This is a genomic window from Shuttleworthella sp. (genome assembly GCF_057251025.1).
In genome coordinates this window covers 1-57,099 of record NZ_DBHIDN010000007.1, presented here as the reverse complement: position 1 = coordinate 57,099, position 57,099 = coordinate 1, and the positions used below count along the sequence as shown (strand labels likewise).

Here is a 57,099-nt window from a genome sequence, read left to right as displayed (position 1 = left end):
TGCGCAAAGCGGGAGTTGGAATCATCCAGCGCCTTCATAGAGAGGCTGATCTTGTGGTCTGCCTCGCGGAACTCGACAATAACCGCAGTAACCTCCTGGCCTACAGAGAGAATGTCCGAGGGCTTGTCTACATGTTCCTTGGAGATCTGAGATACATGAAGAAGGGCATCAATACCGGGTGCCAGCTCAATGAAGGCACCGAAATCGGTCATGCGGGCAACCTTGCCTGCGACAACCGTGCCGACTGCAAACTTCTCCGATGCACCGTTCCAGGGATTCTCGTCTGCGAACTTACGAGAGAGTGCGATCTTGGAACCGTTGATCTCCTTGACGAAGACGCGAACCTTGTCATCGACATTGAAGACCTTGCGGGGGTTCTCAACGCGGCCCCAGCTCATCTCAGAGATGTGAAGAAGTCCGTCGATTCCGCCCAGATCCACGAAAGCTCCGAAATCGGTAATGTTCTTGATGGTTCCCTCGATGACGTCGCCAACCTTGAGCTTCTCAAGGAGTTCCTTCTGAACCTCACTCTTGCGCTCTACAAGAATCATCTTGCGGTTTCCGATAATTCTTCTTCTGCGGGGATTGAACTCTGTGATCTTGAACTCGATCTCCTGTCCCAGATACTTGTTCAGGTCGCGCTCATAGCGGTCTGACACAAGGCTCGCGGGGATGAAGACTCTGGTTCCCTCGATCTCAACGGAGAGACCTCCCTTGAGAACCTGCGTTACGGGAGCTGTGAGCACTTCCTCATTCTCAAAAGCGGCCTCCAGCTTCTGGTTGCCCTTCTCCTGGAGCAGTCTCTTGTATGAGAGACTCACCTGACCCTCACCGTCGTTCACCTTGGTGACAACGGCCTCCATGGTGTCGCCAACCTTGTGCAGGGTGGTCAGATCCAGGTTGGAGTCATTGGAGTAGTCACTTCTTAAGATGACGCCATCGGACTTGTAACCGATGTTCAGGATAATCTCATCCGGCTTGACGGATAGGATCGTGCCTTCAACTACCTCTCCATTTCTGATTGTCTTAAGACTCTCTTCCAGCATTTGTTCAAAACTCATTTCTGACATTATTTTGAACCTCCTTTATAATTTTTTGTGGGGTGCTGGCCCCTGCTGTTATGCCTACATTTTGAATGGATTGTAGTACCGACACATCAAGATCATCTATAGTCTGGATAAAGTACGTTTTTTTGCATTCACGGCTGCAGATCTCATACAATTTCTGTGTATTGGAACTGCTCTTTCCTCCAATAACCAACATGACGTCTGTCTTGCGTGCGATCTCGTAAGCGTCCCGCTGACGCTCTTCCGTCGCATTGCAGATCGTATTAACAGCGGTAATATCATATCCTTTTTGTTCAAGTATTTCAACCAATTGACCAAATTTCTTGTAGTTGAATGTGGTCTGCGAGACAACCAGGACCTTGCACCGGTCCGGAATAGAGACCGCCTCGGCCTCCGCCTCTGTCATGATGACGGAATAGGGGCTCTTCTTTGGAATCCAGCCGATGATCCCCTCCACCTCCGGATGTTTCGCATTCCCGACAATCAGAATATGGTAGCCTGCCCCGGCATACTTCTCCACCAGGCGGTGGATGCGGAGAACATTGGGGCAGGTAGCGTCCACTATTCGAAATCCGCAGTCTTCCAGCTCGTGGTAGACTCCGGCTGTGATCCCATGCGAACGGATAATAACGGTGCCCGGCTCATACGCCGCAAGATCGCTCCCCTCTTCAATGACAGACACCCCCCGGTCCTCAAGTTCTCCGACCACGATCTCGTTATGAATGATGGGACCATAGGTATAGATCGGCCCCTGCTTCCTCCGGATCTCCCGGTCTACCATATCGACAGCCCTCTGCACACCGAAGCAAAATCCGGCAGACGGAGCTAAAATCACATTTTTCATCGCAGCTTTCCTCTTCTTCACCGGTCTTATATCATCCGTGGAGCTCTCTCTCCAGGCACAGGATCCGGTCGACAACCTGCTCAATGGTCATCTCCGAAGAGTCGATCCGGATTGCGTCCTCGGCCTGGATCAGGGGCGAAATCTCACGGTGCATGTCCCGGTCATCCCGGTCCTCGATATCCCTCCGGATCCGCGCGAGATCATAGGGAACTCCCTCTCTCTCATACTCCCTGGCTCTTCGTTCCGCCCGGGTCTTGACGGAGGCGGTCAGATAGATCTTAAGAGGGGCATGGGGGAGGACCGTAGTCCCGATATCCCGCCCGTCCATAACCAGGTTTTCTCTTGCGGCCAGCTCTCTCTGTAATTTCGTCAGACGGTCCCTGACAGCCGGATAGACGCTGCTGGCCGAGGCGGCGTTTCCCACCTCCTCCGTCCGGATCAGATGACTCACATCCTCTCCGTTTAGGAGGACCTCCTGCCGGCCGTCCCTGTGGCGAAGCGATACCCGACAGTCTCTGACCCCTTCTGCCACAGCGCTTTCATCCTCAAGGTTCACGCCCGACCGAAGCAGATGCAGGGCAATCGCCCGATACATGGCGCCGGTGTCGACGTAGATATAGCCCAGTTTCTCCGCCAGCTGCCTGGCAATCGTTGACTTTCCGGCTCCGGCGGGACCGTCAATCGCAATGTTCATTCCCATGGTTTTCCTCGCTCCTTTTATTTCCCGCCCGGGGCTCCCGCCATCCGGCTCTCTCCCTGTTGACTCTCCGCTGCGCTCATCCCGGCCAGATAGCCTGTCGACCAGGCCAGCTGCAGGTTGAAGCCCCCCGTCAGAGCATCCACATCAATGATCTCGCCCGCCAGATAGAGTCCCTTCACAAGTTTTGACTCCATTGTGGAGGGGTTTATCTCTCTGACACAGATCCCTCCCTGGGTGATGATGGCTTCCGAAAATGACCCGGTTCCGGTCAGGGTCAGAGGAAAATGCTTCAGGCAGTGTACGATCCGTGCCCTCTCCTCCCTGCTGATCTCGTGCATCTTGCGGTCCGGATCAATGCCGGTCCTCACGATCATAAGCGGGATCAGCTTGGATGGCAGGAGGCCGCCGAAGAGGTTCTTATAGGATTTATTGATCTTATCTCTGATCTCTCTCTGGAGTCTTAGATCCAATTCCTCCCGGGTCAGAGCAGACTTCAGGTCAATCTCCGCGCTGAGCCTTTTCTCCCTGCGAAGGCGTCTGCTTAGGATGCTTGACGCAGACAAGATCAAGGGGCCGGAGATCCCGAAGTGGGTGAAGAGCATCTCTCCGAATCCCTCATAGAGCTTCTTCCCCGTTTGCCCCAGGACGCAGAAGCTGACATTGCGCAGAGAGAGTCCCTGCAGGGTCAGCAGGTCTTTCTCTTCTACCGTCATCGGCACCAGAGCTGGGATAGGCTCCCTTAGAGAGTGGCCAAGCCCCGCGGCCATCCGGTATCCGTCTCCCGTCGCTCCCGTCGATGGATAGGATAGGCCGCCGGTCGCAAGGATGACCCCGTCTGCCCCGTATTCACGTCCGTCCTCTAAGACCAGTCCGGTCACCCTTCTTTGCGCGGGTGACTGCGTGACAAGCTCCTGCGGGGAGGACCCGGCATCTTTGCGGTCAGTCTGTCCGAAAGAGGCCGCCTCCTCACAGGTGACCAGGTCTCTGACCCTGCAGCCGAGTTCCATCTTCACCCCCCGGTCCCGGCAGAGCCTGACCAGAGTGGCCGTTACATCCGAGGCGTGGTCGGACCGGGGGAAGACACGATCCCCCCGCTCAATCTTATAAGGCATCCCTTCCCGGGCAAACAGGTCCATGACATTTTGATTGTCGAAGCCATAGAAGGCAGAATACATGAACTTGGGATTGCTGACCAGGTGGGGGAAGAACTCCTCCCGGTCACAAGCATTGGTAAAATTACACCTGCCTTTTCCCGTAATGTAAATTTTCTTGCCGAATTTCTCGTTTTTCTCAAGGATCCTAACGTTTGCCCCATGGTCAGCCGCGGCATAAGCTGCCATGAGACCGGCCGCGCCGCCGCCGATAACAATGATCTCAGACATAGTTCACCTGACCCGGATAGTCCATCCCCACGGAATCATCGGACGAGTTGATCTCATCCATCCCGTCATACGCATAGTCTCTGGCAATCTCCTCCAGGGTCTCCATCTGCCTTGCGACCTCGGTCTTCCTCTCCTGGGTCATGGCGACCAGAAGGGCGTTGATCAGACTCATGGGGGCGACAAGAGAGGGCGCAATCTCATTTAATTCCGCCTGGGCGGTCAGGTTGCAGGAAGAATAGAGATTCATGGGAGAGGTGATCCGGTCTGTCAGAGAGATCACCTTGGCCGACCGGGCATTGGCGAACTCCATCGCCTTGAGCGTCCGCATGGAATAGCGGGGGAAACTGATTCCCAGAAGACAGTCTTCGGAGCAGATATGGATCATCCGCTCATAGATCTCGGAGACATTGAGGCTGGTAATCATATGGACATGATTTCTGACCAGGCGCAGATAAGAGGCCAGATACCCGGCCAGGGGGGCGGAGGCGCCCAGACCTACGATATAGACATTCCCGGCCGACAAGAGGATCTCCACCGCCTCCTCGAAAGCATTCTGGTCTGTCTGACGCAGGGTCTCCTCCAGCTGCCGGCAGTCAGACTCCAGGACCTGTGTCAGAATCCGGGATTTGCCGGCCCGCTTGTTCTGGCTCTTGACTTCCTGACTCTTAATCAGCCGGTTCTTGACATTATCCTCCAGATCTCTCCGAAAGGCCGGATAGCCGGAATATCCCAGGGACATAGCAAATCGAACCGCAGTGGACTCAGAGACCCCGACCGTTCTGCCCAGCTGGGCCGCCGTCATAAAGACCGCCTGGTCATAATAGTCTGCAATATAATTGGCGATTTTCTTCTGCCCCTTGCTCATCCTGCTGTATTCCGCGTTGATGCGGGTCATCAGGACATTCTTAACAGCCATATCCGCTTCCTCTCTCCTCACAATAGCACTCACCTATTATAGAAAGAGGGTCTCGCTTTGTCCAACGGCATCTTCGGTTCATCTTCTTCCCTTCAAGTCTGAAATTCATCCTTCCGGCTCATTTCCCCTGCCAAGACGGCTATTTCCCCTCACAAAAAAGGAGGAGGCATCTTGCCTCCTCCGCCGTTCTCATGAAAGCACACCCTCACCCGGGTGGCAGATTACAAGATCCGGTGCCGAATATGTTCACACGGGATAAGCCCCGTTCTCGCCGTCCGCCAGATTGACATCAACCTTGGACTGCTGAGCCTGCCGGTACTTGAAGTAGTCGGTGGCCACCTGGGGGAAGAGGGCGTAGGACAGGATGTCCTCATCCTGCTGCTTGTAAGGGGCAACCGCCCTCCTCATCTCCGGCAGCTGGGGGCCAAGAAGGTCAGCCGCGCGGCAGCTGATCGCCTCGTACTTCCGGTCTCCGAGGGCCTTGTCAAGGACCTCAGGATTAAAAGGCTTCTCAGTCTTTCCATACTTGCCCAGAAGGAGGTCTTTGGTCTGGTCCGTCACGACCTTATAGCGCTCTCCCATCAGGACATTGAAGACCGCCTGGGTTCCCACGATTTGGGAAGAGGGCGTAACCAGGGGGGGCTCGCCTAGGTCTTTTCTTACACGGGGGACCTCTTCCAGGACCTCCTGCAGCTTATCCGACTTACCCTGCTCCTTGAGCTGTCCGATCAGGTTCGAGAGCATACCTCCCGGTACCTGATACATCAGAGTCTTGATGTTTACACCGAGCACCTTGGGGTCCAGACGTCCATTGTCAATATACTTCTGACGGATGGGGGCGAAGTACTCGGCGATCTCTGCCAGCTTATCCAGGTCAAGCCCTGTATCGTAGGGTGTGTCCTTGAAGGCCTCAACCATGACCTCTGTCGCGGGCTGGGATGTGCCAAGGGCGAAGGGGGAGATGGCCGTGTCGATGATATCCGCTCCGGCCTCAACCGCCTTCAGGAGGGTCATAGAGGCCACGCCGGAAGTGTAGTGGGTGTGAATCTCAATGGGCAGGTCTGTGGCGGACTTCAAGGCGGTGACAAGTTCTGTTGCGGCCTTGGGGATTAAGAGCCCGGACATATCCTTGATGCAGATGGAATTGGCTCCCATCTCCTCGATGCCCTTGGCCTTCTTCATCCAGTAATCAAGAGTATAGGCATCTCCCAGGGTATAGGAAAGGGCAACCTGTGCGTGTCCTCCCTCCTTGACCGTCGCCTTGACTGCCGTCTCCAGGTTGCGCAGGTCATTCAGGCAGTCGAAGATCCGCACCACATCAATGCCGTTTGCGATTGACTTCTGGACGAAATACTCCACAACATCATCCGCATACGGCTTGTATCCCAGGATATTTTGTCCGCGAAAGAGCATCTGCAGGGGCGTCTTCTTAAATCCGGCCTTGAGCTTCCTAAGACGATCCCAGGGGTCCTCTTTGAGGAAACGGAGGCAGGCGTCAAAGGTAGCGCCGCCCCAGCACTCCACCGCATGATAGCCGATCTGATCCATGGCGGGAACGATGGGAAGCATCTCCTCCGTTGTCATGCGGGTTGCGATCAGGGACTGGTGCGCGTCGCGCAGGACGGTCTCTGTAATCTGTAATTTCTTGTCAGCCATGTATCTCTCCTCTCAACAAGTGATACAAGTATTATTATATTCCAAAGATAGCCATGAAAACGCCTGCCGCGACAGCGGTCCCGATGACTCCGGCGACATTGGGTCCCATTGCGTGCATCAGGAGGAAGTTGGTCGGATCCGCTTCCGCTCCCACCTTCTGTGAGACACGGGCCGCCATCGGCACGGCAGAGACTCCGGCAGACCCGATCAGCGGATTGATCTTTCCGTGCGTAATGTGAGACAGGATTTTTCCGAGCATCACGCCGCCGAAGGTCCCGAAAGCAAAGGCGATCAGGCCGAGGACAACAATCTTGATCGTAGTCACATTGAGGAAGGCCTCTGCGGACGTGGACGCTCCCACAGACGTTCCCAGAAGGATGACAACAATGTACATCATGGCATTGGATGCGGTGTCCGTCAGCTGGCGAACCACGCCGGACTCTCGGAAGAGATTGCCGAGCATCAGCATGCCGACCAGGGGGGCTGTCGTGGGCAGCACCAGGCAGACCACAATCGTGACAATGATCGGGAAGAGAATCTTCTCAAGCTTTGACACAGGGCGAAGTTGGCCCATGTGAATGCTCCGCTCCTTCTCTGTCGTAAAGAGCTTCATAATGGGGGGCTGGATGATGGGAACCAGAGACATATAGGAATAAGCTGCCACTGCAATGGGCCCCATCAGGGCAGATTGTCCGAGCTTGCCTGCCAGGAAAATCGAGGTGGGCCCATCCGCGCCTCCGATGATGGAAATGGCTGCGGCCGCCTTGTCCGAGAAGCCCATAAACATGGCCAAAAAATAGGCCAGATAGATTCCGAGCTGGGCGGCGGCTCCCATCAGGAATGAAATGGGATTGGCGATCAGGGGGCCAAAATCGGTCATTGCTCCGACGCCCATGAAGATCAAGGAGGGCAGGATCGACCACTCGTCCAATTGATAGAAATAATAGAGCAGACCTCCCACGCCGTTGCTGGTATCCTCAGGACTTGCGATGATGTCAGGGTAAATATTGACTAGGAGCATGCCGAACGCGATCGGCACCAGCAAGAGGGGCTCAAAGCCCTTCTTGATCGCAAGGAAGAGGAAGACGCAGGCCACGCCGATCATGACATAGTTTCCGGGAGTGAGGCTCGCGAAAGCTGTCTGACCGAGGAGGTTTGACATCGTCTCCAAAACATAACTCATGTATTCGTTCCTCCTGGAAATGCCGCTTAATTCATTGTAGCCAGAAGATCGCCGGCCTCAACCTGCTGACCCTCCGTCACCTCGATGGATGCGACCGTTCCGTCCTCAGCGGCAACGACCGGCGTCTCCATCTTCATGACCTCAAGCGTCAGAACCGTCTCTCCCTTCTTGACGGAAGTTCCGACCGGAACATTGAGTTTAAAGACCTTGCCCGCTGCCCCCGCCTCAATACGGATAGATCCCTGTCCTAAAGGAGCGGCCTTTGCAGGAGCTGCCTCTGTCGGAGAAGATTCGGTCCGGGTACGGGGGGCGGAAGCACAACCGGCCCCCTCTTCAACCGTGACATCATAGGTGTTGCCGTTGACAGTGATGGTGTAATTCTTCATTTTGAAATCCTCCTGATTAATATCTTCTCTTAATAGAGCGAACAACGAAGTCATCGGTTGCGCTTCCTGTGGACGCCGCAATGGCTGCCGAAATCACAGCGACCAGTTCCAGGTCACCTGTGTCTTCTTCCTCATCGTCAAATTCCTCTTCCGGCTCCGGGACCGGCTTTGCGACGGCTGCGCCTGACCCGGGGATGTATTTGAAGAGACTGATCAGAACAGAGATCAGGATCAGCATGACAAAGACCGTTCCCATCCCCATGATGACATTGAGTCCGGCTTTTCCCATGGTCTCGCCCAGACTGTAGACCGGCTCAATATTAATGGAGGTCACCTCCATGGTCTTGGCCTTCATGACATAGATCAGCTTCAGGTCTCGCTTGCTGTATTTCAAGACCTGGCTTGCGGTCAGGGTCTTCCCCGACTTGTTCAGACTGAATTCCCCGTAATCCTGGAAATCTCCCGCCTGGTCGCGGTTTGCGGCCCAGTTGGCGAACATCTCCGCATAGACCGCAGCATTCTCTTCCTTGGTGTTCTTGCTGTAATAGTTCTGATACTGTTTTGCCTCATCCGAAGACAAGGACTGGAGCTGACCGGCTGTCTTCTGAATGACAGACTGAATATCCTGCTCCGAATAACCGCTATAACTGTTTTTGGAACTCCCGCAGGCGGCCAGAACAAAAACACCGATCAAGGTCAGAGCGAGAAGTCCTAGTTTCTTTCTCATAGTCTCACCTTTCTCACTTGGTACCGTGCTTCTTAAATGTGTAATCCTCCCTCTTGGTGAGGAGCATCTCAAATCCTGCGATCAGATACTTTCTCAGATCCGCAAAATCGACAATCCGATCAATATAGCCCCTTCCGCAGACAGCGCTGAGGTCTGACTGCTTGGATGCGAAGGCCCTGGCCATCTTACTCTGCTCTGCGGGATCAGCTCCGGCATACATGACCTGGGCTGCCAGCTTGGCATCCATGATCTCCACCTTGGCATCCGGCAGGGCCAGGGTCAGGTCTGCACCGATCGGCTTGGAATTCATGGCAAGATAGGCCGTGCCTACAGCTCTCTTCATGACAACATTGATCTTGGCGACCGTGGCAGACGCCAGGGCATAGGTCAAGCGGGCAACTGCCTGTCCCAGGGCCTTCTCCGCATAGATGCTGGCCTCATAGGAAGCTACATTGGTCAGACTGAGAAGCGGGATGTCGAAGGCATCGCAGAAGCGGACGAAATCCGCCGCCTTGTATGCTCCGTTGACCGTCAGCTGGTCGCCCCGGTTCCGGTCTCCTGCCGCCTGATTATTTCCGAAGACACCAACCGTAATTCCTCCGATACGAGCGAAGCCGGTGGTCATCTCTCCGGCGAAGCCGGCCCTGGTCTCGAAAAACTCATAATTGTCCGCAATCTCTGCCGCGAAGAGGCCGGCCTTCTCCCGCTTCTCATCAAGTCCCTCAGAGGCGCGGTTTAAATCATCCGCAGCCTCAGAGACCTCTCCCTCCTGCAGGTTAGACCCGGGGATCAAGCTGATCAGAGCCCGGATCCGAGCGAGAATTTCTCTCTCGTCACCGACTCCGTCCACATTGCCGGCCTCAAACTGGAAGGGGGCAGAAGCGGTGTCGAGCGTCTCTTTGCAGTTGCCCTCAATCGCATCCGCGGAATTGATAAAGAGCTTTGCGTCTGTCTCCATGAAGGTGAAATCCGAAATTGAGGTCAGAATGCTGAGTCCTCCGCCGCATGAGCCGAAGACGGCCGTCAGCTGAGGGATAATTCCTGAAGCACAAGCCGCTTTGGCATAGATGCTTCCGATCGCGTCCAGGGCGTCTACAGACTCCTGGAGGCGGATTCCGGTGGAATCAAGCAGGCCGATGACCGGCGCTCCGACCTTGACCGCCATCTCATAGGTCTGGCAGATCTTTTTGGCGTGCATCTCCCCGATCGATCCGCCCATTACCTGAGGATCCTGGCTGTACACGAAGACCAGGTTCCCGTCAATGGTTCCATGGCCGACTACAACCCCATCCGACGGGGCTTTCCGGTCCTGGGAATTGAAATCGGTGCTTCTTGAGGTCACAAGGGCTCCGACTTCCACGAAGCTGTGATCGTCAAGAAGAGATTCGATTCTTCGGAACGCAGGGCTTATTGCTGCATTACTCATGCTCATTCCTCCATAAATAATTATCTCTCCCCCGTATTTGTGTATATTTTGCACGAGGATTACGGTCTATCGGATACCTTCTTCCGAAAATAGTCCAAAAGCCAACACAATAATAGTATCTCTCTTGTCCTGAGAATTCAATGAAAATTCAGGCGGATGATCAGACCTCGACATCCAGCCGCAAGGCCTCCTCGGAGGCCTCTCTCCGGAATTCTTCAACCCTGACCGGATTCATAGCCGGCAGGTCGTCCAGGGAAGAGAGACCGAAGGACCGAAGGAACTGCTCTGTTGTCCCAAAGAGCATGGGCCTCCCGGGAGCATTCAGCCGTCCCAGTTCTTCAATCAGGTCGTATTCAATCAGCCGGCTTATGGCGTGATCCGAGGAGACCCCCCGAATCTTGTCCACCTCCGCCTTGGTCACCGGCTGCTTGTAGGCGACAATCGAGAGGGTCTCAAGCATCACATCGGTCAGGATCTGTCTCCTTGGCTGCTTGGCAATCTTAATCAGAGCATCATAGATGTCTGTGCTGGTGCACATCTGATAGGAAGACTCCAGGGAAATGATCTGCATCCCCCGGTCCTCTCTCGCATAGTCCTCCTTCATCTGCTCAAGACATCCGATCACGTCATCAAGAGGAAGATCCAGAGCTCCCGCAATGCGGGCAGGATCGACAGCATTTCCCATAGTAAAGAGAATCCCCTCGATCACCTTGTATAGATTATTTTTCTCCATGTTCTTCCTCCGCAAGCCGGGACTCGATTCGGATCTCGCCGAAGCGCTCCTCCTGGCAGACCACGATATCCCCGGCCTTCATCATCTCCAAGATAGCCAGAAAGGTAACGACGGTTTCCGTGCGACTCCCGCTCTTCCTGAGGAGACTTTCGAAAGAAAAAAATCTCCTGCTTCTGGCATAGGCTCTCAGGTTCGCAATCCGGTCATCAACTGATATCTCTTCTCTCTTGATGTTGCCGAATTTGGCCCGGATGGGATCAATCCTCCGCTCCTGCCTCCGCAAGACCTCCTGAAAGACCTCGTAGAGCCGGTTTAAGTCGACTCCGGAATCCTCAATCAAGCGGTTGGGATCCGCCGGCGGCTCATAGGCCCGGACCTCCTCCGGCATAGAGGGACTGTGGTAAAAGTGCAGCTTGGCCAGCGACTGCTGGTCTCTCAGCTGATCTGCCATGTACTTATAGAGCTTATACTCCAGGAGCTGCCGGACCAGGTCTGCCCTCGGGTCCTCCTCATCCAAATCCCCGTCCGCATCCGACTTGGGCAGAAGCATCCGGGACTTAATGGCAAGGAGGGTTGCCGCCATGACCAGAAATTCGCTGGTAACCTCCAGGGCCTCTCCCTTCATGGCTTCCATATAGTCCATGTATTGATTGGTGATTTCGACAATGGGGATATCATAGATATCGACCTTGTTTCTGTCCAACAGATGAAGGAGAAGGTCCAGGGGGCCTTCAAAGGCCTCTAATTTTACTTTGAGTTCCATAGCATCTCTGATAAAAAAACCGCTCGCTGGGCAAGTCCGGCGAGCGGGATCATCGGGTTATAAGTCACTGAGCCAGGTCAGAGGACTTCATGGAGAAGGACATCCGTCCCATCTTGTCTTTGCCCAGGCAAACCACTTCAACCAGGTCTCCCAGGGTCAGCACATCCTCGACACGGTCAATTCGCTGGTTGGCAATGCGGGAGATATGAACCATTCCCTCCTTGCCGGGAGCAAATTCGACGAAGGCGCCGAAGTCCTTGATCGAAACTACCTTGCCGGTCAGATGCTGTCCCTTCTCGAAATCCGTTATGATGATTTTGATCAGACGAACCGCCTCTTCAATCCCGGCCATATCCATGCCTGATACCGATACGGCTCCCGACTCATCGATATCGATCTTGGCCCCGGTCCGGTCGACAATCTCATTGATGGTCTTCCCTCTCTGGCCGACCACATCTCCGATCTTGGACGGGTCAATCTGGATCTGAACAATCTTGGGCGCATACTTGGACAGTTCCGGACGGGGCCGGTCAATGACCATGGACATGCAACTGTCCATAATGAAGAGACGGGCCTCATGGGTCTTGCGAATCGCTTCCTCGACGATAGGCCGGGTCAGGCCATGGATCTTGATGTCCATCTGAATTGCCGTGATGCCGTCCCTTGTTCCGGTCACCTTGAAGTCCATATCCCCGAAGAAATCTTCCAGACCCTGGATGTCCGTGAGAAGAACATAGTCATCGTCCCGATCTCCTGTCACAAGGCCGCATGAGATCCCGGCTACCATCTTCTTGATGGGAACTCCGGCAGCCATCAGGGACATGCAGGAGGCGCAGGTTGAGGCCATCGATGTAGAGCCGTTGGACTCAAATGTCTCGGATACAGCCCGGATCGCATAGGGGAATTCCTCCACAGACGGGAGCACCGGAAGAAGCGCCTTTTCTGCCAGGGCGCCGTGGCCGATCTCGCGCCGTCCCGGTCCTCTGGAGGGCTTGGTCTCTCCCACGGAGTAGGAGGGGAAGTTGTACTGGTGGATATAGCGCTTGCCCGTGATATTGGCATCCAGTCCCTCAACCCTCTGCGCCTCGGACAGGGGGGCCAGAGTAACAATATCGCAGATCTGGGTCTGTCCTCTTGTGAACATGGCAGAGCCGTGGACACGGGGAATCAGGTCCACCTCAGCTGACAGGGGCCGGATCTGATCCAGAGCCCGGCCGTCCGGCCGCTTGTGGTCTCTTAGAATCATCTTTCGAACCGTCATCTTCTGATACTGATAGACAGCGGTATCTAAGACGGACAGATAGGCCTCATTGTCTGCAAACGCCTCGGCAAGGCGGTCTGTTAGCTTCCGAATATTCTCCTCACGGGTCTTCTTGTCATCTGTGAAGACCGCCTCTTCCATCTGATCCGGCGTCACGATCTGCCTCATGTCCTCGAACATCTGCCGGTCAATCGACACATGCTCATAATCATGCTTTTCCTTGCCGACCTCCGCAACCATTTGGTCGATCAGAGCGATGATGGTCTGATTGACCTCATGGGCCTTGTAGATGGCGTCAATCATCTCCTGGTCAGAGAGCTCATTGGCTCCGGCCTCAATCATAATGACCTTGTCCCTGGTAGAGGCAACCGTCAGACGGAGGTCTCCGTTATCCCAGTCAGACTGCGAGGGGTTGATCACCAGATCACCGTTGATCATGCCCAGCTGGGTCATTGCGCAGGGACCGTCGAAGGGAATGTCTGAAATAGCGGTCGCCATGGCCGTGCCGATCATGGCAACCAGCTCGGGTCGGCAGTCAGGATCTACGGAGAGGACCAGGTTGTTTAAGGTGACATCATTGCGATAGTCCTTGGGGAAGAGGGGACGCATGGGGCGATCAATCACCCGGGCGGTCAGGACGGAATTCTCGCTGGCCTTACCCTCTCTCTTGTTGAAGCCTCCCGGGAACTTGCCGACAGAATAGTACTTCTCCTCGAATTCCACAGACAGGGGGAAGAAGTCAATCCCATCCCGCGGCTTCTCGCTTGCGGTCGCCGTGCACAAAAGCGTTGTCTCTCCATAGCGGATCAAGACGGCGCCATTGGCCTGCTTGGCGACCTTGCCCACCTCAATCTGAAGCTCTCTTTGGCCCAGTTCCATTCGAAATGTCTTCATAGTCAATTTTCTCCGTTGATACAAGGCCTATGTTCAAAAGCCATATGCCGAAAAAATAAGGCGGAGTGATTCGCACTCCGCCTAAGCAATCCTTATTTACGCAGACCCAGGCGCTCAATTAGGGAACGATATCTCTCAATATCCTTGTCCTTGAGATAGCCCAGGAGATTACGTCTCTTACCGACCATCTTCAGAAGACCGCGGTTGGAGTGGAAGTCCTTGGGGTTCTTCTTCATGTGCTCGGTCAACTCGTTGATGCGAGCCGTCAAAACGGCGATCTGAACCTCCGGTGAACCGGTGTCGTTCGCGCCCTTGGCGTACTCATTAATAATAGCTGTCTTCTTGTCCTTAGCGATCATCTTGATCCTCCTTATCCATACACATCCGTCGGTACCAAGTGCGGGTCGGAGTCTCCGCGCACTGAGTACGGCCTCAGTTACTAAGCGATTCTAACACACTTGCCTGAGAAATAACAAGCGATAATGTCAAACCCCTCCCGAATGATCCCTCCGGCTACTGATATAGGATTCGATCCGGATCCGGTCCCTCCCGATCTGATCCTTAAGAGCCGCCAAGTTCTCAAATTTTCTCTCGGGTCTCACAAAGTGAAGAAAGTCTACTCGCGCCTCCTGTCCGTAGATATCGCCCGTAAAATCCATCAGATAGGTCTCAATGCCCGGGGTGTGAACTCCGGAAATGGTCGGCTTGACACCGACATTGGTCATTCCCCAATAGGCATTCTCTCCCATGAGGACCCTGGTCACATAGACTCCATAGCTTGGCAGGAGTTTGTCCTCAGCCACAGAGAGGTTGATGGTTGGAATTCCGATTGTTCTGCCAATCTGTCTCCCTCGGATTACCTCTCCGTAGCAGAAGAAGGGATAGCCCAGGAGGGAATTGGCCTCTTCGATCCGTCCCTCCTGAATCAGGCGGCGAATGCGGCTGGACGAGATATCCTCTCCCCCCTCCTTGAGCTTGGGAATAATTCTGGCCTCATATCCGAGCTTAGGCGCAAGCTTGCAGATCAAGGAGACATCACCCGCCCCCCGGTAGCCGAAGCGGAAATCCTCTCCCACAAGAAGGGTCTTCATCGACAGGTCGCGAATCAGTTGGCCGAGAAAGTCCTCCGCCTTCATCCGCTCCACCTGCCGGTTGAATTCCCACTGCATCAGATAGGAAATCCCGGTCTCCTCGAGGAGGATTCCCTTCTCCCTCGTATCCACAAGATTAAAGTTCTCCTGACCCAAAAATCTGCGGGGAGAGGTCCGAAAGGTCAGAGCGACGGATCTGAGCCCCCGCTTCTCCTCGGCTATGGTCTTTTCGATCAAGAGCCGGTGGCCCCTGTGGACACCATCGAATTTGCCGACGCAGACCGCACTGTCTTCATGGATCTGATCCCGCCCGGGACCACAGAGGTACCTCATACCGTCTCCTCATAGAAGAAGGTCCTGATCCGTAGTCCCTCCTTACATCTCATATAGATTCCAAGGAAAGCCCCGTCCGCCAGATAGGCGCGAAAGCCCTGTCCCTGCTCAGCAGAGGACCAGTCATAGGCCCGACACTCGCCTCCCGGGCCCTCCCAGAATGTGCACTGCTCCAAGACTTCCTCTCCCACGGGTGCTCCGTTTTTAGCCGCCAGAGTCAGACACTCTGGGAACTTCACGCTCGGGAGATCGCAGAACACAGCATCAATCGGGCGGAGAATCTCCCCCTGCCTCCCCTCGGAGACGGCTGTCTGAATCTGATCGAGCGTAAGGGCTGTCTCTCTGTCAAAACTCCCGACCCGCATTCGCTCAAGGTCGGCCATGGCAGCCCCGCATCCCAGAGAGTGGCCGATATCCGAGCAGAGGGTGCGGATGTAGGTTCCCTTGGAACAGGTCACCTGCATCATGACATGCGGCAAATCAATCGAGCAGACCGCAATCTCGTATATGATAATCCGACTGGCCTTTCGCTCAATTTCTATCCCTTTTCTGGCATACTCATAGAGCTTCTTGCCGCCGACTTTCTTGGCCGAATACATGGGGGGAATCTGGTCCTGCGGACCGACAAACGAGGCCAGGACCTGTCGGATCATATCCTCGCTGACCGTCACCGGTCTTTCCTCGAGAACCGTCCCCGTCATATCCTGACTGTCCGTCCGAATGCCAAGCTGCATATCGACAAGATAGGTCTTGGTCCAGTCCGTCATCAGCCCCACTGTCTTGGTCGCCTTTCCGATACAGACGGGCAAGACGCCCCTTGCCGCCGGATCCAGCGTTCCCGCATGGCCGATTTTTCTGACATGCAGGATTCCCCGTAGCTTGGCCACGACGTCAAAGGATGTAAAGCCGGCTTCTTTATAGACATTGAGTATTCCGGATCTCATGCTTCTCTCCATCACAAAATCGTCTGCCGACAGCCGCGGACAAGGCGGATCTAGTTCAAGCTCTCTGCCACCCGGTCAGCGAAGAGACGGATGGCATCCTCCGCCGGAAGCCCTGTGCTGCAGCCGGCCGCCTTGACGTGTCCTCCTCCCCCATAGGCCATCGCAAGGGCCGCCACATCGATGTCTCCGTTGGAACGGAGACTGACCTTGAAGTCCTCCGGTCCGACCTGGTATAGAAAGCAGGCTACCTCTACGCCCCTGGTGATTCGGAGTTGACTGACAATCAGGTCCAGATCCGCAGGCGCAACATGATAGGCCTCCATCTCCTCTCCCGTGATATAGGACGCGATAAATCGCCCGCCGCAATAGAGCTTCGCCTTATCTAAGGCATGACCCAGGATTCGGTTCTGCTCGAAGCCGCGGGAGGAAAAAGTCGCGTCAATAATACCGGAATAGTCAATCCCCGTACTCATCAGTCTTCCGGCAATGCGCATGGTCTTCTCCGAAGTGCAGGAATATTGGAAAACCCCTGTATCATGGGCAATGCCCATGTAGAGGCACTGGGCGATCTCCTTGTCGATTGCCGCATGGTCGATCAGGTCGAAGACCAGCTCTGACGTAGAGCTCGCCTCCGGGAAAATGTAATTGATCCGGGCAAAGTCTCCCATGCGGACATGGTGGTCGATGCAGGCCGTCTCCTTGGCGGCGTAAAAGTACTTGGCGGCGGGGCCGATACGGTCAATGGCCCCGCAATCCAGTGTGATAAAGAGGTCAAATACCTTGTCCTCCTCTCCCACCGTCTGCACCCGGTCTGCCCCCGGCAGGAAGCGAAACTTGGCCGGCAGAGGATCCAGATAGACGGTAATTTCCCGATCCGGATACCTCTTGGTCAGATAATTCCACAGGCCCAGGGAAGAACCGATGGCATCTCCATCCGGGCGAATATGAGCCGTGATGCCGATGACTCTCCGATCACGGATCAGCTCGTCAATCTTCTTCATGATGTCTTGCGTCCTCTTCATTTACCTGGTCAATCAGCTTGGACATGTGGACCCCATAGGCAATGGAGTCGTCCAGGATAAAGAAGAGTTCGGGGGTGTTTCGCAGATTAACCCCATGCGCGAGTCTGCCCCGAATAAATCCCGCGGAAGACTTAAGACCCCTGATGGTGTTGATCCCGACCTCCTGGTCTCCGAGCACGGAGACATAGACCTTGGCCGTCTTTAGGTCCGGAGCCACCTGGACCAAGGTTACGCTGGTCATGGGGCTGACCCTGGGATCCTTGACATCTTCCCGGATAATCTTTGAGAGTTCGCGCAGAACTTCTTCATTGATCTGATTGTTTTTAATACTGCGTTTTCTCATGCGTTCTCCTCAAAAGATCGGCTTCTAGCGCGGAACCTCTACCATCTTGTAGGCCTCGATCTCATCGTCCACCTGCACATCGGTAAAGCCGTCGAAGACAAGACCGCACTCGTAGCCGGCCTTGACCTCCTTGACGTCATCCTTGAATCGCTTCAGGGAAGCCAGATTGCCCTCCCAGATCAGATCCTTGCCGCGACTGATCCGGACCTTGCAGCCCCGCTCCACCTGACCATCCAGGACATAAGAACCTGCGATATTGCCGACGCCGGATGCCTTGAAGATCTGGCGAACCTGCGCGTGTCCGATGACCTTCTCCTCGTAGACGGGCTCCAACATTCCCTTCATCGCCCCCTCGATATCCTCGATGGCGTTGTAGATGACGGAGTAGAGATGAATATCAACACCCTCATCCTCTGCCATATTCTTGGCGACGGTGTCCGGGCGGACATTAAATCCGATGATGATCGCGTTTGAGGCCGAGGCCAGAACGACATCGGATTCGGAAATGGCTCCGACGCCTCCGTGGATCACCTTGACGATCACTTCTTCGTTGGACAGCTTCTCTAAGGCTGAGGAGACAGCCTCTACGGATCCCTGGACATCTGCCTTTACAATCAGGTCCAGTTCCTTCATACTACCCGCTTTGATCTGATCGAAGACATTCCCCAGCTTGGTCCTGGCTCTGGTCTCGTCCAGGAGCTTAGACTTGGACTCCTCCACGAAGGTCTGGGCATAGGCCCGGGCTTCCTTGTCCGAGTCGAGAACATTGAAGATCTCTCCGGCGTTCGGCACCTCGGACAGGCCTAGAATCTCAACAGGAACAGAGGGGCCTGCTTGTTTGACCCTCTTGTGGTGATCGTCGGACATGGCCCGAATACGACCGAAGCTTGCGCCTGCGGCCATATAATCGCCCACATGCAGGGTTCCCTTCTGCACCAGGGCAGTCGCGACAACGCCCCTCCCCCTGTCCAGCTTGGCCTCGATGATGACACCTCTGGCATTGCGGCTGGGATTGGCTTTGAGTTCCAGGACATCCGCCGTCAAGAGAATCATGTCGAGCAGGTTATCAATCCCCTCTCCGGTGCGGGCGGAGACCGGAACCATCACCGTAGATCCGCCCCAGTCCTCCGGAATCAGCTCATACTCAGAGAGCTCCTGCTTCACCCGATCTACATTGGCGCCGACCTTGTCAATCTTGTTGATGGCGACAATGATCTCCACACCGGCCGCCTTGGCGTGGTTGATCGCCTCAACGGTCTGCGGCATGACACCATCATCTGCGGCGACAACCAGGACGGCAATATCCGTGGAGTTGGCTCCCCGCATTCGCATCGCGGTAAAGGCTTCATGTCCGGGGGTATCCAAGAAGGTAATCCTCCGGTCCTTGGCCTTGACGGTATAGGCGCCGATCGCCTGGGTAATACCGCCGGCCTCCCTGCCTGACACGTTGGACTGGCGAATCTTATCCAGAAGAGAAGTCTTACCGTGGTCAACGTGTCCCATGACAACGACAACCGGGGGTCTTGGAACAAGACTTGCGGGATCATCCTCGACATCTGTCAGGAGTTCCTCGATTACATCTTCCTTCTCCTCCGGCTCGCAGATGCAGTTGAACTCCTCCGCGATTTTCTCGGCCTGCTCATAGTCCACCTCTGTATTAATGGTCGCCATGGTCCCCTTCATAAACAGATTCTTGATCACCTCAGAGGGAGTTACCATCATCTTCTCAGCCAGGCTTTGTATGGTCAGATGCTCGGGCAGCTGAATGGTCAGCAGTTCCTCCATATTTCGCTCCGTTCCCTTGTTCTTGTTCCGGTTGCGCTTGGTTGTGGTCTTCTCAAGCGAGACCATATTCTCGGCATGACGGTTTCTGTCATCTCTTCTTCTGCGATTGCCGGATGCATTCCCGCCGTAATTCTTTCTGCCGCTGTTATTCGAAGCAAGCGGATTCGCGGCTGCAGAAGGCATGGGCTTGCGGCCGGCCTGCCCGCTGTCCGTTCTGCGAGAGCCGAACTCACTGTTGCTGCGGCCGCGGTTGGATCCACGGCTGTCCGATCCCCTGCCCCGGTTGTTCCCGTAAGAAGACTTGGACAGGTCGATGTGGCCGAGAATCTTAATGCCGATTCCCTTTGCGGCAGGCTTCTTGGGCTCCTTCTTGACCGGGCGGTCTGTTCCTTGGGCCTGGTCTCTTCTCGGGGCCTGGTCCCTCTCGGCAGGCCGCTCAGGAGCGGGAGACTCCTGCGGTATTGCCTGACTTTCCCTCGGCTCGTATGCCTCTGCCTCGCCTACGCCCGCCGTCATGCGGTCGGCAAGGTCCTCCCGGGGCTCACTGGGGCTAAGGGTCCGCTGAGAGACCAAGCCCTTGGGGCGGATGATGCCTCTCTGCGGATTCGGGGTCTTTCTGTCTCCCTGCCGGCGGTCCTCCCGATTCCTGCGCCGGTCCCCCTCTTTTCTCCTGCCTCTTGCATCTCCGCCGCCATTGCTCATATTCTGGTGGTTGATGATGAATCTGACACGTTTTTTCTTGGGCCTGGTCTGGCCCTCCGCAGAGCCGTCCGCGGAAGCCTGAGCCTCAGCCTTCTTCACGTCTCCCGTATGCGTCTTCACTTCCTCCGGCCGGGTCTTCTTGTCCGCAGAAGGCTCTGCCTGTACCCTGTCCGCCCCTCTGTCGGCCGCCTCGTCCGACCCTTCCTTCTTTACGGCGCTTTTGTCGAAATGCCTGCGGATTCTGTCAACCGTCTCCTCCGCGAGTCCACTGGAGGCCGTCTTGACGTCTGCACCCATTTTCTGCGCCAGGGCGAGAATGTCCTTGGACTCCGCCCCGATCTCTTTTGCTAATTCATATATTCTGATTTTTGCCATTCCTGGTCCTCCCTTATTCAGTTGTGGACTCCGCGTCAATCTTTTGGCACAAAGCCTCTGCCATCTTCCTGTCCGTCACGCAGACCACGGCGCGCATCTCCTGCCCGATGGCGTGTCCAATGGCCATTTTGCTTCCGTAAATACGATACTCCGTCCGGTATGAGCTGCACATGTCGCGGAAATCTTTCTTCGTATTCTCTGAGGCATCCCCGGCGATAAGGACCAGGGCGGCCCTGTGTTTCTTCACATTCTTCTCCACGGAAAAAGACCCGCTCTGTATATGTCTTCCTCTGGCACAGATGCCAAGAAATTGAAGAACACGATCCATGAATTACATCTCCTCGCTCAATGTCTTAAGTAGGTCATCACTGACTCTCATGTGAAAAGCCCTGTCAAAAGCTCTGTTTCGGATCGCCCTGGCCAGACAATCCCGATCGGAGCACAGGTAGGCTCCCCGACCCTGTCCCTTGCGGGAAGGATCGATATAGAGACGTCCCTCCCCCCTTTTCAGACGAAGGAGCTCACGCTTGGGCTTCATCTGCCGGCAACCGACACACATGCGCATGGGAATGTGTCCCGAACTCATAGCTCATCGTCCTCATCGGACTCCGTCCGGTACTCCTCCTTATCATAGCCATCATCGGATTCGTCCTCGTACTCATCGTCGTAATCGTCGTCATACTCGTCCTCATAATCCAGCCAGCCCTCTGCCTCCTGGGCCTGGGTCTCGGACTTGATGTCGATCTTATATCCGGTCAGTCTGGCTGCCAGGCGGGCGTTCTGTCCCTCCTTGCCGATTGCAAGAGAGAGCTGATAGTCCGGGACGACGACCTTGGCCTCTCTGGCATCCTCATCTGCCAGCACGGCAATGACCTTGGCCGGGGACAGGGCATTCTCGATCAGCATCGCCGGGTTCTCATTCCAGTGAATGATATCAATCTTCTCATTGTGCAGTTCATTGACAATCGCGTTGACGCGGCTTCCGTTGACGCCGACGCAGGCGCCCAGGGGATCTACATCCGGATCGTTGGACCAGACCGCCATCTTCGTGCGGCTTCCCGCCTCACGGGCAATCGCCTTGATCTCCACAATTCCATCCTTGACCTCGGTGACTTCTTCCTCAAAGAGACGCTTCACAAGCTCCGGATGGGTGCGGGACACTCGGATCCGGGGCCCCTTGGCCGCGTCCTTGACCTCAAGCACGTAGACCCGGATCCGGTCTGCCTGATGGTAGTGCTCTCCCCTCACCTGCTCGCTCTCAGGAAGGAAGGCGTCTATCTTGCCCAGGTTCACGGAGATGTTCCTTCCGATGAATCGCTGCACAACGCCTGTGACGATGTCGTGTTCAATCTTGCTGTACTCATCCAGGAGGATCTTTCTCTCCTCCTCCAGGATCATCTGCTTCATGATATTCTTGGCCGTCGATGCAGCTATGCGGCTGAAATCGTGCGACTGCAGCTCCTGCTCAACCGTATCTCCGATCTTAAGACCCCCGTCGATGGCCTGGGCCTCCTCCAGGGAAATCTCATTCTGCGGGTTTGTCACGGGATCGGCAACCGTCTTCCTGACAAATACATGAAAGTCTCCCGTCTCCCGGTCCACAAGAGCCCGCAGGTTGGTCGCATTGTCCGAGAACTTGTAGGTCACCTTGCAGGCAGCCACGAGGGACTTCTCGATCGCCTCGAGAATGTTCTTCTTGCTGATCTTGCGCTCACTCTCCAGGGCATCGAGCGCTTCAAGTAATTCTGTGTTACCCATTTTCTTCCTCCTAAATATGTTCCGGAATATCTCATCAAAGGTCGAAAGTCTCTCGAATCAAGGCTATGTCTGCCCGGTTCATCTTTCGCGTCCCCGTCTCCGTCTCAATCGTGATCTCAGTCTGCGTGTAGTCGCGCAGGAAACCGGTGAATTCCTTCCGGCCGTCGATGGCCTGATAGCTTTTGACCTCGATCTCCTTGCCGAGATTCCTCTTAAAATCCCTCTCCTTCTTAATCGGTCGACCAAGGCCTGGAGATGACACCTCGAATGTATACATCCCGTCGATATAATCCTCTCGATCCAGGATTTCATTCATCTGCCTGCTGACCTCAACACAGTCGTCAATCGTGATCCCCCCGGGCTTGTCGATGTAAGCGCGAAGGTAGTACTGGCCCCCCTCCTTGACGTATTCCACATCCACCAGGGAGAAATGAAATTTCTCCAGGATTGGAAGGAGGAAGGATTCCGTCTTGGCCTCATAGGTCTCTCTCTGTGACATTCTGTCTCCTGTCCTGCTCAACACAAGTTGAGAGCGGGTCCTCTCGGATCCGCTCCCAACTACAACACATGTATACTAACACCATTTGCTCTTTCTTGCAAGCATTCATTCGTATTTTCTAGCCTTTTCTAGCCTTTTTCTTCTAATCCTGCCCTTTCAGAGCAATCGCAAGGTCTCCCTCTGGAAATACCTCACCGACCGCTTAAAATGCGGATGATTTCCGGGTAATTCTCCGCCCTGTGGGGATAGGTACATTCTGTACACAGCTTGACCATCCGGCCCCGAATCTCTCTCATCTCATACTTGCCCGGGCAATCATAGCTGTACAGAGGGCAATAGCAGAAGAGGCAGTTGATATGCTCCATCTTATGGCAGGGATAGTATTTGCAGTCCCTGTTCTCAAAATATCGAAATGAGTTCTTCACTGGTCTCTCCTCCGGAAGAGATCCTCCTTCTCTTCCCCTCTCATACGATTACGGTAACTTCTTGCGGCATCCAGGAAATTTGCGGCGAAAGCGGGACAGGAGGCATAGTAGAGATGGGCGAATCCCCACCAGTGCTTCTCATCTGAGAAGGCGCAGGGCCAGCTGCGGCCTGTGACCGGTTTTACGGCCAGCATGTCAGACCCGTTGGCATCCGTGTCATAGTAGTGGAACTCGTGCCCCCGAATCCTTCCCCCTCTCAGGAAATCCCCCTCCGTCCCACCGGAGAGTTCCAGATAGCCAAAGCGAACCGGATGCTTCTTCTTCTCCGCCCTCCCGGGCAGAACGCGACACATCCGGTAGCTGTGTCCCTTGCCGTCTGCGACCCGGTCCTGAAGATAGAGAAAGCCGCCGCACTCCGCGATCGACGGCATTCCTTCCGAAATGGCCCGGCGAATATCCTCCCGCAGGGACCGGTTGTCCTCCAGTTCTTTCAGATAGAGTTCCGGATAGCCCCCGCACAGGATCAATCCGTCGATATCCTCCGGCAAGTGTCGGTCACAGATCGGCGAGAAGGGAATCAGCTCCGCCCCCATCTCCTCCAGGATTCTCCGGTTGTGCGGATAGATGAAAGAAAAAGCCCGGTCCCTGGCCAGTCCGATCCGAAGCTTGGCCTGCGGCCCTCCTCTGCGCCGGCCTGCCGCCTCCCCCTTCTCGTCTCCCTTTCCCCCTGCTTTGGCTGCCCCGGTCCGGTCCGGGATCACATCTCCTGAGAGGTCCGGGGCCTGACATGCGATTTTCTCAATCAGATCAAGATCCAGCCCCTCTTCCGCCATATCCGCAAGCCTTTTGAGCCGGGCCTCAAGATCCGAAAGGCTGTCCGGCGTCATCAGACCCAGATGTCTGCTCTCAATGGAGATCTTCTCTTCCCTTGCCAGATAGCCGCAGACCGGAAGGCCCAGTTCTTCTTCAATCAGTCCCTTTAAGCTTGGATAGAAGGAAGGGGACACTTGGTTTAAGATACAGCCGCGGATCAGGCCCTTCGAATCGTCCTCCAGAAAACCCCGCAGGAGAGAGACAATGCTCCGCCCCACTCCCCCGGCATTGACCACGAGGAGGATGGGGGTCTTGGTCCAGACCGCCAGCTGATAGGAGGAGGCCTCCGGCCGAATCCCTCCCAGACCGTCATAGAGGCCCATGACCCCCTCGACCAGGGCGAAATCGGTCCCGGCCCGGTCCATATCTTCTGTCATCAACCGGCAGATCCCCCCCTGATCCAGGAAATATGGGTCCAGATTGTCTGACTCTACACCCAGCATGCGCCGGTGGAACATGGGATCGATATAGTCCGGCCCGCACTTGAAGGAGATGGGCCTCCTGCCCCTCTTCTTAAGGGCAGCCAGAAGGCCGCAGGTGATTGTAGTCTTGCCGGACCCGCTCATGGGCGCGGCAATCATGACGCGACTTGTCATTGATATCTCCTCACAGAATAGGGGAATTCTTGTCTAAGACTCAAGCTGGCCCAGGACTCCGCTGATGATATAGACTCCGTTCTCCGCCGTCATCATGTGATATGAGGCGACCTTTCTGGCGCGAGAGACCTGGATCAGGCTGATCTTCTCCCGGCAGATTGGAAGACTTGCCGCCATCTTCTGATAGTCGGACAGGGTCTCCAGAGTAATGGCGTTCAAGACAAATCGTATGGGCTTGCCATAGCGCCAGAGACCCTCGAAGATGGGCCGGAGCGAACCGTCGGATCCGCCGATGAAGACCGCATCCGGAGCCGGCAGGTCTTCCATAGCTCCCGGAGCTCTGCCCTCCACAACTTCAATATTGCCTGAGCCAAACTTCGAGATGTTCCTCCGTATCAGGTCAACCGCCTCCGCCTTCTGCTCAATGGCATAGACCCTGATGTCCGGGCTGAAACCGGCGGCCTCAATGGAGATGGACCCGGTTCCGGCTCCGATATCATAGAGGATATCCCCCGCCTCTAAGCCCAGGGCGAGAACCGACAGGTGGCGGACCTCCTCCTTGGTCATGGGAACCCGGTCCCGAAGGAAGCGGCTGTCTTCCAGGACCGGCATCAGGGGGCGGGGCCGGTTCCTGCCGATAACAAAAGCAGACCAGAGTCCCTCTTCATAGTCATAAGCGGCTGCCTCATCCGGGCCGCAAAAGAGGACCCTTTCCTCCTTAGAGCCCAACCGGTACCCCAGAATCAGGGTCCGCTTCTCTCCTTGCATCCGTATATTCTCGGCCAGACTTTTGACCTGATCTCCACTGCTGAAGATAAGGAAGTTCTTCTCATGTCTTGTGATCTGTCCCAGAACGTCCCCTTCCCTTCCGTGCAGGCTGATGAAATTGGCATCATCCCAGGCAAGGCCCGCCTTAGCCGCCAGGTACTGCAGGGAGGAAATCCCGCTGTGGCGAATGACCTCCCAGTTGGCCCAGTCCAAGCCATAAGAAGGCTCCCTATTGGCATCAAGCGGACCGGGATAGGCTGCCGCTCCGCTGAAGAATCCCAGGTCACCTGAGAAGACCACTCCTGCGATCAGGATCTCCGGGCGCCGGTCCAGATACTCCTGCACATAGTCCGGACGGTACTCTGCCACCCTTGCCTGGTCCTCCGGCAGCTGCAGGCGGTCTAAAATGCTTTTTGCCCCGAAGATCAGCTGACAGTCCAAAAGCGCCTGTCTGGCTTCCTCCGTCAGATAGTTCTCCTGCCCGGGGCCGACGGAGATCAGGTGCAGGATCCGCTTGTCGCTCTTTGTCCGACGAATCTTTGGACAGGAAGCCGTACAGCCCCTTGCCTCCAATCCCTCCCATTCGCGCTCTAATTCCATGCCGAGTCCCAGGCGATTCGCCATGATGCGAAGGATCTGACGAAAGGAATAGCCCTGCTCCGGCGGTCGGGATATCATCACTGTCTTTACCCCGGAGAGTGCGGCGGCAGCTAATTTTTCCTCCACGCCGCCGATCCTGCCGGAGGCTTTGGTCATCTGCCACTTGATCTGCAGGTCTTCCAGGCTGACCTGGTGCATCTTCCGGGAGACAGGCCCCTGCATGGCGATGATCTGGCGGCCGAAGAGACCCGCCTCATGACAGAGTCGAATGCTCTCCTCTGTAGGAAGGACTCTGGCATAGACCCTGGACAGGTCGTCAATATGTGTGCTGATCCTCTTTAAGTCCTTAGACCCGGTTGTCAGAAGGATATTTCCCTCCTGGCAATTGAGGAAGTCCGCCCCCTCTTCGATCTCGGCAAAGATCCTCACATTCTCCCGATCCAGATAGGAATCCTCATCCCTAAGCAGACGCAGGTAATCCAAATCGAGCTTTTCTGTGACTGCCCGAATATTTTCAGATACCTCTCTGGCGAAGGGGTGGCTAGCATCAACGACCAGGGGCTTTGGCTCTCTTGTCAGAAAAATCTCCATCTGGGCCTGATCCATCCGTCCCTTGTGAATGTGAGCCCCGCGAAAGGCCGGGAGAACCATTTCTCCGTAATCTGTGGCGACACAGATATCCAGGGGGACCTTCGCCAGGTCCAGAATGGTCGCCAGATTCCTTCCCTCCGTTGTACCTGCAAAAATCACCACATGTTTCATAGCTGATATCCTCGCCTCGTCACCAGACGCTCGCCCATGCGCACGGTAGAAGAAGAACCGATGAATACGGTCGTGAACATATTCACTTTCCGGTCCCGCAGTTGGCCCAGGGTCAGAATCTGCATGTTCGCGCCGGTTCGTCCGATATTCTCAACGATCCCGCAAGGGCGATCCTCCGGCATATATGTAAGAAAGATGTCGCAGGCTCTGGCCAGGTAATCTCCTCTGTTCTTGCTGGAGGGGTTGTAGAGGACAATGGAGAAGTCCCCTTCCGCCGCAGCATGAAGCCGCTTTATTATCGTCTCCATCGGAGTCAAAAGATCGCTTAGAGAGATCAGGCAGTAATCGTTGCCAAGAGGGGCGCCCAGCATAGCTGCTCCGGAATTGGCCGCCGTTACACCGGCGATGATCCGAAGACCTATGTCCGGATAGGCGAGCCCTATCTCATACATGAGGGAGGCCATGCCGTAGACGCCTGCATCCCCGGAGCAGAGCATCGATACCTGTTTTCCCTTCATAGCCTCCTCGAAAGCCATGACACAGCGCTCTTTTTCCCTCTTCATGGGGGTGGACAGGAGGGTTTTCCCCGCGAATTCCTCCGATAACTGCTCCAGATAGACCGGATACCCCACAATGACGTCACTCTCCATGAGAACCTGCCGGGCCTCAATGGTCATATAGATTTCCTTGCCGGGCCCCATGCCCACAACATAGAGTGTTTTCACCTGATCTCCTTTATATTGTTTCTTTTTCTTCCATCTTCGGGGGCGCAGGCCAGGGCAGAAGACACCGCTCCTAGAAGTTGAGAAGGATCTTTCGTCCGACAAGGGCCAGGGTCACCTGATCCCCGGTCTCTCTGGGAAGCAGAAGCTCCGCGACTCCCTTAGGATCACGATCCGGGCCATTCGCGGACTCCCGGCCCTCGTCCCTTCTTCCCCTGGAGAGATCCATGGCTACCGCCATCGCCGCCCGCTCACACACATTGTCACAGCCAAGCGTCTCCATGACAAAATCCGAGTGATGAAATTTCCCCTTTATCCTCATCAGCTCCTCCGGACTTCTGGTGTAGAGAGAGAGGCCCTCCTGCCGCCGCAAAGACACAAGAGCGGGCTCCCTGCTCTTTCGGTCGACGGAGGCCAGTGCAAGGACCTGATGGGGATCGATCCGGTGCCGTCTCAGGAAATCATGATATTGTGCCCGGAGGGATTCAAAGTCTATGCCCGCCCGGCAGCCGACGCCGACAATATAGGGCCTGGCATAGAGAATCAGGCAGCCCAGCTCTCCTCTGCCTCCGCTATCATCATCACAGTGGAGGCTGAGCTGGGCGGAAAAGTTCTCTGCCCTTTGATAGGATGAGAAGACCAGGATATGAGTCCGCTGCTCCCTCCTTCGCAGGGCCGAGAGGACAGCATACCAGTCCTCCGGCTCCAGCTCCCTGGGGGGACAGGTTCCCGGTCTGAATTCCTCCTCAGACCAGATCCCGACCTTCTCCTTGCGCAGGACGGCGGAGGAGATCTCCTGTATTCCCCGGTGATTATATATGCCGAGTCCGTTCTTCTTGACCCAGAGGTCGCAGGCGAAGGCCCCGGCGCAATCCGTCCCCGTTGTCACAACCGGAACCGCTTCAAGCCATTCAGCCAGAAGGACCGCGAGCTGATTGGCTCCGCCCATGTGACCGCTCAAAATGGGGATCACATAGCGTCCCCTGTCATCCACGCAGAGGACGGCCGGGTCTGTGAACTTATCCCTGATATAGGGGGCAATGGCCCGGGTGGCAATTCCGCAGGCCCCGATGAAGACCATGGCGTCAAATTGCGAGAATCCCTTTTCTGCCCAGACATTCAGGCTCTGTTTCCTCCGCTTGTTCCAGTGAATTCTCTCTCCCGCCGAAAGATTCTCAAAGCGGCAGACTTTCTCTTCTAATTTCGCCCCCGCGGGCGAGAAATGACAGATCCCGATTTCCACTTCTTCCCTCCTCTTTCTCCGGCAAGTCAAGGTCCTTGATCCGGATCCCCCCGGCCGGCCGGGCGGTATCCGGTGGCATAGTCCGGGTGGTAGAGTCTGCTCCTGTCATAGGTCTGATGACTGACCGCATCTCCTACCAGAATCAGAGCGGTTCTTGTGATGGCATGGTCTCTCCCCGTTTTCGCCAGTGTCTCCAGCGTACAGAGATAGGACTCCTCCTCCTCCCAGCTGGCCTTATACACGAGGGCGGCCGGCGTACTTGCCGGATAACCGCCTGCAATCAAGCGGTCTGCCAGTTCTTCCAGCATGCCGGCGGACAGATAAATCGCCATGGAGGCTCTGTGAGCGGCCAGGCTCTCGATCCTCTCCCGGTCCGGCACAGCCGTCCTCCCCTCCATACGGGTTAATATCAGAGTCTGGCTTATTCCCGGAAGCGTGAACTCGATCCCACAAGAGGCGGCCGCCCCGAAGGCCGCGGTTACTCCCGGGGTGATATCATAGGGAATCTGTGCCCGGTCCAGAAGATCCATCTGCTCTCGGATCGCCCCATAGAGGGATGGATCCCCTGTGTGCAGGCGAACAAGATCCAGTCCATCCTCCGCTGCCTCCAGGAAGACATCCATTACCGCCTCCAGAGTCATCTTGGCCGAATTATAGATCTTGCATGGCTCCTTGGCATAGTCAAGGAGGGCCGGATTGACAAGTGACCCGGCATAGATGATCACATCCGCTCTCCCGAGCAGATACATTCCCCTCACAGTAATCAGGTCTGCCGCTCCGCAGCCCGCCCCGACAAAATGCACCATAAGCGCCTCATTTCCCTCTCTCATGCCGCATCAGCAGCTTCTCTGCCCCTCCTGTCTTGGCCAGACATCCGTAGGCATCCACATAGGTCATTGCCTCTACCTGAATCTTGCCGGCCGCCCTCCGATTCAGATGACCGGCGATCTGGTCCATCAAGTCGTCCATCACAAGCGTCAGAAGGCCGGCCTGATCCAGGAGCTTGCAGGCGGCATCGGTCGTTGGACAGACCAGAAGTTCTCGAAGAAGAGCAAGATCCAGGCCCCGGCGAATCCCCGCGGCAGCGATCAATTCCATCCGGCAATCCGCTATCCTGGAGTGCGTATTCATGATGCCCCCGGCCAGCTTGACCATTTTCCCCAGGTGTCCGGTCAGTATCAAGCGGTCGAATCCCAAGTCCACCGCCATGTCGATGGCCTCTCCCACATAATTTGAGATCTTAACCGCGCTCTCCAGGTCGTATCCATATGTTCTCCGGAGAAAATCCCGACCGTAATTGCCCGGAGCCAGATAGAGGATCTTATCCCCCTGCCTGGCGTGCTGCCTCATCTCCACATAGATTGTGTCGAGGAGGGCGGCCTCACTCATAGGCTCTACGATCCCGCTTGTCCCCAACACAGACAGACCTCCCTCAATGCCAAGCCTCGGATTGAAGGTTTTTCCTGCGAGTTCCTCTCCCTGCGGCAGGAGGACCTCTACATAAAAGGGCCCCTCTTCATCCCAGAAATCCGCCGCCCGACAGACCTCCTGGCCGATCATCCGGCGAGGAACCCGGTTGATGGCGGCCGCCCCCACCGGCTGATCCAGGCCCTCCCTGGTCACTCGTCCGACTCCCACTCCCCCGTCGATGTAGACTATCTGAGATAGGGGATTCTCCTTGACATCACAGCTGGCCAGATAGAGCCCGGGCTCAGCCAGAATCGGAGCGGGAATCCTCCGACTGACCCTGGCTCCCACCGGCATGCCTCGGGTTACGTCCGGATCATCTCCGGATTCCTTTCGCACATAGCAGGTCACTGCCTCCTCTTCCACAAGTACCCCGGAGAGGCTTGTCCGGTACTTTCTCCCAGCGGGTGTCATGATGGTCACCCCGTCTAATTTGCGGCCTGATAAGAGGATGTATGACGCCGCGTAGGCGCAGGCCGCCGCGCAGGATCCTGTCGTAAATCCGGACTTTAATTTCTCTCTCATGCGCGGCTTCCCTCGACCTGGTAGAGAAGGCTGTTGACAATGGCGGCGGCAACATTGCTTCCTCCCTTGCGGCCTTCATTGACAATGTAGGAGACACCCGATGCCATGATTCTCTCCTTGGAGGCCACAACGTTTACAAATCCGACGGGCACGCCGATGACAAGATCCGGAATGAAGATCCCGGACCGGATCATGTCATAGAGGCCCAGAAGAGCGGTCGGCGCGTTCCCAACAGCGATGATGATCGGGCCGGCAAGACGACCGGCCCTCTCCATAGAGACAAGCGCCCGGGTCACTCCCCGCTCTCTCGCCTCTCTTGCGACCTCCGGGTCCGCCATGAAACAGACCGCCTTTGCCTTGCAGAAGTCCAGGGCCCTCTTATTGATGCCTGCCAGCGCCATATTGGTGTCTGTCACAATGGTCGCCCCCGACCGAAGGAGGGTAACTCCCTTGGCGACAGCATCCCAAGAGAACTTCAGCGTCTTTGCGTAGTCAAAGTCCGCCGAGCAGTGAATGCAGCGCTTGATTGTCGGTGCCCGGACCGGGTCCGGGGAGATTCCCATTTGCTCCAGCTCCCGGCTGATGATCTCCATACTCCGACTCTCAATCTCCATGGGCCCAAGATACTCGATGTTTTTAAATGCCCCGTCGTCTCTCATGCTTCTTCCTTCATATCGCCCGGCCCCCCATCAAGGCCGACCGGGCTCCCTCAACCACTGTCTCTGATTATTTTACCAAGAAGCCGGATCAATTTCCTATTTTTCTCATGGCTTAGGACGGCAACCCGGTAGAACCCCTGTCCGAGTCCCCGGTAATTGCCGCAGTCCCGAATCAGAATGTTCTCCCTCAGGAGTTCCTCATATAGGTTCCTTGTATTCATCCCTCGGATTTCTTCTCGCGGCCTTTTGTCTACCCCTCCTCTCTTTGCCGGGCAGTCCGCAAAGAGGATGAAGTTGCCATCTCCCCCATATACCCGAAAGCCGAGTTCCTGCAATTTCTCCCTCAGATACTGGCTCTCCTGTCTGATGATGTGTCCGGTCTCCTTGAGATAGGGCCTAAGGCGGCCGGTCTCTCCCATTCGAGCGATCTCTTCCAGAGCCTTCTGGGCCGGCAGGGAGAGATTCCACTCCGGCAGCAGCTTCCGTATCTCCTTGAGCCCCTCTTCCCTTCCCAGCAAGTAGCCAAGGCGCAGAGAGGGGATGGCGAATGTCTTGGTGAAGGCGCCCAGAACCTCAAGTCCCCCGTGCAAGTCAAAGAGGCTCTTGAGCCAGGTCGCATAGGAATCGATCGCAGAAAGTCCTTCCCGCAGGGCCTCTCCCCCGGTCTGATCCCCCTCTCCCGGGGCCTGACCTTCCTCCCCCAGGAGACTTAAGGGCATGAAGCAGGCGTCCAGAAGGAGGGGAATCCGATGGGAGGCCGCCTTCCTTAGGATCTCCCGCAGGAGATCATCCCTGATTCTCCCCCCATTTGGATTATTGGGACTCGCCAGAAGAATCAGGTCGATTGAGGGATCGATCTGCTTGATCAATCCCTCATCCAGGGCAAAATCCAGATCTTCCCGCAGGGGATAGCTCAAAAGTTCGGCCCCGACCGCTCGGGCCGCATGCCGGTAGCCGTAGAAAGAGGGCTCTGTCAGAAGGACACGTTTGGGCCGAAGCGCAAGAAAGTGGGCCATGAGAAGCTCTGAAGCGCCGTTTCCGATGACAGCGCCGATCTCTGTCCCCGGAGAAGCAGTGGACCTGCCGGGGATCGTCCCTGTCTCACTAAGACCGATCAGGGCAAGAAGCCTGTCCTCATTCTCCTTCTGGTCCCGCCGGGGATAGTGTGACAGCCAGTCACCCGAATTAAGGAAAAGATCCCTTATTCCCTCCGGCGGTCCCAGGGGATTCACATTGACCGAAAAATCCAGCTCAATATTCGATTGGTAGATATTTCCGCCGTGCAGGTCCATAAGTCCGCTTCTTCCTTCATAAAATCATACCCAAGCGAAGACCAAAAGCAGGATCCCAAGTCCCAGGGTCCAGACAAGTCCTGCCGCCATATACATCAGACGGCAGGCCCTTGGAATGTCTTCCGCCTCGATCTCCCGCAGGGGATCTCCCATGGTCGGCTTTCTGACCGGCCTGCCGAAATAGGAGGCATCTCCGCCCAGCTCCAGGCCCAGGGCCCCGGCCATAGCAGCTTCCGTCTGCCCCGCATTGGGGCTCTTATGCCTATAGCGGTCTCTTCGAAAGATCCGAAGAGCCCTGGTTCCATCCTCCCTCCCCCCTCTGATGCCTGCTGCCAGGATAATTGCCAGGGCTGAGAGGCGGGCAAAGGGAAAGTTGACCAGGTCATCGAGCCTTGCCGCGGCAGTCCCGAAATAGCGGTATCGGTCGTTCTGATAGCCGATCATGGAGTCCATCGTATTAATCGCCTTGTATAGGAAGGCAAGGACGGGGCCTCCCAAAAGCAGACAGCAGAGGGGGGCAATCACTCCGTCCGAGCTGTTCTCGGCGACCGTCTCGACCGCAGCCCTGCTGATTCCGGCCGCATTGAGGCCGGCAGTATCTCTTCCCACAATCATAGACAGATCCCGGCGTGCGGCGGGGATATCATTCCTCTTCAAGTCGTAATAGACACGCATACTCTCCCTGCCAAGGCTGTGTCCCGCAATGGACTGCCATCCCATCAGCGACCAGAGAGCGACTCCCAGTCCTGGATGGATCCGGTATGCCAAAGCGACCAGGCCTCCCCAGAACACCCCCGTCACAAGAAGCACCAGGAGGACAAGAATCCCGCCCCGCATTCGGCAGGACCTTCTTGCTCCCTTCCGCAAATCTTCCCGGGCCGCCGGCTCCTCTCGGTCTATTGGCTCTAACTCTTCCTCTTTTTCCGGCTCCTCCCTGAGAGCCTCCGAGAGTCCCTCCTCCGGCGGGTAGAGCTTGCGCTCGAGCAGCTGAATCAGCCTGCCCATTCCCTGCACCGGATGCCAGAGCCAGTGGGGATCTCCGAGGAGGATGTCGAGCAGGGCAGCCAGAATCCATGCAATGATAGCCTGAAACAGATATTCTTTCATTCTCTCTCCTGGTCGGGCCGAAGCAAAAGGAGGTCCGTCAGATGAACGCCCTTCTCCCCGTCTTGCATGAGCAGGCAAGCATAGCCCTCTCCATTGGAACACTGATAGTCGAAATAGGATCCCCCCATATAGGCGGACAGAATCGTCATGATAACGCCCCCGTGGACAAGGGCTGCGACATTGGGGATCTCTCGCCTGGTTCTCTCTGTGATCTCTCTGAGACGGATCCCCTCTCTCCCCGGCGTCCAGGTCTCCATTTCCTCGACCACATGGTCAAATCCCCTCAGAATTCTCCTCCGGAAGTCCTCCCGTCTCTCTCCGCCCGGGAAATCCCCCATGCCACCCCCGTCAATCCAGGCCTGGTAGTCTGCATCATTCTTGAGTTCCTCGTAGTTGTGCCCTTCGAACTTGCCGAAGTAGATCTCCTTCCAGTCCTCTACCGTCTCCTTCAAAACCTCCGGATAGAGGAGGCCTGCGGTCTGTCGGCAGCGGAGCATGGGACTCGTATAGATCTTGAGCAGCTGAGAGGAAAGCGGAATATAGGGAGCCCTCCGCAGGGCTTTGATGGCTGTCATCCCATCCATGGATAGCTCCTCATCCGTTGCCGAGCCGATGTAGCGCCCCTCGGCATTTCCCTCCGTCTCCCCGTGGCGAAGGAAGAAAATCCGCCCCAGACAAGACCAATTTCGCATATCCTCAATCGTCCAGTGAATCATTCCCCGCTCCATTCTTCAGAACCTGTCCGAGACCGGCCGTTATCAGCTCGACATGGTCTGCCCGCGCAGCCAGCCGAACCTGCAGCCGTCCCAGCATGTCCCGATAGATCCGGTCTCCCGCATCCAGGGGGACGATGCCGTTTCCCGCAAGGTCCGAGATCACAAGCAATTTGCGACAGGTCCCCTCCAAATCCAGGATTCGCCCCCAGCACAAGTCGAGGAAGGCCTCCTCCCAGTCCTCTTGTTCCCGGAGGGAGAGATCGGAAAGATTCTTCGGAAGACGACTTTGAAGCATGCTTCTGACATAAATATGAAAGTGGTTCCAGATCAGGCAGGAATCGATCCTGTCCTCAAGAACGGACCGGTCAGCCTCCCGGCAGATTTCCGCATTCCCGTCCGCGATCTCTGCTTTTTGATCCCGGTATTTCTGCAGGACATACCGCAATTTCCCCTGGGCACAGCCGCCCAGATACAAGTCCATACTCATAAGGCACTCCTATTGGAAGAAGACAATAAGACCGGCAGCCAGAGCCATCGCCACTTCGCTGTATGAGACAAACCAACCCGCCAGATCCCCATTGATCCCGCCGAAGGCATTTTCGGCCCGCCTATAGTAGTAGCTGAAGCAAGCACCGGCACAGGCCAGGACCAAGGCGCCCACGCCTCTTCCCATCCAGAGAATCCAGAGCGAGACAAGAATCAGCTGCCCGGTCAAAAGACCGAGAACCCTCCTCCGGTCGGCCGCATGCGAAAAAGCGGCCAGGCTTCCATGGCCGGGCATGACCGGAAAGGTCAGGACGGAGAAAGCGCTCAGGATCCGGGCCAGCCAGAAGATAGCTGCCAGAGCAGAGAGGACCGCCCTCTCTCCCCCCGGTTTGATCCAGCCGGCTCCGGAAGCATTGCCGATCCGGCCAGCTCCCTCTAAGAGCATGGCAGAAGCCGCCAGGGCCAGCAGGAGGAGACAGAAGAGAGAGAGGACAGCGAAGGCTCCCGTATGTGGGTCCTTGAGAATCCGAACCTTCTCCTCCCGGCCCCGGTAGGAGTGAAAAGCGTCCGAGGCATCCATGAAACCGTCCAGATGAATGGCCCCTGAGATCAAAACCGGCAGAAGGACCAGAAAGATCTCCAGCGAAAACCGGGGCAGGGCCGACCGGCCTGCGAGCATAAGCAGGGCCATCTGTCCCAGTCCGATCACAAGCCCGACCAGGGGAAAGAAGGCCATCACATAGCGCATATCCCTCTCCTCCCAGTCAAACTGGGGCACGGGAATTCTTGAGTACATGGCAAAGGCAATCGCAAGGGAACGAAGCATCTCTTATCACTCCTTCAGCTGCAGGGGAAGACCCGCCACAATCTCTGTGACCTGTCCGCAGGATCGGGCCAGTCTCCGGTTGATCTGTCCCAGTTGACGGATATAGTTCTGTGTCATGGGGTCGTATTGGATTCCATCCTCGTGAACATTGTTGCTTACGATGACAAGATCCTGACAGAGCTTCCCCAGACCCAGGATCCCCTCACAGAACCTGTCCTGATCGTATCCCCCGGATCTCCTGTCGAAGATCTGATTGGCCAGGAGGTTGGAGACGCACTCCAGAAGGATCACTCCCCCGGTCTCTCGCGGCAGATAAGAAGGCGAAACCGGCCCAAGTGCCTCTGCGAAACTGGAACAATCCAGGTCATAGGGGATCTCCAGGGTGTGAAAGCCCATCCCCTCCCGCCGCCTCACATGGCGGTCAATGCGGGCAAGGGTCTCCTCTCCGTCCTCCTGCATGGTCGCAAGATAAAAGAGAGGCCGGTCTCCTGCCAGGTCCCCGGCAAGTCCCTCCGCATATTCGGATTTACCGCTGGCGCTTCCGCCCAGAATCAGCCGCATCATCCCTCATCCCTCCGATAGGATTCAATGCCCAATCTCTCAAAGGTCTTTGGGGACCTGTAGACCCGGTCTGCGGCCTGTAAGAGCTCCAGGGCAAGAAGAGCCCCTGTCCCCTCACCCAGAGCCAGATCTGCCTGAATGATGGGCTTTAGGCCAAGAGCCGCAAGAGCGTGTGGCATCCCGGGCTCTCTTCCCATGTGGGAGGCCAGGCAGACCCCTCCGGCGCCCGGGCAGATCCGATCGGCAATCAGGGCCGCGGCAGAGGTGATCAAGCCATCCAACAGGACCGGGATCCTCTCCTGATTGGCTCCCAGAATAAGACCGGTCAGGGCCGCGATGTCAAGGCCGCCGAGCCGGCAGAGGATCTCAATGGCATCCGCCCCTCTCCCCCGCTCCGCATCGGCATTCCGATCGGGCAACCGCCTCAGAGCCCGGTCGATGATCCGCCTCTTCGCGGCCAGGCCGGCATCAGACAGACCCGCCCCCCGTCCTGTCACGGCTTCCGCCGGCAGGCCCAGGAGGGCGGCCAGGCAGGCGGCAGAAGTCGTCGTATTTCCAATGCCCATCTCTCCGGTCAGGAGGATGCCGACTCCCTCATCTCCGGCTCTTTTGGCCTCTTTGATCCCGATCGAAATCGCAGCCAGAGCCTCCTCCTCAGACATAGCCCCCCAGGGCGTCCCCTTTTTGTCTTCCTCAGGGTCTTCCGTCCAATTCCCGGCGAAATTTCCGGTCCCTCTGGCCACTTTGGCTGAAACCACAGCCGGATGCCTGGCATCGAAGGTCATTCCCACATCAAGAACCCGGATCCGGCACTTGGCTCCCCTGGCCAGGATCGCGGCCGGGGACTCCCCGCAGGCGATGGAATCGGCGACCAGGGCGGTCGTCTCCTGGCCGGTCTGACTCACCCCTTCTTCGACAATCCCGTTGTCGGCGCACATGATGAGGAGGCGGGGATGATTCAACAGATCGTCCGCCCGGCCCCGGATTCCCGCCATCCGGATTAAGTCCTCCTGGACCAGTCCCAGTCCGTCCAGAGGCATGGCAATCCGGTCCCAGCGGGCCCCGGCCTCTTCCATTGCCCTCGGGTCCGGCACAAGGGCCTTCATTTGTCTGAGGCTTTCACAAGTGACCATCTGACCTCCTAACCGCACAGCATATCCACTCAGCCTTTGACCCTTCCGTCCCAATGCATGATGACTCCCCTCGGCTATGGGCGCACATCTGAGGCAGATCAGAGGCCAAGGATCGCATCGATCCGCTCCATGTCCATATGCTCCTCGATCGCATCTGCGAGCCGGTCGTATTGTTCTTCGGCGAAAGCCCCGGCCTCTCTTAATTCATAGCGAAGAGGAAGTCCTCTCCTGCCGGCAATGGAATTCAGGACTGCCTCCGCAACCCCTTTCCCATCAAAAACCCCGTGGATGTAAGTTCCAAGAACTGAACCCGTCACCATACCCTCCATGAAGCTTCCTCCTTTTTCTTCCCAATCGGCCCCCGCGTCAAGCCGCAGCCGGCCAAGCTGTCTGGGCCAAGACAGGTCCTCCCGGCCTCCCGGGCTCTGCAGCCCTTTGGATTCCACTAAGCTCTCAGTCTGTGTCTGGCCCTGGTGGATCTCGTAGCCCTCCAGAGGCTGATTTCTCAGGCAGGACCAGGGGCCCGTGAAATCGTCCGCAAAATGCCCCCTGACTCGGGTCAAGATCTTATCCCTGCCCATGACCGTCACCTGAGGGAGCAGGCCAAGACCCGGGGCAGATCCTCCTCCTTCAACCCTTTCCGGATCCAAGACAGACCGTCCCAGAATCTGATAGCCTCCACAGATCCCCGCCATAAGTCCACCCTCTTCGGCCCGCTTCCTGAGAGGCTCGAAAAAACCGGCCTTCCTCAGCCAGTTAAGATCAGCCAGGGTATTCTTGGTCCCCGGCAGAATCACAAGGTCTGCACTCAGCAATCGATCCGGAGACCTGATAAAGCGAAGAGATACCCCCTCTCTTCCCTCAAATACCGTGAAGTCAGAGGCATTGGACATATGGGGCAGACGGACCACTGCGATATCAATCTCCCCGGCTTCCCCGTCTTTCAGCCGAATCGAGAGAGAGTCCTCGTCATCGATCAGGAGGTCCATGTAGGGAAGAACCCCCAGAACCGGAATCCCGACTCTCTCCTCCAGCATCCTGATTCCCGGATCCAGGAGACTTTGGTCTCCGCGAAACTTGTTGATGATGAAAGCGCGGATCCGCTCCTGCTCCTCTTCTGGCAGAAGAGCCCAGGTCCCGTAGAGCTGTGCGAAGACGCCCCCCGGATCAATATCTCCCACAAGCAGGACCGGTGCATCCAGGATCTTGGCAAGACCCATATTGACAATATCATCTTCCCTGAGGTTGATTTCCGCCGGAGACCCGGCTCCCTCTACCAGGATGATATCATGTTCCGCCGCCAGTCTTTCATAGGACTCCATGATCTGGGGAATCAGGCTCTTCTTGCAGCGAAAATAGTCTCTTGCGCGCATGTTGGCAAGGGGCCTGCCCCGGACGATAACCTGGCTCTTCATATCACCGGTCGGCTTTAGAAGAATGGGGTTCATATCCACGGAGGGGGCGATACCGCAGGCTTGCGCCTGCATGGCCTGAGCCCGGCCTATTTCGAGTCCCTCTCCTGTCACATAGGAATTGAGGGCCATATTCTGCGACTTAAAGGGGGCCACACGGTAGCCCCGGCGGGCATAAAGGCGGCAGAGACCGGCTACCAGAAGACTCTTTCCGGCATTAGACATGGTTCCCTGAACCATCAGCACTCTGGCCATGCTCTCTCCTCCTCAGCTGCGCTCCCAATCAAAAGATCTCTCTTATTCTACCTCAATTCAAGACCACAAAAAAAGCATCGGCTGCGCCGATACTTCTTTCTTGGGTTGGGCTGTTCATCTGAACAAACAGTTCCTAGCGGAATCGAACCGCTGTTTTCGCCGTGAGAGGGCGACGTCTTAACCGCTTGACCAAGGAACCCTGTGACTGATAAGGCGCTCATAGCGCCAGCAGTTCCTAGCGGAATCGAACCGCTGTTTTCGCCGTGAGAGGGCGACGTCTTAACCGCTTGACCAAGGAACCGGATTCACTGCTGTCTGCTAGCGACAACAATGAAATGATACATGAGGCGTGAGATCAATGCAAGTCTTTTTTCGGAAAAGATGAAAAAGCCGGGGATCCGCGAAAGAGTCTCCGAAAGAAGTCCTGATCCCTCCGATTCGGCTCTCCCACAAGACAACCGATCACAAACTCCGGTCTCCCGAAGGAAACAACCTGCGTGTAGTCTCTATAGCGCTGACCTCCGCTGGTCTGAAAGGCGAAAAAGATCTCCATCCGGTCATTCCGGAGCCTCTTCAGCTTCTCCTGCATCCGGGCGCTTTCCAGATTGTTTCCTACCAGGACTATCCGCTTGGCCCGCACCTTCGCAAGCGCATCCAAGACGGACCACTGTTGCTGATTCTGCATGACGGAGAAGACGACATCTACGCTGCCCTCATCATATTCGTCCAGGATGCGGGGATGATCCGTCCACTCCCTTGATCCGGAGAATTTTCTGATCTTAAGCCCCCGGCGGTCCAAGGCCTGCTTCCACCGGCCTCTTGCGACAAGAGTCACATCATTGCCTGCCCTGCAGAGGGCATGTGCCGTCAGGGATCCAATCACTCCCACACCATAAATCAAAGCTTTCATTTGACAGATCAGTCATCGTAACCGTTGGGATTGGACTTCTGCCAATTCCAGGAATCGGCGCACATCTCCTTAATTCCGTACTTGGCCTCCCAGCCGAGCTCCTTCTTGGCCTTCTCAGCCGATGAGTAGCAGGTGGCAATATCCCCTGCCCGGCGGGGCTTGATCGAATAGGGAATGTGGATGCCGGTCGCCTCCTCGAAGTTATGAACAATATCCAGAACCGAGTAGCCGACGCCGGTGCCCAGATTATAGATCGACAGGCCGGATTTCTCCTCCAGCTTCTTAATCGCAGCCACGTGTCCGGTAGCCAGGTCGCAGACATGGATATAGTCTCTTACGCCGGTTCCGTCAGGTGTATCGTAGTCGTCTCCGAAGACGCCCAATTCCTGCAGTTTGCCGACTGCAACCTGGGTGATGTAGGGCATAAGATTATTGGGAATCCCGTTGGGATTCTCCCCGATCCGTCCGGACTTATGCGCCCCGATCGGGTTGAAATAGCGGAGCAGAACTACATTCCACTCGGGATCCGCCGTGTGCAGGTCGGTCAGGATCTGCTCCAGCATCCACTTGGTCCAGCCGTAGGGATTGGTGCAAGTTCCCTTGGGGCATTCCTCGGTGATGGGGATCTGGGCGGGATTGCCATAGACAGTCGCTGAAGAGGAGAAAATGATGCTCTTGCAGCCATGCTTGCGCATCACATCGAAGAGAACGAGAGAGCCGGAGATATTGTTCTCATAGTACTCCCAGGGCTTCTCTACGGACTCGCCGACAGCCTTTAAGCCCGCGAAGTGAATGACAGAATCAATCTTCTGCTCTGAAAAAAGCCGGTTCAGACAAGCGCGATCTCTGATGTCACCCTCATAGAAGCTGACCTTCTTGCCGGATAACTCCTCGATGCGGTCAACAACCTTCTTGCTCGCATTCACCAGATTGTCCAAGATCACGACGTCATAGCCGTTCTCAAGAAGCTCCACGCAAGTGTGACTCCCGATATAGCCGGCGCCTCCGGTAACTAAAATAGCCATATTCTCCTCCTAATCCTCTGAAGATAGCTGTCTCCCTCCCGCCGCTCTTTACTCTGCATAAGAATTCAATGGCGGATGAATCAAATCCGGGAAACTGTATGTATTCTATCACAAAATCGAGTAAAAAAAGAGATGCCCCTGACAGGACATCTCTCCAAAAGAATTCGCTCCTCCTAAGACAAGCTCGCTTCTCATTAATTCAGACCGGCCTTGGCCGTCTCCACCAGGGAGGCGAAGCCCTCTGCATCATTGACAGCCAGCTCAGCCAGCATCTTCCGATTCAAATCAATGCCGGACTTCTTGAGACCGAACATGAACTTGCTGTAAGACAGACCGTTGAGACGGGCCGCGGCATTGATACGCGCGATCCAGATCCGGCGGAACTGCCCCTTGCGCTGACGGCGGCCTGCATAGGCAGATGCCAATGCCCGCATGACAGACTGCTTGGCCACGCGGTACTGCTTGGAGCGGGCTCCTCTGTAGCCCTTAGCCAGCTTTAATACACGATTGTGCTTCTTCTTAGCGTTGTATGCGCCCTTAATTCTTGCCATCTTAATATCCTCCTGACAATCTCAATCACAGGTTCTATTACATGTAAGGTAAAATCTTCTTTAAGCTCTTTACATTCGATGCGTCGGTGATTGCAGACTGACGCAGATTTCTCTTGCGCTTGGTGGTCTTCTTGGTCAGGATATGGCTCTTGAAAGCCTTGTTTCTCTTGAGCTTGCCACTGCCGGTAGCAGTAAAACGCTTTGCTGCGGAACTCTTTGTTTTCATCTTTGGCATCGTCTTGTCCTCCTCTTAATTCTTCTTGACTGCCAGCACCAGACTCATGCTTCTGCCTTCCATCTTCGGTGCCTTATCCACTGATGCGATATCCTCCAAGCTTGCGGCGAACTCCTCAAGAATGTGCCTGCTCGCGGAGACATGAGCCATCTCACGGCCTCTGAAGCGCAGGGTGATCTTCACCTTGTTGCCCTTCTCGAGGAACTTGCGCGCAGCCTTGGTCTTGGTCATGAGATCATTGGAATCGATGTTCGGCGACATCCGAATCTCCTTGAGTTCGATCTGCTTCTGCTTGCGCTTCGCCTCCTTGGCCTTGCGGGACATCTCGTAACGGTACTTGCCGTAGTCAATAATCTTGCAGACCGGGGGCTTGGCCTGAGGGGCAACTTTGACTAAGTCAAGCTTGGCCTCATCTGCCAGCCTCTGGGCATCGCGGGCAGACATAATCCCCAACTGCTCTCCGTGAACTCCGATCAACCGAACCTCATGGTCTCTGATCTGCTCATTGATCTGTAATTCGTTGCTAATAATTACACCTCCGGGACCAACCCAAAATATAGCATAAAAAAGTGGATAGGCAGACTATCCACTTACAAGTCACAAAGATAAAAATCCTGTGAATATGCAACCGCAAGTCGCCTGACCCGGCGCTTGGGTGAGAGCGGATAACTCTGCTTTGATTTCACAACATTAGGATAATAGCATCAAAACAGATGCGACGTCAAGTGCTTTCTCCCATCCTCTCCCCGGGACCTCCCTACTCAGTAAGTTCCCAGGATGAACATCTCCTCCGTCTCTTCCTTGAGTCCCTGCAGGCAGTTCATCACGGCCTCTTCCCTGAGGTTGCCCTCGAAGTCGATAAAAAAGATGTACTCCCACTTCTTCCCGCGCAGGGGGCGCGATTCGATCCGGGTCATCGAGAGACCATTGAAGATAAAGTGCGACAGGATCCGGTAGAGGGAGCCGGACTCATTGGGCAGGGAGAAGGCGATGCTGATATTCCCGGCCCTGCCCGTGTACTCCCTCTTGGGAGAGATCACAATAAAGCGGGTCTCATTGCCCTTGACGTCCTGAATGGCCTGATCTAGGACTGAAAGTCCGTATATCCGGGCATTGATGCTGCCGGCAATCGCCGCCTGAGAGGGGTCCCGGTCCTCCATGACCTTCCTTGCGGCCATAGCCGTATTCTTCAGGGAAAAGGCCTCGAAGTCCGGGTGGATATTCCTCAGATATCCCTCGCACTGGGCCAGGGCCTGCGGATGGGAATAGACCCGCTTGATCTGTCCGATCTTCGCGCCTGTCAGACCGAGAAGGGCGTGATCGATTTGGATAATCTGCTCTCCGACAATGACCGCCTGATACTCCATCAGAAGATCATAGTTCTCCGAGACAATTCCGGCCGTCGAATTCTCCACCGGAAGCACCGCATAGTCAGCCTCTCCGTTTGAGATGGCCTCCATCGCGTCTCGCCAGGTCTCCACCGGGTCCATCGACTTGCAGCCGTCCCTGAAGAAGGCCTTGCAGGCCGCCTGGGAGTATGCCCCTCTCACGCCCTGGTAGACCACTCTGGCACTAGGGAAGTCGTAGTCGTCGATCTCATAGAAGCCCAGATCTTCCGACATCCCATGGGCCGCCAGAAGACGATACTGCTTCTTTCGGGAGACAGACATGATCTGTTCGAAGAGTTCACGGATGCCCTGCTTTGAGAATGCGTCCCCCGCCATAGCCTCCAGCCGGGTCAGCTTCTCCTCTTCTCTCCTCTTGTCTAAGACCGGGCGATGATTGGCGATCTTATATTCCGCCACATCTCCCGATATTGCAAGGCGTTCCTCATAGAGTTCCACAATCCTTGCATCTATCTCATCAATTCTTCTGCGTGACTCGGCCAAATCCTGCATCTGATCCATCCTTATTTCTTCTTCTCTGTCCTCTGCCCTGTCCTCCGCCACTTCGCCGGCATCTGACAAAATCCTCCGTCGATTATCCATGATTTCCTAGGCAAAATCAAACAGAGAGAGCTGATTGCTCATTGGCAGATCTCCCGTCAATCCCAAATCATCCAGCTTGTCGACGATGGACTGGGAGATCTTCCCCCGCTCCTTGAGATCGTCCTTGGACAGGAATTTCCCCTGGGAAGCGGCGATGGCCAGGGTCTCCGCCGCCTTGTCTCCCATGCCGTCAATGGATGTAAGCGGGGGGAGGAGTTTTCCGCCAATGATCTTGAAATAGCGGGCGTCTGACCAATAGAGGTCTATGGGGATGAATTCATATCCTCTGACGTACATCTCCTGGACGATCCGCATATCCCGGTAGGTGTCCTGCTCCTTGTTGGACAGGCTGTTCTTTCTCTTATCATACTCGGCCAATATGGTCTCCAGATGATCCCTGCCCCGGCACATCAGCTCATAGGAGAAGGCGGTCGCCCGGATGGAGAAGAAGGCGGCATAATAGGCCAGCGGGTAATAGACCTTGCAATAGGCCACCCGCCAGGCCATCATGACATAGGCCGCCGCATGGGCCTTGGGAAACATATACTTGATCTTCTCACAGGACCCGATATACCAGTCCGGGACCCCGTGCTCTCGCATGTCCGCCGACCATTTCTCCCAGTCAGAGGCCACCTTGCCGTTGGCAACCATTCCCTTTCTGACCCGCTCCATGATGGTAAAGCTCTCCTCCGGGTCGATCCCCTGATGGATCAGGTAGACCATAATGTCATCGCGGCAGCAGATCGCAGTGGAAATCGTCGCAATTCCCTCCTGAATCAGGTCCTTGGCATTTCCGAGCCAGACATCCGTCCCGTGAGAGAGACCGGCGATCCGGATCAGGTCCGAGAACTCCTTGGGCTTGGCGTCTCTTAACATCTCCATGGCAAAATCGGTTCCGAATTCAGGAATTCCCAGTGTCCCCATGGAAGTTCCCCCCCAGAGTTTCTCCCCCTCCGGAAGTCCCAGCGTATCCGTTCCCATAAAGAGCCCCATAACTCCCTTATCATCCAGGGGAATATCTCTGGCGTGAAGGCCCGTCAACTCCTCCAGCTTACGGATCATGGTGGGATCGACATGGCCCAGAATATCCAGCTTTAAGAGGTTTCCCTCAATCTTATGGTAGTCAAAATGGGTTGTGATGATGTCAGAAGACATATCATCTGCCGGGTGCTGGACCGGGGTGAAGGAATTGATCTCCTCCCCCACAGGCAGGACTACAATGCCGCCCGGATGCTGACCTGTGGTGCGCCGGATCCCGACACAGCCCTGGACGATACGGTCAATTTCGCAGGCCCTCTTGTGGATGTCCCTCTCCTCATAGTAGCTCCTGATATAACCGTAGGCCGTCTTGTCGGCAAGAGTCCCTATGGTTCCGGCCTTGAAGGTCTGCCCCTCCCCGAAGATCACCTCCGTGTACTTGTGGGCCTTCGCCTGGTACTCTCCGGAGAAGTTCAAGTCAATGTCCGGCTCCTTGTTCCCCTGAAATCCCAGGAAGGTCTCAAAGGGGATGTCGAATCCCAGCTTCATCAGGTCCGCCCCGCAGCGTGGGCATTTGCGGTCGGGCATATCACAGCCCGCCCGGCCGGAGTATGCCTTGACCCGGTCGGAATCAAAGTCGACGAACTTGCAGTCCGGGCACAGATAATGGGCCTGGAGGGAATTCACCTCTGTGATGCCGGCCAGATAGGCGGCAAAGGAGGAGCCGACAGAACCTCTGGATCCGACCAGGTAGCCGTCCTCATTGGACTTCCATACCAGCTTCTGGGCAATGATATACATCACCGCATAGCCGTTTCCGATGATCGAGTCGAGTTCCCGATCCATTCGCTCCCTGACAATGGTCGGAAGCTCCTCTCCATAGAGCTCGTGCGCGCGATTGCTGCAGATGGTCCGAAGCATCCGGTCAGAATCAGCGATCATGGGCGGGCACTTGTCCGGACGGGTCGGCCGGATGCGCTCGCACATATCGGCGATCCGGTTGGTATTCGTGACGACCACTTCCATCGCCTTATCCCTGCCCAGATAGGCGAATTCCTCCAGCATCTCATCTGTCGTTTGAAGATAGAGGGGGGGCTGCCGGTCCGCATCCCTGAATCCCTTGCCGGCCTGGATGATCCTCCGGTAGATCTCATCCTCCGGATTTAGGAAGTGAACGTCACAGGTGGCGCACACGGGCTTGTGGAATTCCTCCCCTAGTCGCACAATACGGCGATTGAAGTCGCGCAGGTCCTCCTCTGTCTTGATGTGATTGTCTGCGTCCAAGAGAAAGCGGTTGTTGCCGATGGGCTGGATCTCCAGGTAGTCGTAGAAGTTGACAATCCTCGTGATCTCCTGCGGAGGCCGACCGCCTTCTAAGGCCTGATAGAGTTCCCCCGCCTCGCAGGCGGAGCCGATGATCAGACCTTCTCTATATTCCTCCACCAGACTCTTTGGGATCTTGGCCTGTCTCTGGAAGAAGCGCAGGTGAGACAAGGAAGTAAGCCGATAGAGATTGATCCGCCCGATGTCGTTTTTCGCGATCAGGATGCAGTGATTGGCGTGCATCTTGCGAATGACCTCATCGGACATTTTGGCCCTGTCGTTGATGTCGGCCAGCTCCAGCATCCCCCTGTCCTTAAACATTCGGATGAATTTCTCGAAAATATGAGCCGTCGCCTCGGCGTCATCCACCGCCCGATGGTGATGACCGGGATCGATCTTCAGAGCCTTGGCCAGGGTATTCAGCTTCTGATTGTGTAAGGAGGGCAAGAGATAGCGTCCCATTGCGACCGTATCCGTATAAGTCGAGGGGGCCTCCAGCCCCAGCCGCAGGCAATTCTGCCGGATAAAACCCATGTCAAAATCCGCATTGTGGGCGACCATAATCGCGTCCTTGCAGAAGGCAAGGAATTGCGGCAGGACCCCCTCGATATTCTCCGCCCCCATGACCATATCATCCCGAATTGAGGTCAGCTCCGTGATCCGAAAGGGAATCGGCCGCTCAGGGTTTATGAAGGTTGAAAACCGGTCCGTGATCTGACCGGCCTCAAGCCGGACCGCGCCGATCTCAATGATCCGGTCCTTCTCCGCCGAGAAACCGGTTGTCTCAATATCAAAGACCACGAAGGCATCGTCCAGGCTCTGCCCCGGTCTTCCATCCGTAACGATCTTCTTCGTGTCATCGACCAGATAGGCCTCCATCCCATAGAGAATCTTGAAGTCCGGTTCATCTCCCATCTCGTGGTCGGCATCCGGGAAGGCCTGTACAACCCCGTGGTCTGTGATAGCCAAGGCCTTGTGACCGAAGTCTTTGGCCTGCCTTAGGATCTCCTCCACCGAAGAGACCCCGTCCATATCGCTCATCTTAGTGTGGCAGTGGAGCTCGACCCTTTTTACGGCCGCATTGTCTCTTCGAACGGTCCGAAAGGAGGGGATGGACATGATCCCCTTGATATATCCCAGGGTGAGATCATGGTCGAACTTGTCCAGGGCGGGAGTCCCCTTGATCTTGACGAAGGCCCCCTTGTGAAGTCTCTTCTCCAGCTCCTCCACCTGGTCATTCGGCAAGAAGAGCTTGCTGACAATGGTATCCGTCAGATCCGTCACGGCAAAGCTCACGATGGTCCGCTCATTCTTGATCTGTCTTGTCTCATAGGAAATGACCTGACCCCGGATGGCCAGTTCTCCGATGGGGCCCTGGACCTCTTCGATCGGTGTGATCTCATCGTCGAAGTCGACCCCGTAGATGACATCTGCATGGGAAGAACGCCTCAGAGGCTTGGGCCCCTTGGGCGAGCCGAAAGCAATTCGCTCTCCTCCCCATTTCCCCGGCTTCCCGGCGCTTGCGTTGCGATTCGAGGGGCCCGTGTGAGATCCTGGATTCTCCCGGCGGTCTTTCTCTCTCCTTCCACCGGGCCTGTCGGGCAAATTCGGATGATGTCCCAGTCCGAGGTCCTCACTCGGAAGGCCGCTTGCCTCTTCCCTAGCTGCCTGGTCCGCCTGCAACCGCTTCTGCAGGGAGACGACCTCCGTCACCTTATTGGCAATGGCCAGGTCCGAGTCAAGCCGGTACTTGCTCTCGACCGGCTCCTTGTAGCCGAACTCCAGCTCCAGAGTCTGACCGCATCTCTGGCAGAAGATCTTGTCGAGAATCTCATAGAGTTCTCCTTCCCTGCCTCTGGCCAGGACCGTATCCTCCAGGACCAGCTTCAGATGATCCTCTCGATCGAACAGAAAATCTGCCTTCTTAAGGATCCCGTAGAGGATGGAGCTGTAGCGCTCAATCTCCTCATAAATGCTGTCATGATAGGCCTCAAAGAGGATTTTGGCATTATAGGCCTCGGACAGGTGAAAGCGCTCGATGATGCGGACCTCTACCTGTCTCTTACCGAAATAGCCCTTGCTGATGGCCTTCTCCAATTTCCAGATTCTGCGCTTGGGGATGAGATTGTCGCATGTCAGGTAGATGCGCATGGCGTCATGGCTCCTGTTGGTCGCCACACGCTCAATCTGCGCATCCCGCAAGAGGTCCGCAAACCCCGGATCCAGTTCCAAATTGGAAAATAGCTCGCAAAAAGCCTTAGCCATTGTCTACCTCACGACTTGTAAGAGGCTCCGTCTCGCCGGAGCCTCATCATCTCTCTCCCCAGTGGTCCAGTTCCTCACGCAAGGCGTCAAGAAGCCGGTCTTCGGGGACCTTGCGGATAATCTCCCCGTGCCGCATGAGCAGTCCCTCTCCCTTGCCTCCGGCCACACCCAGGTCCGCCTCTCTTGCCTCTCCGGGACCATTGACCGCGCATCCCATGACCGCCACTTTTATCTTGAGCGGATAATCCGCCACCAGCTTCTCCACCTCTGCGGCCAGGTCAATCAAGTCAATCTGCGTCCTCCCGCATGTAGGGCAGGACACGACTTCTACTCCCTCCCGGCGAAGTCCCAGAGTTCGGAGGATGATCCTTGCAGACTTGACCTCCTCGACGGGGTCCCCCGTCAGAGAGACCCGTATGGTATCTCCGATTCCCTGGCCCAGGATCAGGCCCAGGCCCAAGGCCGACTTGATATTGCCGCTTGTGATGGTCCCGGCCTCGGTGATCCCCACATGCAGGGGATGGTCGGTCCTGTTTCTGATCTTCTCATGGGCGGCGACGCAAGTCATCACATCCGAGGACTTGATGGAAATCACCAGATTGTCATAGCCCATATCCTCGATGATCGCCGCCTCCTTCAGGGCGGATTCCACCAGGGCATCCGCTGTCACCGCGCCGTATTTAGAGAGGAGTTCTCTCTCCAGAGAACCTGAGTTGACCCCTACCCGGATGGGAATCTTCCTCTCCCTCGCGCAGTCGACAAGAGCCCGAACCCGGTCACGACTGCCGATATTCCCCGGATTGATCCGGATCTTGTCAGCTCCGTGCTCGATGGCGGCAATCGCCATCTTATAGTCAAAATGAATATCCGCAACCAATGGAATATGGATGCGCTTCTTGATCTCCTCCAGTGCTCGGGCCGCCTCCTGATCAGGCACGGTGCAGCGGACGATCTCGCAGCCCGCCTTCTCAAGCGCCAGAATCTGGGCAACTGTCCCCTCCACGTCCTGGGTCCTCGTGTTGGTCATAGACTGGATCAGAATGGGATTGGACCCGCCGATCCGGCGGTCACCGATCTTGAGCTCTCTTGTTTTCATTCGCTTGTATTTCATTTTTCGTATACCTCGCGCAGACATGGATAAGCCTTGTCCGCCTCTCCCGGCTCCTTTTCCTGTGGCTTCAAAGTCTAAGCGAATATCTTAAAGAGATCACTGAAGACCACAAGGATCATAAGTCCCATCAGGAAGATGAATCCCAGCAGATTAATATAGGACTCCAGCTTCTGCGGGGCCGGTTTCCGGCGGATCATCTCGATGAGATAGAAAACCAGCCGGCCGCCGTCTAATGCAGGAAGGGGCAGGAGGTTCATCACGCCCAGGTTCGCTGTCAGAAGAATGGCAATCGAGAGCATGTTGACAAAGACATAGAAGGCCCCATCTCTGGCTGACTGCTTGTAGCTGTCCCCGATGGCCTTGACAATCCCCACCGGCCCTGAGATCTCACGGGCGCTGACCCGTCCGGTCAGAAGCAGCTGCAGACTCTTGGCCGTATTGTAGATCTGAAAACGGATCTCGTAGAAGGAATGGCTTAGGACCTGTCCGGGCGACAGCTTCGTGTAGCTGTCAGGCCCCTGGATTCCGATCAGATAGCGCTTGCCCTTCTCATCATACCTGGGCTGGATTCTTGTCTGATAGACCTGCCCCTCTCTCTCGTAAGTCAGGCGGATCTCCTGTCCCCGATGAAAGAAGATATAGGCGGACACTTCCTGATAGAAATGGACCCGGTAGTTCCCCAGGCTTTTGATCTGATCGCCCGCCTTTAGGCCCGCCTCCTGGGCCGGATATCCGTCCATGACTCCGCCCACATCGGGCCTTAGGATCCCGGTGGCCGACAACAAGATTGCCGAGAGAATGAGAGCCAGAAGAAAGTTGAACATGGGCCCCATCAGGACAATCAAAAAGCGCTGCCAGACCGGCTTCCTGCCGAAGGACCGGTCACTGCTGCTCTCCTGATCCTCCCCCTCCATGACGCAGGCCCCTCCGAAGGGGATCAGGCGCCAGGCGTAGAGGGTCTCTCCCCTGGTGAAGCCGATGATCTTGGGACCGAAGCCCAGGCAGAACTCATTGACCCTGACACCGCAGGCCCTGGCCGTCAGGAAATGGCCCAGCTCATGAAAGATGATGATAAAACTAAAAATTAAAATCGCAATGACAATATTCATAGACTCACTTATCCATAAAGGCCTCGATGCAGGCATAGGCCGCCTGCTCCGTCGCCAAAATCTCCTCCGGATCCGGATCCGCCATATATTCCACCTCTTCCATGGCAAGTTCAATCAGGCCATAGATCGCGGGGAATGAAATCCTCCCGGCCAGAAAGAGGGCGACTGCCCGCTCATTGGCCGCATTGAATATGGTTGGGACATTTCCTCCCCGCCGCATGGCCTCATAGGCAAGAGGCAGACCCCGAAAGGTCTTTGTGTCTGGCCTCTCGAAGGATAGCTCTCCCACGGCAAAGAGATCCAGTCCCCGGCCGGGCATGGGTCTTCTCTCCGGATAATACAGGGCGTACTGAATGGGCAGTTTCATATCGGGGAGTCCCATCTGCCCTATGACAGCCCCATCCTCATATTCCACCGCCGAGTGAAGGATGGATTGCGGGTGAACTAAAATCTGGATCTGATCCTCCGCAAGGCCGAAGAGCCACTTGGCCTCTATGACCTCAAGCCCCTTGTTGACCAGGCTCGCGGAGTCAATGCTGATCTTCCTTCCCATGGACCAATTGGGATGATGCAGGGCGTCACTTACTGCAACTTCCTTAAGGTCCTCACTCTTCTTCCCCCGGAAGGGGCCACCGGAGCAAGTCAGCAGGATCTTTCTGATCCGGTTCATGGCATTGCCCTGCAGACTCTGGAATATCGCCGAGTGCTCCGAGTCTACCGGCAGGATCGCCACCTTCTTCTCCCTGGCCAGAGGCATAATCAAATGCCCCGCGCACACCAAAGTCTCCTTGTTGGCCAGGGCGATATCCTTGCCGGCCCGAATGGCGGCTATAGTCGGAAGGATCCCGACCATCCCCACGATGGCGGTCAGGAGGATCTGGGCGGAGGGCTCGGTCGCGACTGCCACCAGTCCTTCCGGGCCGTAACAGATCTCCGGGAGCCGGTCCTCCGCCGGATCTGCCAAGAGCATTTCCTTAAGCCGCCTGGCCTCCATGGCGTCTCCGACCGATACCAGTTTGGGATGAAAGTGTCTGACCTGCTCTGCCATCCTCTCGATGTTGTGACCGCAGGCCAGAGCCGTCAGTTCGAAATCCTCGGGATGGGCCGCAAGCAGTTCCATGGTCTGTCTTCCGATGGATCCCGTAGACCCCAAGATCGCTATTTTCTTCATGCCGCCCTCCAAATTCGGTCCCTTCTCTTCCTCCGATTCCTTTCTTCTCATCCCAATTAGTTCAGAAGATTCGAGAGCAGGAAGTAGACAATCGGGGCCGTGATAATTACCGAGTCGAACCGGTCCAGGATTCCTCCGTGTCCGGGAATTAATCTTCCGTAATCCTTGATGTCATAATTGCGCTTAATGGCGGAGGCCGCCAGATCTCCGACCATGGAGATCAGAGCGCCGACCGCAGCTGTCATCGCTAAGAGAAGGATTCCCCTGCTTCCGACCGAAAGGGCCTTCTGAAAGACCAGAGCATAGATCGCCGTGAGAAGAGCCGAGCCCAGGACCCCGCCGACCGCCCCTTCGATAGACTTCTTGGGACTTAATACGGGTGCCATCTTGTGCTTTCCGAACAGGACACCGACCGCGTAGGCACAGGTATCGCAGCCCCAGGAGCAGAGGAAGATCAGCCAGACCAGATAGACGCCCACGCCCGCAAGCGCGCGCGTCTGATAGATATAGGACAAGCAGAAGGCCACATAAAAAAGCCCGAAGAAGACCTCCATCATCTGCTTTGCCTTGTACTTGGGGTAGCTGAAGACATAGACGGCCAAAAGAAGGATCAGATAGACCATGACGATCATCATAGTCTCCTTGACCAGGCCAAAACAGAGATTGCCGTAGAAGAAGATGCAGACTGCATAGGCGATGCCCGCCGGAAGACTCTTCTCCAGACCGAAGACCCGATACAGTTCATACATACCGATGATGCTGATGGCTCCGGTGGCAAGAACTAAGACCGGGCCGCCTGTGATGACCAAAATCAGGGCGAGGGCGAGCAGGACGATTCCGCTGATTAATCTCGTTCGAAACATATATCCTCAATTCCAAATTCATATTGATCCAAGGCCGGGCCCTGGAATTTACAGCCTGCCGTAGCGGCGCTTTCTGTTCTCATAGGCCGCAAGCGCTTCCAGGAATTCCTCCCCTCGAAAGTCCGGCCAGGCCACCGGCGTGAAATAAAACTCCGCATAGGCAAGCTGCCAGAGGAGGAAGTTGGACAGGCGCTGCTCTCCGCTGGTCCGGATCATCAGATCCGGGTCCGGCAGGTCCGCCGTGTCCAGGTAGGAGGCGAAGCGGGACTCTGTGATCTCGGACCCGTCCGCGTCCTTCTCCCGAAGATCACGGTACATCTCCCGCATGGCCCGGATTATCTCATCCCTGCCCCCGTAATTGACGGCGATTGTCAGATTCAAGCCGGTGTAAGCGGATGTCTCCGTCTCCACCCGGCCGATCAGCTCCTGCAGGTCCGGCTGCAGGCGGGTTAGGTCGCCGATGACTCTCAGGCGCATATTGTCCCGCCTGGCTGTCTTCAGACAGGTATGCAGATAGGTATTCAGCAATTTCATCAGGGTCTTGACTTCATCGTCCGGCCTGCTCCAATTCTCTGTCGAAAACGCGTAGAGGGTCAGATACTTGACGCCGTTCTCGTAGGCAATTCTTGCAATTCTCTCCACGTTCTTGGCGCCGACGGTATGCCCGTAGGTTCTGGGCATTCCTTTTTTCTGAGCCCAGCGGCCGTTTCCGTCCAGAATAATCGCCACATGCTGCGGTACTGCCATAAGCTCTCCTGTATAAGAGTAAAAGCGCAAAGACCAACCACCATATCGCATCCGCAAGGGGTTTGCGCGGGCGATCTGTGATGGTTGGCCTGATGCCCTCTTTGGGTCTTGTTCTGCCGTTCTCTGATCAAAGCAGGCGCGGTCAGAGTGTCATCAATTCCCGGGTCTTCTTCTCAATCTCCCCGTCGATCATCTTGATGTATCGATCCGTCAAATCCTGAGTCTGATCTTCCAGATCAGCGATCGCATCCTCGGAGATATCCTCAGCCTTCTTCAATTTCTTGAGTTCATCCATGGCATCTCTTCGGATGTTGCGGATGGCGACCTTGGTATTCTCCCCCTTTTTCCTGACATCCTTGACCAGGTCCTTGCGCCGGTCCTCGGTCAGTTCCGGGAAGACCAGACGAATGGTTTTCCCGTCATTCGTCGGATTGATCCCGACATCCGACATATTGATCGCCTTCTCGATCTCCTTCAAAAGAGAGGTCTCCCAGGGCTGGATCTGAATCATCCGGGCCTCGGGGACAGATACATTGGCCACCTGCTGCAGGGGCGTTGGTGTCCCGTAATACGCGACCTCGATCTTGTCCAGAATATGTGGATTGGCCCGGCCGGCCCGAATGGAAATATACTCTGACAAAAGAGCGTTGACGCTCTTCTTCATCTTGTCCTCAAAGGGGCTTAAACGACGATCCATAGCATTCTCCTTTACTAAATCTCTTGCAGATCATTGGGAAATCTCCTGCAGGCCATCCGGCCGCAGGGGGCTCTCGCCCGCAGACGCAGCTTGTATCAGTCCACCGTAACTATCGTTCCGTTAAAATCCCCGGAGGCAGCCGCGACAATGCTCCCCTCTTCTTTCAGGGCGAAAATATAAAGCGGCATCTTCTGTTGCTGGCACATGAGCGAGGCAGACAGGTCAATGACCTGAAGCTTCTCCTCGAGAACCCGATCCAGGCTGATGGTATCAAAGCGTCTTGCGCTTGGATTGGTGGCAGGATCACTGTCATAGACCCCGTCAATATTCTTGGCCAGCAAGATCCCGTCCGCGTCAATCTCGACCGCGCGCAGAACCGCTCCTGTATCTGTGGAAAAATAGGGATGCCCCGTACCGCCTGCAAAGAAGACCACCTTCTTGTGGCGGAAGGCAGTATTCACGCGGTCCTTGGAGAAGAGTTCCGTGAAAGTCCCAACGGCAAAGGGCGTCATAATTGTAGTGGATAGACCTGCGTCTCGGAAGGTCTCCGAGACATAGATGCAGTTCATGACCGTTGCCAGCATGCCGATCTGGTCCGCCTTGGTCCGGTCCATATTGGTCTTGCCGGCGCCGCGCCAGAAATTCCCGCCGCCGATCACAATCGCGACTTCCAACCCGTCATCCACCAGCTGCTTGACCTGACCCGCAACCATCCGGCAGGTCGCCTGGTCAAATCCACTTCCCTTGTCTCCGGCCAGGGCCTCGCCACTCAATTTCAGAAGCAGACGTCTCATTGTACCTTCCCCTCCGCTCTATCTCACACATCGCAATTATTCTACCATAACTGACATTTTGTGGAAACAAAAAGGAAGCTGTCAGCCGACAGCCTCCCTCTCGATTCTTCATTGATTCACTTGCTTACTTGGCTGCGGCTGCAACCTCTGCGGCGAAATCCTCTTCCTTCTTCTCAAGGCCCTCGCCGGTCTCATAGCGGACGAAGCTGACGACGTCAACCGTACCGCCAACCTGCTTGGAAACCTGTTCCAGGTACTTTGCGACGGACTGCTTGCCATCCTCGGCCTTGACATAGACCTGGTCCACCAGGCAGATCTCCTTGAGTTCCTTATTAATACGGCCCTTGATCATGCCCTCCTTGACCTTGTCAGGCTTGGAAGCTTCCTTGGGATCATTCTCGATCTGAGCACGAAGAATTTCCGTCTCATGCGCAATATAGTCGCCCGGAACCTCGGCATCGCGAACATACTTGGGGTTCAGCGCAGCGATCTGCATTGCCACATTGTGCAGGGCCTCCTTGACCGCATCATTGACAAGATCTGCCTTGGCATTGACGATCACGCCGATGCGACCGTTACCATGGACATAGGATACAACCAGGTCCTCTGAAGTCAGCTTCGCGAAACGGCGGATCTTGAGATTCTCACCGATGACAGCGATCTGACTCACGAGCTCATCGGAGACCGTCTTGGACGGATCCTTGAACCACTTCTCAGCCAGGAAGGAGTCCAGGTCCCGGGCCTCGCTGGAAGCTGCCTGTTCTGCCACGTCCTGTACATAGGCGCGGAACTTCTCATTATTTGCGACAAAATCCGTCTCGGAGTTCACCTCTACAATGGAGGCCGTCTTGTCATCTTTCTGGAAGACCAGTGAGACGCCCTCTGCGGCAATCCGGCTCGCCTTCTTCTCTGCCTTTGCGGCTCCCGTCTCGCGCAGGAACTCGATGGCGGCATCGATATCGCCGTTCGTCTCAGTCAGAGCCTTCTTGCACTCCATCATGCCCGCGCCGGTAGCGTCGCGAAGCTCCTTAACCATCTTTGCGGAAATAGCCATGTAATTATCCTCCATTCTGACATTCTGACATGCTTTGATGCGAGAAAATATGCTCGCTTATGCATCTGCCTCAGCGGCAGCCTCTTCCTCGTTCTTGGGCTCGATCTCGTTTGTAACCGTTCCCTGCTTTGCCTCGATGACAGCATCCGCCAGGGTTGATGTGATCAGACGGATTGCCCGGATCGCATCGTCATTGCCGGGGATGATGTAATCAAGCTCATCCGGATCTGCGTTGGAGTCAGCAATACCGATCAAAGTGATTCCAAGGGACTCTGCCTCCTTGACGCAGATTCTCTCCTTCTTGGGATCAACGACGAAGATCGCGTCGGGGATCCGGTCCATATTCTTGATCCCGCCCAGGTTCTTCTCGAGTTTCTCAAGTTCTTTCTCAAGGCCGGCAACTTCCTTCTTGGGAAGAAGGTCGAAGGTGCCGTTCTCTCTCATCTTCTCAATCTCCTTCAGGCGGCTGATCCTCTTCTTGACGGTAGAGAAGTTGGTCAGCATACCGCCAAGCCATCTCTGATCAACATAGAACATGCCACAGCGGGTAGCTTCCTCGGCAATGGCATCCTGCGCCTGCTTCTTGGTCCCGACAAAGAGAATGGTTCCTCCCTGGGATACGATATCATAAACAGCGTTATAGGCAGCATCGATCATCGGAACGGTCTGCTGAAGATCAATAATGTGGATCTGGTTGCGCTCCGTGAAGATGTAGGGAGCCATCTTGGGGTTCCATCTTCTGGTCTGATGACCGAAGTGAACACCTGCCTCAAGCAACTGCTTCATTGATACAACACTCATTTTCTTACCTCCATGGTTGAACTTCCACACGATTCATCCCCGGGAATTACCGCCGGTTTCAGCGAACATCAATGAGCACCTACCCGCCTGACGGCACCGGTTCCCGAGTCCCCGTGTGTGTCGCATAAATTAACTAGTGAATTCTAGCGCAAAAAAAGCGAGACGTCAAGATATGCACGTCCCGCTTCTGTTGATTGGTCTGTCTGGGTCAAATGAAAATCTAACTTCTACACACCCGTAGAAATAAGTCTTGCAGAAT

Annotated in this window: 55 protein-coding genes and 2 tRNA genes (1 of these 57 only partly in view); all 57 read right to left on the bottom strand. The window is 55.8% G+C overall.

Annotation, left to right across the window (positions count from 1 at the left end; all coding sequences use genetic code 11):
* Positions 1–1,070, bottom strand: partial view of a 30S ribosomal protein S1 gene (gene rpsA / locus ACO5R6_RS03175; protein WP_485625740.1) — the 5' portion only. Its footprint begins 46 nt before the window's first position; 1,070 of the gene's 1,116 nt are visible here — the first part of the coding sequence; it begins with the start codon at positions 1,068–1,070; its stop codon lies off the left edge, out of view.
* A complete protein-coding gene (ispH, locus tag ACO5R6_RS03170; protein ID WP_485625739.1) occupies positions 1,051–1,911 on the bottom strand; it encodes a 4-hydroxy-3-methylbut-2-enyl diphosphate reductase in 861 nt (286 codons plus the stop codon). Before ispH ends, rpsA begins: the two co-directional genes overlap by 20 nt.
* A gap of 31 nt (positions 1,912–1,942) precedes the next feature.
* A complete protein-coding gene (gene cmk, locus ACO5R6_RS03165) occupies positions 1,943–2,611 on the bottom strand; it encodes a (d)CMP kinase (protein ID WP_485625738.1) in 669 nt (222 codons plus the stop codon).
* Between the two features lie 17 nt (positions 2,612–2,628).
* Positions 2,629–3,993, bottom strand: a complete 1,365-nt coding sequence (locus ACO5R6_RS03160) for a BaiN/RdsA family NAD(P)/FAD-dependent oxidoreductase (protein ID WP_485625737.1) — start codon at positions 3,991–3,993, stop codon at positions 2,629–2,631.
* Complete coding sequence (locus tag ACO5R6_RS03155; RefSeq protein ID WP_485625736.1) at positions 3,986–4,909, bottom strand: MurR/RpiR family transcriptional regulator; 924 nt, start codon at positions 4,907–4,909, stop codon at positions 3,986–3,988. Before ACO5R6_RS03155 ends, ACO5R6_RS03160 begins: the two co-directional genes overlap by 8 nt.
* Positions 4,910–5,155: 246 nt before the next feature.
* The gene (locus ACO5R6_RS03150) at positions 5,156–6,565 is read right to left on the bottom strand and encodes an oxaloacetate decarboxylase subunit alpha (RefSeq protein ID WP_485625735.1); all 1,410 of its coding nucleotides are present in this window, start codon (positions 6,563–6,565) and stop codon (positions 5,156–5,158) included.
* Between the two features lie 34 nt (positions 6,566–6,599).
* Complete coding sequence (locus ACO5R6_RS03145) at positions 6,600–7,748, bottom strand: sodium ion-translocating decarboxylase subunit beta (protein ID WP_485625734.1); 1,149 nt, start codon at positions 7,746–7,748, stop codon at positions 6,600–6,602.
* A 26-nt stretch (positions 7,749–7,774) separates the two neighbouring features.
* Positions 7,775–8,134 (bottom strand): biotin/lipoyl-containing protein, encoded by a 360-nt coding sequence (locus tag ACO5R6_RS03140; RefSeq protein ID WP_485625733.1) that lies wholly within the window; start codon positions 8,132–8,134, stop codon positions 7,775–7,777.
* Positions 8,135–8,150: 16 nt separating this feature from the next.
* Positions 8,151–8,861, bottom strand: coding sequence for an OadG family protein (locus tag ACO5R6_RS03135; protein WP_485625732.1), 711 nt, complete (start codon positions 8,859–8,861; stop codon positions 8,151–8,153).
* 13 nt (positions 8,862–8,874) lie between these two features.
* Complete coding sequence (locus ACO5R6_RS03130) at positions 8,875–10,287, bottom strand: carboxyl transferase domain-containing protein (protein ID WP_485625731.1); 1,413 nt, start codon at positions 10,285–10,287, stop codon at positions 8,875–8,877.
* Positions 10,288–10,447: 160 nt separating this feature from the next.
* Entirely contained in the window at positions 10,448–11,020 is a 573-nt protein-coding gene (scpB, locus tag ACO5R6_RS03125) for an SMC-Scp complex subunit ScpB (protein WP_485625730.1), read from the bottom strand.
* A complete protein-coding gene (locus ACO5R6_RS03120; protein ID WP_485625729.1) occupies positions 11,007–11,783 on the bottom strand; it encodes a segregation and condensation protein A in 777 nt (258 codons plus the stop codon). Before ACO5R6_RS03120 ends, scpB begins: the two co-directional genes overlap by 14 nt.
* 64 nt (positions 11,784–11,847) lie before the next feature.
* A complete protein-coding gene (locus ACO5R6_RS03115) occupies positions 11,848–13,938 on the bottom strand; it encodes a polyribonucleotide nucleotidyltransferase (protein ID WP_485625728.1) in 2,091 nt (696 codons plus the stop codon).
* A gap of 92 nt (positions 13,939–14,030) precedes the next feature.
* Positions 14,031–14,297, bottom strand: coding sequence for a 30S ribosomal protein S15 (gene rpsO, locus ACO5R6_RS03110; RefSeq protein ID WP_006906262.1), 267 nt, complete (start codon positions 14,295–14,297; stop codon positions 14,031–14,033).
* A gap of 126 nt (positions 14,298–14,423) precedes the next feature.
* On the bottom strand, positions 14,424–15,362 hold the full coding sequence (locus ACO5R6_RS03105; RefSeq protein ID WP_485625727.1) for a bifunctional riboflavin kinase/FAD synthetase: 939 nt from the start codon (positions 15,360–15,362) through the stop codon (positions 14,424–14,426).
* On the bottom strand, positions 15,359–16,306 hold the full coding sequence (gene truB, locus ACO5R6_RS03100) for a tRNA pseudouridine(55) synthase TruB (RefSeq protein WP_485625726.1): 948 nt from the start codon (positions 16,304–16,306) through the stop codon (positions 15,359–15,361). The genes ACO5R6_RS03105 and truB overlap by 4 nt, the downstream gene beginning before the upstream one ends.
* Before the next feature lie 50 nt (positions 16,307–16,356).
* Entirely contained in the window at positions 16,357–17,307 is a 951-nt protein-coding gene (locus ACO5R6_RS03095) for a DHH family phosphoesterase (RefSeq protein WP_485625725.1), read from the bottom strand.
* A complete protein-coding gene (gene rbfA, locus ACO5R6_RS03090) occupies positions 17,294–17,671 on the bottom strand; it encodes a 30S ribosome-binding factor RbfA (protein ID WP_485625724.1) in 378 nt (125 codons plus the stop codon). The genes ACO5R6_RS03095 and rbfA overlap by 14 nt, the downstream gene beginning before the upstream one ends.
* A 24-nt stretch (positions 17,672–17,695) precedes the next feature.
* Positions 17,696–20,533: a translation initiation factor IF-2 gene (gene infB / locus ACO5R6_RS03085; protein WP_485625723.1), complete on the bottom strand. Its 2,838-nt coding sequence runs from the start codon at positions 20,531–20,533 to the stop codon at positions 17,696–17,698.
* Between the two features lie 13 nt (positions 20,534–20,546).
* A complete protein-coding gene (locus ACO5R6_RS03080) occupies positions 20,547–20,861 on the bottom strand; it encodes a L7Ae/L30e/S12e/Gadd45 family ribosomal protein (RefSeq protein WP_485625722.1) in 315 nt (104 codons plus the stop codon).
* A 3-nt stretch (positions 20,862–20,864) separates the two neighbouring features.
* Complete coding sequence (rnpM, locus tag ACO5R6_RS03075; protein WP_485625721.1) at positions 20,865–21,119, bottom strand: RNase P modulator RnpM; 255 nt, start codon at positions 21,117–21,119, stop codon at positions 20,865–20,867.
* A complete protein-coding gene (gene nusA / locus ACO5R6_RS03070) occupies positions 21,116–22,291 on the bottom strand; it encodes a transcription termination factor NusA (RefSeq protein WP_485625720.1) in 1,176 nt (391 codons plus the stop codon). Before nusA ends, rnpM begins: the two co-directional genes overlap by 4 nt.
* Before the next feature lie 34 nt (positions 22,292–22,325).
* The gene (locus ACO5R6_RS03065) at positions 22,326–22,790 is read right to left on the bottom strand and encodes a ribosome maturation factor RimP (protein ID WP_485625719.1); all 465 of its coding nucleotides are present in this window, start codon (positions 22,788–22,790) and stop codon (positions 22,326–22,328) included.
* 191 nt (positions 22,791–22,981) lie between these two features.
* Positions 22,982–23,215, bottom strand: coding sequence for a cysteine-rich small domain-containing protein (locus ACO5R6_RS03060; RefSeq protein WP_485625718.1), 234 nt, complete (start codon positions 23,213–23,215; stop codon positions 22,982–22,984).
* Complete coding sequence (locus tag ACO5R6_RS03055) at positions 23,212–24,684, bottom strand: cobyrinic acid a,c-diamide synthase CobB (RefSeq protein ID WP_485625717.1); 1,473 nt, start codon at positions 24,682–24,684, stop codon at positions 23,212–23,214. Before ACO5R6_RS03055 ends, ACO5R6_RS03060 begins: the two co-directional genes overlap by 4 nt.
* Positions 24,685–24,717: 33 nt before the next feature.
* Positions 24,718–26,814, bottom strand: a complete 2,097-nt coding sequence (gene cobK, locus ACO5R6_RS03050; RefSeq protein WP_485625716.1) for a precorrin-6A reductase — start codon at positions 26,812–26,814, stop codon at positions 24,718–24,720.
* The gene (cobJ, locus tag ACO5R6_RS03045) at positions 26,811–27,539 is read right to left on the bottom strand and encodes a precorrin-3B C(17)-methyltransferase (RefSeq protein WP_485625715.1); all 729 of its coding nucleotides are present in this window, start codon (positions 27,537–27,539) and stop codon (positions 26,811–26,813) included. Before cobJ ends, cobK begins: the two co-directional genes overlap by 4 nt.
* Before the next feature lie 70 nt (positions 27,540–27,609).
* Positions 27,610–28,779, bottom strand: coding sequence for a cobalt-precorrin 5A hydrolase (locus ACO5R6_RS03040; protein WP_485625714.1), 1,170 nt, complete (start codon positions 28,777–28,779; stop codon positions 27,610–27,612).
* Positions 28,780–28,805: 26 nt separating this feature from the next.
* Positions 28,806–29,585 (bottom strand): precorrin-4 C(11)-methyltransferase, encoded by a 780-nt coding sequence (gene cobM / locus ACO5R6_RS03035; RefSeq protein WP_485625713.1) that lies wholly within the window; start codon positions 29,583–29,585, stop codon positions 28,806–28,808.
* 7 nt (positions 29,586–29,592) lie between these two features.
* Positions 29,593–30,771, bottom strand: coding sequence for a cobalt-precorrin-5B (C(1))-methyltransferase CbiD (gene cbiD, locus ACO5R6_RS03030; RefSeq protein ID WP_485625712.1), 1,179 nt, complete (start codon positions 30,769–30,771; stop codon positions 29,593–29,595).
* A complete protein-coding gene (locus ACO5R6_RS03025) occupies positions 30,768–31,430 on the bottom strand; it encodes a precorrin-8X methylmutase (RefSeq protein WP_485625711.1) in 663 nt (220 codons plus the stop codon). The genes cbiD and ACO5R6_RS03025 overlap by 4 nt, the downstream gene beginning before the upstream one ends.
* Positions 31,431–31,480: 50 nt before the next feature.
* The gene (locus ACO5R6_RS03020; protein ID WP_485625710.1) at positions 31,481–32,722 is read right to left on the bottom strand and encodes a pyridoxal phosphate-dependent aminotransferase; all 1,242 of its coding nucleotides are present in this window, start codon (positions 32,720–32,722) and stop codon (positions 31,481–31,483) included.
* 24 nt (positions 32,723–32,746) lie between these two features.
* Entirely contained in the window at positions 32,747–33,829 is a 1,083-nt protein-coding gene (gene cbiB, locus ACO5R6_RS03015) for an adenosylcobinamide-phosphate synthase CbiB (RefSeq protein WP_485625709.1), read from the bottom strand.
* Complete coding sequence (locus ACO5R6_RS03010; protein ID WP_485625708.1) at positions 33,826–34,545, bottom strand: histidine phosphatase family protein; 720 nt, start codon at positions 34,543–34,545, stop codon at positions 33,826–33,828. The genes cbiB and ACO5R6_RS03010 overlap by 4 nt, the downstream gene beginning before the upstream one ends.
* The gene (locus tag ACO5R6_RS03005) at positions 34,526–35,032 is read right to left on the bottom strand and encodes a bifunctional adenosylcobinamide kinase/adenosylcobinamide-phosphate guanylyltransferase (protein ID WP_485625707.1); all 507 of its coding nucleotides are present in this window, start codon (positions 35,030–35,032) and stop codon (positions 34,526–34,528) included. Before ACO5R6_RS03005 ends, ACO5R6_RS03010 begins: the two co-directional genes overlap by 20 nt.
* Positions 35,033–35,041: 9 nt before the next feature.
* Positions 35,042–35,857 carry an adenosylcobinamide-GDP ribazoletransferase gene (locus tag ACO5R6_RS03000; protein ID WP_485625706.1) on the bottom strand — a complete coding sequence of 272 codons (816 nt, stop codon included), beginning with the start codon at positions 35,855–35,857 and terminating at the stop codon, positions 35,042–35,044.
* A 6-nt stretch (positions 35,858–35,863) separates the two neighbouring features.
* Positions 35,864–36,421, bottom strand: a complete 558-nt coding sequence (locus ACO5R6_RS02995; RefSeq protein WP_485625705.1) for a bifunctional adenosylcobinamide kinase/adenosylcobinamide-phosphate guanylyltransferase — start codon at positions 36,419–36,421, stop codon at positions 35,864–35,866.
* Entirely contained in the window at positions 36,418–37,551 is a 1,134-nt protein-coding gene (locus ACO5R6_RS02990) for a nicotinate-nucleotide--dimethylbenzimidazole phosphoribosyltransferase (RefSeq protein WP_485625704.1), read from the bottom strand. Before ACO5R6_RS02990 ends, ACO5R6_RS02995 begins: the two co-directional genes overlap by 4 nt.
* Before the next feature lie 98 nt (positions 37,552–37,649).
* Positions 37,650–39,218: a cobyric acid synthase gene (locus tag ACO5R6_RS02985; protein ID WP_485625703.1), complete on the bottom strand. Its 1,569-nt coding sequence runs from the start codon at positions 39,216–39,218 to the stop codon at positions 37,650–37,652.
* 127 nt (positions 39,219–39,345) lie between these two features.
* A tRNA-Glu gene (locus ACO5R6_RS02980) sits at positions 39,346–39,417 on the bottom strand.
* Positions 39,418–39,447: 30 nt separating this feature from the next.
* A tRNA-Glu gene (locus ACO5R6_RS02975) sits at positions 39,448–39,519 on the bottom strand.
* Positions 39,520–39,573: 54 nt separating this feature from the next.
* Positions 39,574–40,128 carry a ketopantoate reductase family protein gene (locus ACO5R6_RS02970; protein ID WP_485625702.1) on the bottom strand — a complete coding sequence of 185 codons (555 nt, stop codon included), beginning with the start codon at positions 40,126–40,128 and terminating at the stop codon, positions 39,574–39,576.
* 8 nt (positions 40,129–40,136) lie between these two features.
* The gene (galE, locus tag ACO5R6_RS02965; RefSeq protein ID WP_485625701.1) at positions 40,137–41,153 is read right to left on the bottom strand and encodes a UDP-glucose 4-epimerase GalE; all 1,017 of its coding nucleotides are present in this window, start codon (positions 41,151–41,153) and stop codon (positions 40,137–40,139) included.
* Between the two features lie 194 nt (positions 41,154–41,347).
* Positions 41,348–41,704 carry a 50S ribosomal protein L20 gene (rplT, locus tag ACO5R6_RS02960; RefSeq protein ID WP_485625700.1) on the bottom strand — a complete coding sequence of 119 codons (357 nt, stop codon included), beginning with the start codon at positions 41,702–41,704 and terminating at the stop codon, positions 41,348–41,350.
* 37 nt (positions 41,705–41,741) lie between these two features.
* The gene (gene rpmI / locus ACO5R6_RS02955; protein WP_485625699.1) at positions 41,742–41,939 is read right to left on the bottom strand and encodes a 50S ribosomal protein L35; all 198 of its coding nucleotides are present in this window, start codon (positions 41,937–41,939) and stop codon (positions 41,742–41,744) included.
* Positions 41,940–41,954: 15 nt separating this feature from the next.
* Positions 41,955–42,467 carry a translation initiation factor IF-3 gene (gene infC / locus ACO5R6_RS02950; RefSeq protein ID WP_485625764.1) on the bottom strand — a complete coding sequence of 171 codons (513 nt, stop codon included), beginning with the start codon at positions 42,465–42,467 and terminating at the stop codon, positions 41,955–41,957.
* 233 nt (positions 42,468–42,700) lie between these two features.
* Positions 42,701–43,837 (bottom strand): prephenate dehydratase, encoded by a 1,137-nt coding sequence (gene pheA, locus ACO5R6_RS02945; RefSeq protein ID WP_485625763.1) that lies wholly within the window; start codon positions 43,835–43,837, stop codon positions 42,701–42,703.
* A 96-nt stretch (positions 43,838–43,933) separates the two neighbouring features.
* Positions 43,934–48,493, bottom strand: a complete 4,560-nt coding sequence (locus ACO5R6_RS02940; RefSeq protein WP_485625698.1) for a PolC-type DNA polymerase III — start codon at positions 48,491–48,493, stop codon at positions 43,934–43,936.
* A gap of 46 nt (positions 48,494–48,539) precedes the next feature.
* Positions 48,540–49,604 carry a flavodoxin-dependent (E)-4-hydroxy-3-methylbut-2-enyl-diphosphate synthase gene (gene ispG, locus ACO5R6_RS02935; protein WP_485625697.1) on the bottom strand — a complete coding sequence of 355 codons (1,065 nt, stop codon included), beginning with the start codon at positions 49,602–49,604 and terminating at the stop codon, positions 48,540–48,542.
* Between the two features lie 74 nt (positions 49,605–49,678).
* On the bottom strand, positions 49,679–50,713 hold the full coding sequence (locus ACO5R6_RS02930) for a M50 family metallopeptidase (protein WP_485625696.1): 1,035 nt from the start codon (positions 50,711–50,713) through the stop codon (positions 49,679–49,681).
* A gap of 4 nt (positions 50,714–50,717) precedes the next feature.
* A complete protein-coding gene (locus ACO5R6_RS02925) occupies positions 50,718–51,884 on the bottom strand; it encodes a 1-deoxy-D-xylulose-5-phosphate reductoisomerase (protein WP_485625695.1) in 1,167 nt (388 codons plus the stop codon).
* A gap of 56 nt (positions 51,885–51,940) precedes the next feature.
* A complete protein-coding gene (locus ACO5R6_RS02920; RefSeq protein WP_485625694.1) occupies positions 51,941–52,747 on the bottom strand; it encodes a phosphatidate cytidylyltransferase in 807 nt (268 codons plus the stop codon).
* Between the two features lie 48 nt (positions 52,748–52,795).
* The gene (gene uppS, locus ACO5R6_RS02915; RefSeq protein ID WP_485625693.1) at positions 52,796–53,494 is read right to left on the bottom strand and encodes an undecaprenyl pyrophosphate synthase; all 699 of its coding nucleotides are present in this window, start codon (positions 53,492–53,494) and stop codon (positions 52,796–52,798) included.
* Between the two features lie 142 nt (positions 53,495–53,636).
* Positions 53,637–54,191 carry a ribosome recycling factor gene (frr, locus tag ACO5R6_RS02910; protein WP_485625692.1) on the bottom strand — a complete coding sequence of 185 codons (555 nt, stop codon included), beginning with the start codon at positions 54,189–54,191 and terminating at the stop codon, positions 53,637–53,639.
* A gap of 95 nt (positions 54,192–54,286) precedes the next feature.
* On the bottom strand, positions 54,287–54,985 hold the full coding sequence (gene pyrH, locus ACO5R6_RS02905; RefSeq protein WP_485625691.1) for a UMP kinase: 699 nt from the start codon (positions 54,983–54,985) through the stop codon (positions 54,287–54,289).
* Between the two features lie 124 nt (positions 54,986–55,109).
* Complete coding sequence (gene tsf / locus ACO5R6_RS02900; RefSeq protein ID WP_485625690.1) at positions 55,110–56,039, bottom strand: translation elongation factor Ts; 930 nt, start codon at positions 56,037–56,039, stop codon at positions 55,110–55,112.
* Between the two features lie 57 nt (positions 56,040–56,096).
* A complete protein-coding gene (gene rpsB / locus ACO5R6_RS02895; protein WP_485625689.1) occupies positions 56,097–56,840 on the bottom strand; it encodes a 30S ribosomal protein S2 in 744 nt (247 codons plus the stop codon).
* Between the last annotated feature and the right edge of the window lie 259 nt (positions 56,841–57,099).

Excerpts from the sequence above, each read along its gene's own strand:
- ispH (WP_485625739.1), bottom strand. The coding sequence starts at position 1,911 with ATGAAAAATGTGATTTTAGCTCCGTCTGCCGGATTTTGCTTCGGTGTG.
- cmk (WP_485625738.1), bottom strand. The coding sequence starts at position 2,611 with ATGGGAATGAACATTGCGATTGACGGTCCCGCCGGAGCCGGAAAGTCA.
- ACO5R6_RS03160 (WP_485625737.1), bottom strand. The coding sequence starts at position 3,993 with ATGTCTGAGATCATTGTTATCGGCGGCGGCGCGGCCGGTCTCATGGCA.
- ACO5R6_RS03155 (WP_485625736.1), bottom strand. The coding sequence starts at position 4,909 with ATGGCTGTTAAGAATGTCCTGATGACCCGCATCAACGCGGAATACAGC.
- ACO5R6_RS03150 (WP_485625735.1), bottom strand. The coding sequence starts at position 6,565 with ATGGCTGACAAGAAATTACAGATTACAGAGACCGTCCTGCGCGACGCG.
- ACO5R6_RS03145 (WP_485625734.1), bottom strand. The coding sequence starts at position 7,748 with ATGAGTTATGTTTTGGAGACGATGTCAAACCTCCTCGGTCAGACAGCT.
- ACO5R6_RS03140 (WP_485625733.1), bottom strand. The coding sequence starts at position 8,134 with ATGAAGAATTACACCATCACTGTCAACGGCAACACCTATGATGTCACG.
- ACO5R6_RS03135 (WP_485625732.1), bottom strand. The coding sequence starts at position 8,861 with ATGAGAAAGAAACTAGGACTTCTCGCTCTGACCTTGATCGGTGTTTTT.
- ACO5R6_RS03130 (WP_485625731.1), bottom strand. The coding sequence starts at position 10,287 with ATGAGTAATGCAGCAATAAGCCCTGCGTTCCGAAGAATCGAATCTCTT.
- scpB (WP_485625730.1), bottom strand. The coding sequence starts at position 11,020 with ATGGAGAAAAATAATCTATACAAGGTGATCGAGGGGATTCTCTTTACT.
- ACO5R6_RS03120 (WP_485625729.1), bottom strand. The coding sequence starts at position 11,783 with ATGGAACTCAAAGTAAAATTAGAGGCCTTTGAAGGCCCCCTGGACCTT.
- ACO5R6_RS03115 (WP_485625728.1), bottom strand. The coding sequence starts at position 13,938 with ATGAAGACATTTCGAATGGAACTGGGCCAAAGAGAGCTTCAGATTGAG.
- rpsO (WP_006906262.1), bottom strand. The coding sequence starts at position 14,297 with ATGATCGCTAAGGACAAGAAGACAGCTATTATTAATGAGTACGCCAAG.
- ACO5R6_RS03105 (WP_485625727.1), bottom strand. The coding sequence starts at position 15,362 with ATGAGGTACCTCTGTGGTCCCGGGCGGGATCAGATCCATGAAGACAGT.
- truB (WP_485625726.1), bottom strand. The coding sequence starts at position 16,306 with ATGAGATCCGGAATACTCAATGTCTATAAAGAAGCCGGCTTTACATCC.
- ACO5R6_RS03095 (WP_485625725.1), bottom strand. The coding sequence starts at position 17,307 with ATGAAGAAGATTGACGAGCTGATCCGTGATCGGAGAGTCATCGGCATC.
- rbfA (WP_485625724.1), bottom strand. The coding sequence starts at position 17,671 with ATGAGAAAACGCAGTATTAAAAACAATCAGATCAATGAAGAAGTTCTG.
- infB (WP_485625723.1), bottom strand. The coding sequence starts at position 20,533 with ATGGCAAAAATCAGAATATATGAATTAGCAAAAGAGATCGGGGCGGAG.
- ACO5R6_RS03080 (WP_485625722.1), bottom strand. The coding sequence starts at position 20,861 with ATGGATCGTGTTCTTCAATTTCTTGGCATCTGTGCCAGAGGAAGACAT.
- rnpM (WP_485625721.1), bottom strand. The coding sequence starts at position 21,119 with ATGAGTTCGGGACACATTCCCATGCGCATGTGTGTCGGTTGCCGGCAG.
- nusA (WP_485625720.1), bottom strand. The coding sequence starts at position 22,291 with ATGGGTAACACAGAATTACTTGAAGCGCTCGATGCCCTGGAGAGTGAG.
- ACO5R6_RS03065 (WP_485625719.1), bottom strand. The coding sequence starts at position 22,790 with ATGTCACAGAGAGAGACCTATGAGGCCAAGACGGAATCCTTCCTCCTT.
- ACO5R6_RS03055 (WP_485625717.1), bottom strand. The coding sequence starts at position 24,684 with ATGACAAGTCGCGTCATGATTGCCGCGCCCATGAGCGGGTCCGGCAAG.
- cobK (WP_485625716.1), bottom strand. The coding sequence starts at position 26,814 with ATGAAACATGTGGTGATTTTTGCAGGTACAACGGAGGGAAGGAATCTG.
- cobM (WP_485625713.1), bottom strand. The coding sequence starts at position 29,585 with ATGGTGCATTTTGTCGGGGCGGGCTGCGGAGCGGCAGACCTGATTACT.
- cbiD (WP_485625712.1), bottom strand. The coding sequence starts at position 30,771 with ATGAGAGAGAAATTAAAGTCCGGATTTACGACAGGATCCTGCGCGGCG.
- ACO5R6_RS03025 (WP_485625711.1), bottom strand. The coding sequence starts at position 31,430 with ATGAGAGACGACGGGGCATTTAAAAACATCGAGTATCTTGGGCCCATG.
- ACO5R6_RS03020 (WP_485625710.1), bottom strand. The coding sequence starts at position 32,722 with ATGGACCTGCACGGCGGAAATATCTACCAATCGAATATTGAGCTGGAT.
- cbiB (WP_485625709.1), bottom strand. The coding sequence starts at position 33,829 with ATGAAAGAATATCTGTTTCAGGCTATCATTGCATGGATTCTGGCTGCC.
- ACO5R6_RS03010 (WP_485625708.1), bottom strand. The coding sequence starts at position 34,545 with ATGATTCACTGGACGATTGAGGATATGCGAAATTGGTCTTGTCTGGGG.
- ACO5R6_RS03005 (WP_485625707.1), bottom strand. The coding sequence starts at position 35,032 with ATGAGTATGGACTTGTATCTGGGCGGCTGTGCCCAGGGGAAATTGCGG.
- ACO5R6_RS03000 (WP_485625706.1), bottom strand. The coding sequence starts at position 35,857 with ATGCTTCGTTCCCTTGCGATTGCCTTTGCCATGTACTCAAGAATTCCC.
- ACO5R6_RS02995 (WP_485625705.1), bottom strand. The coding sequence starts at position 36,421 with ATGATGCGGCTGATTCTGGGCGGAAGCGCCAGCGGTAAATCCGAATAT.
- ACO5R6_RS02990 (WP_485625704.1), bottom strand. The coding sequence starts at position 37,551 with ATGGTCACTTGTGAAAGCCTCAGACAAATGAAGGCCCTTGTGCCGGAC.
- ACO5R6_RS02985 (WP_485625703.1), bottom strand. The coding sequence starts at position 39,218 with ATGGCCAGAGTGCTGATGGTTCAGGGAACCATGTCTAATGCCGGAAAG.
- ACO5R6_RS02970 (WP_485625702.1), bottom strand. The coding sequence starts at position 40,128 with ATGAAAGCTTTGATTTATGGTGTGGGAGTGATTGGATCCCTGACGGCA.
- galE (WP_485625701.1), bottom strand. The coding sequence starts at position 41,153 with ATGGCTATTTTAGTTACCGGAGGCGCCGGCTATATCGGGAGTCACACT.
- rplT (WP_485625700.1), bottom strand. The coding sequence starts at position 41,704 with ATGGCAAGAATTAAGGGCGCATACAACGCTAAGAAGAAGCACAATCGT.
- rpmI (WP_485625699.1), bottom strand. The coding sequence starts at position 41,939 with ATGCCAAAGATGAAAACAAAGAGTTCCGCAGCAAAGCGTTTTACTGCT.
- pheA (WP_485625763.1), bottom strand. The coding sequence starts at position 43,837 with ATGCAGGATTTGGCCGAGTCACGCAGAAGAATTGATGAGATAGATGCA.
- ACO5R6_RS02940 (WP_485625698.1), bottom strand. The coding sequence starts at position 48,493 with ATGGCTAAGGCTTTTTGCGAGCTATTTTCCAATTTGGAACTGGATCCG.
- ispG (WP_485625697.1), bottom strand. The coding sequence starts at position 49,604 with ATGAAATACAAGCGAATGAAAACAAGAGAGCTCAAGATCGGTGACCGC.
- ACO5R6_RS02930 (WP_485625696.1), bottom strand. The coding sequence starts at position 50,713 with ATGAATATTGTCATTGCGATTTTAATTTTTAGTTTTATCATCATCTTT.
- ACO5R6_RS02925 (WP_485625695.1), bottom strand. The coding sequence starts at position 51,884 with ATGAAGAAAATAGCGATCTTGGGGTCTACGGGATCCATCGGAAGACAG.
- ACO5R6_RS02920 (WP_485625694.1), bottom strand. The coding sequence starts at position 52,747 with ATGTTTCGAACGAGATTAATCAGCGGAATCGTCCTGCTCGCCCTCGCC.
- uppS (WP_485625693.1), bottom strand. The coding sequence starts at position 53,494 with ATGGCAGTACCGCAGCATGTGGCGATTATTCTGGACGGAAACGGCCGC.
- frr (WP_485625692.1), bottom strand. The coding sequence starts at position 54,191 with ATGGATCGTCGTTTAAGCCCCTTTGAGGACAAGATGAAGAAGAGCGTC.
- pyrH (WP_485625691.1), bottom strand. The coding sequence starts at position 54,985 with ATGAGACGTCTGCTTCTGAAATTGAGTGGCGAGGCCCTGGCCGGAGAC.
- tsf (WP_485625690.1), bottom strand. The coding sequence starts at position 56,039 with ATGGCTATTTCCGCAAAGATGGTTAAGGAGCTTCGCGACGCTACCGGC.
- rpsB (WP_485625689.1), bottom strand. The coding sequence starts at position 56,840 with ATGAGTGTTGTATCAATGAAGCAGTTGCTTGAGGCAGGTGTTCACTTC.